This window comes from Bacteroides sp. L008, from assembly GCF_040812255.1.
In the GTDB taxonomy this organism is placed as follows: Bacteria; Bacteroidota; Bacteroidia; order Bacteroidales; family Bacteroidaceae; genus Bacteroides; species Bacteroides vicugnae.
This window is the reverse complement of the sequence record NZ_JBFNXO010000002.1, coordinates 288,356-346,026: the sequence shown is the minus strand read 5'-3', so window position 1 is coordinate 346,026 and position 57,671 is coordinate 288,356. Positions and strand designations below refer to the sequence as shown.

The following is a 57,671-nucleotide window of genomic DNA, read 5'->3' as shown; positions in this document are numbered from 1 at the left end:
GGTAATATCCCCCATCGAAAACACCCAATTTTATTGTCCGCTCACAAAAGACTCCATTGCATGGGAATCGAATGATACATTCAATCCGGCAGCTACAATCTACAATGGAGAGATTGTCGTGTTATACCGTGCAGAGGATAAATCAGGGGTCGGCATCGGACGCCGTACTTCACGCCTCGGTTATGCAACCTCTACTGATGGCACACATTTCCAACGGGAAAAGACTCCTGTATTCTATCCGGATGACGATTCACAAAAAGAATTGGAATGGCCCGGCGGCTGTGAAGATCCACGGATTGCTGTAACCGATGACGGACTTTATGTAATGATGTACACCCAATGGAACCGCCATGTGCCTCGTCTGGCAGTAGCGACCTCCCGCAATCTAAAAGATTGGACAAAGCATGGGCCTGCTTTTGCCACGGCATACAACGGAAAGTTCTTTAATCTGGGCTGTAAATCCGGCTCTATCCTGACGGAGGTTGTCAAAGGCAAACAGGTTATCAAGAAAATCAACGGAAAATACTTTATGTACTGGGGCGAAGAACACGTATTTGCGGCTACTTCTGATGATTTAATCCATTGGACTCCGATTGTCAACATTGACGGCTCCCTGAAGAAGCTGTTTTCTCCCCGTGACGGCTACTTTGACAGCCATCTCACCGAATGTGGACCACCGGCCATCTACACTCCGAAAGGAATCGTCCTTCTTTACAATGGTAAGAACCATTCAGGAAGAGGTGACAAACGTTATACTGCCAATGTTTATGCTGCCGGACAAGCGCTCTTCGACGCCAAAGATCCTACCCGCTTTATCACCCGTCTCGACGAACCGTTCTTCCGCCCGATGGATAGCTTCGAAAAGAGTGGACAATATGTGGACGGAACCGTATTTATCGAAGGAATGGTCTATTTCAAAAACAAATGGTATTTGTATTATGGCTGTGCCGACTCCAAAGTAGGAGTAGCCGTTTATGATCCGAAACGGCCGGCAAAGGCTGATCCGCTGCCATAATTAAGTATATGCACACAAGTAGTTTATATAATCATTCAGACACGGATTACATTCTCCTTTAAAAGAAAGAAAGTAATCACGACTAACTTATTTCTTAAAACTACATCCTCTCAAACGGCTGAAAACGGTAAGTTCCTGTAAGGATTTACTTTTCAGCCGTTTTTAGTGTATAAAATAAAGCTTTCCGAAGCTGAACTAAATGTTACAACCGGAAAGCTTTACAATACCTATTGAAAACTGAATTAATACTCGGGAACTAACTTTATTCTTTCATTGCCGGAGACTTTTCCCTCCTTTCAATAAGGACTTATCTTTTATAAGCTGTCTTTCATCTATTTATATTATTCAAAACAACCGGTCTGTTTGCCGGAGCCTTACCAAAATTCTTATTCGGCTTTTTCCCCATTACAAACTTCAATGTGCTGCCATTTATTATATCCTGATAAGTGATATAACTCTTATCATAAGGCTTGCCATTTAAATACACTTTCTGGATATAGATATTTTCTTTGCTGTTATTTGGTGCTTCTACAGTAAAAGTATTACCACCACGTACCTTCATTTCTACTTTCTTAAAACAGGGGCTACCGAAAACAAATACACCATCCGACGGGTTCACCTGATAGAGTCCCATGGATGAAAGCAGATACCAAGCTGACATTTGTCCACAATCTTCATTGCCGATAATACCATCCGGTTGGTCTGTATAAAAATCACTCATGATGAAACGGACCTTTTCCGCCGTTTTCCATTGTTCACCGGCATACGCATAAAGGTAAGCAACATGGTGGCTCGGTTCATTTCCGTGCGCATATTGTCCGATCAATCCGGTTATATCGCTCGATGCTCCTTCGCCCATACTGTCGGTGTTGGTAAAGAAACTATCAAGCTTCGTCGCAAAGGGTTTGTCACCGCCAAACAAGGCAATCAGTCCATACGGATCTTGTGGAGCAAAGAAAGTATATTGCCATCCGTTTCCTTCACAGAAATCTCCGACAGTATGAATGGAACGTGCCGGATCGTAAGGAGTACGCCAAGAGCCGTCTTCCAATTTCGGGCGGATAAAATGGATGGAAGAATCAAAATAGTTCTTATAATAATGAGCACGTTTCGAGAATGTTTCAGCATCTTCGGCCTTTCCCATCTTATATGCCATAGCAGCAATTCCCCAATCGTCCACCGCATATTCCATTGCTATCGAAGTCGCCTCATGGATTTTGTCGGCAGGAATATATCCTTTTTCTACCACATAGGGTACTCCCTTTTGTTTCTCGTAAGTAGCCGTAGCTTTCATAGCCTGCCATGCTTCTTCCGCATCGAAACCGATAAATCCTTTCAGATACGCATCGGCAATCACCGGCACGGAGCTATAGCCCGGCATCTGATTGGTTTCGCCGCTCATCAAAGGCCAGATGGGGAGTTTATCCTGCTGACGATAGATGGAAATCATCGAATTGACTACATGGTCCACCATTTCAGGTTGGGTGATAGTCATCAGAGGATTCAATGCACGGTAGGTATCCCATAAAGAAAGAGTTGTATAGTTGGCTTTCTTCGGATCCGTGTAAATCATGTCGTTCATTCCCCTATATTCTCCATTCACATCACAAAAAAGTGTAGGGGCAATCATGGTATGATAGTGTGCGGTATAGAACACACGTCTGGAAGCCTCATCATCGGTTTCTACTGTCATCTTCTCCAGTTGCTTGTTCCATCGGGCGGCACTCATATCCACTACTTTGTCAAAATCCCAGTGGGTAAGTTCGGCTTGCAGATTCATCGCCGCATTGTCACAGCTGACAGAAGAAAGAGCGACTTTTATCTTCACTTCTTTCACGTTACCAAAAGTGAGGACACTCTTCACTGATGCCACTTTCAGTTGCCCCCAAGGTTTCGGGGTATTATCGTCATAGGCAGTAAACTGCTCTATCTTCTTATCACTTTTCAACACAAAATAAACTTTGCGGGAAGGACTCCAGCCTCTCACATAACGATACCCCTCTACTGTATAATCATCTACTTTACGGATATAACTGTCGTAAGCATTCGAGCCGTTCCCTTCACGTAAGTCGATCAATATGGAAGCCGGTTTTCCTTCAGGATAAGTATAACGATGGAAGCCTACACGATCTGTAGCTGTCAGCTCAGCTTTGATATTGTAACGGTCGAGAAGCAAAGAGTAATATTCGGGACGGGCAATTTCATTCGTATGGGAATATCCGGAAGCATAGCCATCTCGTATATCATCCTGATTGCCTCTAGGCGTACGGATTTCATTCAATGGCATGATGAGAATATCACATAAGTCAGTACAGCCCGTACCGCTCAAATGGGTATGTGAAAAACCGATTAAGATGCTATCGGAATAATGATAACCCGAACACCAGTCCCAACCTTTATGGATGTTAGTAGGGCCCAGCTGCACCATTCCATACGGAACACTCGTCCCAACAAAAACGTGTCCATGATAACCGGATCCGATATACGGATCGACGTACTGCAATAATCCTTCACTTTTTGAATAGTCCCGTTGCGCAACTCCATTTCCCGCTGCAAACAAGAAGCAGGAAGTCAATGCAAGTAGTTTAAATGCTTTCATTCGTATTCTTCTTTGGTATGATTGATAATAACAATTAGCGAATGATGCAAATATATTACCTATTCAGGAATTTACTAAATGTCGCTGGAGTTTACTAGAAAAATGGCAGGCAAGTTTACTCTTTTGGCAAGAGTTCCAATCACAGACTTACCCGAATTTCCACAAAAAAAGCTGTATACCAAGCACTCTTGCTAAACAATCGTATATTATTAGGTACAGATTCCATGTTTTTTAGAATAATGAATTGTAAAGCAACAGCGCCAATCCGTGAAATCCGTGCTTAAATTTATTATAGAAATCCGTGTTAATCTATGATGAATCCTTTCCATAAATTCCCTTCGGGAAGGGGAGCTTCAAGCTCTATCAGCTCTTTGGAAACAGGATGTATGAATCGCACTCTCCGGGCGTGCAGACAAATGCTCCCATCCGGATTGGAGCGTGGAGAACCATATTTCAAATCTCCTTTGATAGGACATCCCATTTTGGCCAACTGACAACGAATCTGATGATGACGTCCGGTCTTCAAATCAACTTCGAGCAAATAGTAATTCTCCGAACGACCGATCAACCGGTAATGCAAAATCGCTTTCTTACTGTTCGGAACTTCCTTATCATATGCATAACTTTTATTTTGCTTTTCATTACGCACAAGAAAATGTATCAGTTCGCCTTCCGGTTCTTCCGGTTCATTTTTCACAACCGCCCAATAAGTCTTTTTCACCTCACTGGTGCGAAACATTTCGTTGAGTCGTGTAAGCGCTTTACTCGTTTTGGCAAAAATAACAAGACCGCTTACGGGGCGGTCCAACCGGTGTGTCACACCGAGGAAAACATTTCCGGGTTTCTGATACTTCTCTTTCAGATACTGTTTCACAGTCTCCGAAAGCGGCGTATCGCCCGTCTTGTCTGCCTGGACAATCTCGGAAGCGGTCTTATTGACTACAATGATATGGTTGTCTTCGTATACAACAGTCATTCTGTTCGATTACATATTCATACCACCATCTACCTGAATCACCTGGCCCGATACATAAGATGACATATCAGAAGCAAGGAAGGTAGCGATGTTTGCCACATCTTCAGGAGTACCACCACGACGCAAAGGTATTTTCTTTGCCCATTCAGCTCTTACTTCATCAGAAAGAGCAGCTGTCATGTCTGTCAGGATGAATCCCGGAGCGATAGCGTTGGCACGGATGCCGCGAGAACCCAACTCCTGTGCGATAGACTTAGCCAATGCAATCATACCTGCTTTGGAAGCAGCATAGTTAGCCTGTCCTGCATTTCCGTGAACACCTACAACAGATGCCATATTGATAATGCTACCGGCTTTCTGACGCATCATGACAGGTGTACAAGCATGAATGAAGTTAAACGCCGACTTCAGGTTCACGTTGATCACCATATCCCATTGCTGTTCGCTCATGCGCATCATCAAACCGTCACGAGTGATACCGGCATTGTTTACCAATATATCGATCCGTCCAAAGTCCTTGTGGATTTCTTCTACGACCTTTGCAGTATCTTCAAAGTTAGCAGCGTTAGATGCATAGCCTTTGGCTTTCACGCCCATTGCTTCAAGTTCTTTAGCTGTATTTTCTGCATTTTCGTCAATGACAAGGTCAGTAAATGCGATGTTTGCACCTTCGGCGGCAAACTTAAGAGCGATAGCCTTACCAATACCGCGAGCAGCACCGGTTACAATGGCTGTTTTTCCGTCTAATAATCCCATACTAAAAGTTATTTAATTAAATTTCTGTTCTATGCAGTGCGCCAAACACGATGTTGGACACATATTTATTTCTTGTATCTTCATCCAGATGCGCGCCTATATGACCACGGATATAAGGAACTTCAATTCCTTTCACACAATAATGAATCAAGTCGGCAGTCATCTCCACATCGTCAATATGAAAAACTCCTTTTGCCTGTCCTTCCAGGAGAACGGCTTTAAAAAGCTGGACTTCCTTTGCATCAAACTTCTTGCGGACTTTCTCTACCCGCCATATATCACGGAAGAAATAAGCACGCAGTGTTCCGTTTCGATAGACTACCTCTTTTACCGCGTCCAACCGGGTATATATCATCTCCAGCAATTTCTCGTCCGGTGAGATGTTTTTCTCGGCTACCCGCTTCATCATATCCGACAGAATATCCAATTCCGACTCCACAACAGCCAAATAAATTTCGTCCTTGCTTTTGAAATAAGTATAGAGTGTTCGTCTACCTTTTTTAGAAGCAAGAGCGATATCGTTCATAGTTGTGTTTTCTACTCCCATCTTCGCAAAAAGCTGACGGGCTACATCTACTAATTTGGCTTTTGTCTTGGATACGGTCATAGGTTACAAATTGCACATTGCTGAATATTTTGAGCAAAAGTAATTCTTTTCTTTAGACCATACAAGAAAATAGAGAGAATATTAACATTTGTATATTAATAGGTGCTAAGAAAAAGTTTCATCATTATTTCGCTCATTCTCAACCTAATAAGAAAAAAGTGAAGATTTATTCGAAAAATATTCAGCAATATATTTGTTTGTTTCAAAAAAAGCCGTACCTTTGCACCCGTTAAACATCGCGGAGTGGAGCAGTTGGTAGCTCGTTGGGCTCATAACCCAAAGGTCATTCGTTCGAGTCGGATCTCCGCAACTAAAGAAAAGAAGAATCGCAAAATGCGGTTCTTCTTTTTTATGACGACTCTTCTCTACAGACTTTATTCACAACCTCATTTCAGTTATCAACAAGGATATTAACAAAGTTATTAACAGGTTAATTTGTTTATAACAAGATAATTAACTACATATAGTCATTTTCTATCAACAAGGCAGTATTTAGTTATTCACCATACAAAAGCCGGCTGATTCCTCATGAATCAGCCGGCTTTTGTATTCTTTCGAAAAAGGGTATTCTATGGATGCTTATAGAACTTCAGTACCTTTTTTGCATAACGTTTCCCTAATAACAATTGTGCTTCCGTATTAAAATGAGGGTCCTTCTCATCTTTATACCATCCCAATCCTTTCGATGATACCCAATCGGAATGGGGAATAAAAGAAGAAACTTTTTTAATCATCTGATTAAAGGGGACTGTACCTGCTTCTCTTTTCGTCCAGTTCCATTGAGAAATCTGTCCTACAACAATCGGCAGTTCCGGCAGATTCAAATCTTCCCGCAGGTCTTTCACCAAAGAAATCAGTTTTTGTTTATACGCTTCCGGATTGGAGCAGTCGGCTTCTCCCTGATGCCAAAGGATTGCTTTTAAAGCACCTCCCTGTTTCATCGCAATCCGAATCCGGGAGAGTGCTTCTTCATAATATCCGTCTTTACTTCCTTTTAGCCAAGAGTTGATAGAAGAACCACCACGTGCATTTACTACCAGTCCGATAGGGCGTTTCGTTTTCCGCGTCAATTCTTTGGCAAAACCATAAGCTGGTCCCAAGCGTTGCATAGACAAATCTTTCCGGACTGTTGAATAACGATTGAGGGGATTTACTGCCGGTTCAAAATTCCCCTTATCATTCAACAGATACACATTTTGAAGGGTATCCATGACTTCCGGAGTTAATGTTGCACGCCCCGCCATGTTGGATTGTCCGATGCATACATACAAATCAAAAGAGGACGGAACACTCTCCTTTACATTCCCGGCAAAAGCAAACAAGGATTGCAGGAGGAGAAAAGACAGTAAATAAATAGACCTAAGCATATTGATAGCATTTATAATTAATAGTTTCTATAAATACGGATAGCATTCAGAATTGGTTCTCCCTCCTTTTTATGGAAATCGACACTCAATCCTTTTCCATCCTTCACTGTTATCACAAACTTCTTGATAACAGCACGGGCATATCCGTAATCGCGGGCTACGTTAAAATCATCAGAAACGGTTGTTCCATTGATTGAAATTCCGAAGCTGCGGTTTCCGGCAAATGTCTGTTCCGAGTCAGCTCCCAAGTTATAAACCAATGCTTCCCGCTCTTTGTCCGACTCCAGTTCTGCCCAGTACAAATATACGGAATATTCTCCATCCGGTACATCAGCTTTAAAAGATTTTATTCCGACACGTTGGGTCTGGAAAACCGGATTCATGTCTGTTCCGTGAATATCAATATCCGAGCCAAGCATACTGCCGAACCCTGTTTTGCGGCGATAAGAAGTTCCGCCGACAAATCCCCAGCTACCGGGCTTATACTCCTGTTCGGGAATCCATACTACATTTGCCGAACGGTCTTCAAAATATCTTGGAGAACCTAACATTACATTGATTTCCGTGAATGGCACAGCTTCATCTTTCAATTGTGAACCTACCAACTGGAACTGAATCCGGAGCATATCACGCAATTTATGACCACTAGCCACAGCAACAGCTTCCAGCAGATTCTCTCCACCAACGAACGGCACGTCGAACAAAGCATAATTATCTTCTACCTTTTTCTTTCCCAGACTCTTGTTGTTCACAAACAGCTCAACTTCTTCCGCATTAGAGAATACAGGGACAGACTGAATACACTCTTTCTGTGCAGTATTCACCACTCCCCCACGGCTTTTCCACTCCCGATTACCTATAACAAGTATCGGACGACGTGACAAAGCTGTCTTATAGAACCAATAGACATCTTTCTTCTCCCTGTCTAATCCGACAACTCCTTTATTGTTTACATGAGGAACAGCATCTACACGGGATTCGGAATAAAAATCATTCAGATTCCACAGACTGGAACCGGCTATAAACGGACGTTTCATCATTTCACGGAGATAATGTTTATGATATACCAGACCGTATTCCTGTGAGAAGTCGAAACGTTCCGACTGGTAAGAATGAAGTCTCGGATCTACTCCCGGTCCATATTCCGTAACCATCAGTACTTTTCCTTTGTATACCTTATGGGCACGATCGAGCAAACGCTGAAACTCATTGATATCCGGTTCATACCAGCCTTGATACAGGTTCCATCCCTGAATCATCGGTATCTCGGTCAGATGGGCGTCTTCGTAATATTGAGGCATATTATGATAAGCCATCATGGTATATCTTGAAGGATCTTCTTCTCGGATGGTCGCCTCCAAGGCACGGGCTACTTTTTCAGTAAAGCGGTAATAATTTTCCAATTGCTTGCCTTCGGTATAAGGGCGACGCAGGAAAATCTCATTCATATAACCCCAAATCATAACAGAAGGGCGGTTGAAGTCCTGACGCACCATTTCTTTAGCCATCTCAACGGAGTTCTGCAGAAACTCTTCGGTTTCCGTAACAGCATTGACAACGGGGATTTCAACCGAAGTCACAATACCCAGTTTATCGCACATTTCCATGATTACAGGATCTTGGGGATAATGTGACACACGCAGGAAATTCCCTCCCATCTCTTTCAACAGCAATACATCCTGTACATGCAACTCGTCGCGCAAGGCATTTCCTTTCTGAAAATAATCCTGATGCCGGGCAGTTCCGATCAGTTTACGTCCTTTGCCATTCAGGAAAAAGCCTTTTTCCGAATCAAACTTGAACCAGCGCAAACCTAACGGATTCACCACTTCATCCAGTAAAGCGCCCTTTTTCTTATCAAGAATACGCGTATATACCATATACCGATAGGGATCGTCTATATCCCACAAACGGGGAGAATCTATTTTTATCTTTTTAGAGATGTCCGTCTTTGTTTCGCCGGATGCCAGCTTTACTTCCGCATGAGTCTTTTTCACTTCCCTGCCATCCGCATCGCAGATTATATTTTCCACCCTGATTTCAGCAGGTTGGAGTGTATTATTCGTCAGTAACGTAGTGATTTCTATCGAGGCTGCGGAGTTGTTCACTTCGGGGGTACGGATATAAACTCCTGACGAAGCATAATCATTCGTTGCAATGTGCACCGGATTCATAAACTGCAGATAGACATCCCGGTAGATACCGCCAAAGAAAGTAAAATCGGCAGACAGAGGCGGGATATTCGGGTTATAGACATTGTTCACATAAATGGCAAACAGGTTTTCCTGTCCATAACGCAAATGGGAAGTAATGTCAAAACAGAAACGGGTATACCCTCCTTTGTGCTCTCCCACGAACTGACCGTTCAGATAGCATTGCACTTCCTGATTGGCTCCTTCAAAATAGATTACTGCCTGACGTCCTTCCTGGCTTTTGTCTACAAATAATTGTTTCCGATACCAAGCCGGCCCCCGATAAAATCCCGGAGTTTCGTCGTCGGCATCTTTATCATTCCATGTATGAGGAATATTGACCGTCTCCCAAGAAGAGTCGTCACAGCCGGCCAGCTGCGCTTCAAACGGAGATCCTTTTGTAAATTTCCATCCGTCGTTGATTGTGTATACCACGCGTTGTTGCGCCTGCGCCCATCCCACAATAAGCAATAGAATAAAGATATAGAAAAACTTCTTCATAATCGATATATGCATCTAATTAAAACTTTATTTTTACCTCTCTACCTGTGTAGACACACTCTTTACTCTCAAAAGCAGCACCTTCAGGCAGATATAATTTCATATGCACTTTTATTTGTTCCGGCATACCGGGATAAGTTCCCTCACGCAGGCCAATAGTCAATGTCCGTTCCGAATCTTTCCATTGCACCGGCACTTTCGAACATACACCCTCTTCATAGCGGTAGGAATCACCTTCATCCTCATACCATAAAAAAGAAGCGTCCGCTCCTCCATAGATACGCAGTTCCAATTCACGGTCGGGATATTCCATCGCATATTGTTTTACTTCTGCCAAAGGCAAGATAGAACCTGCCTTCACATAGAGCGGAAGTATATCGAGGATACTTGTCTGCATTTGTTCTCTTCCTCCTTCAAAAGCTTCTCCGGTCCAGAAGTCATACCAATATTTACCGCTGTGTTCCGGCAGATAAATGCTGACGTTCTTTTCTTCCGATTGCGGACGAAATACCGGACGCACCAATAAGGAAGTACCGAACATATAGGCATTATCAATATCAAAAGTCCGGGTATCTGTTGTGAAATCCATTGCCAAGCCTCTCAACATGGTATAGTTATTGGCGGTTACCTGATGAGACATTGAGTAAATGTAAGGCAACAGACGGTAGCGCAGATGGATATATTTCACCTGATTATCATAGAATAATGTCCCCTTTTCACCGAATTGCCAAATTTCACGCGGCACGTTCGTACCGTGAGCACGGAAGATAGGAGTAAATGCGCTAAACTGGAACCAACGGGAATACAACTCTTTATAATCATTACTTTTCAGTCCGTCGGGATATTTCGCATCCCGTTCTGTGACGAAGAATCCTCCCGTATCGGAAGTCCAATACGGAATACCAGACATAGACAAGTTTAAGCCGGCAACCAGTTGTTTGTGCATATTCTCCCATGAAGCCGAAACGTCACCCGACCAGACAGCCGTACCATAATGTTGTTGCGAGGCAAAGGCGGAGCGAGTCAGGATAAATATTCGTTTCTGATCGCTTTCGGCTCGCAGGCGTTGATAGAAATCTTTCAGCATCTCTAAAGAATAGGTGTTCAGATAACGGTGGAAGCTACCCAGATAAGTATTACCTGCCGATTTGGTCTTTTCTTCCTGTTTCAACTGTGTGAATCCGTCCCGGAAAGAAGGTTCCGTTGCATCCATCCACCAGGCATCCACGCCCATATCATAGAGTCCTTTCTTGAGGTATTGCCAGAAGATATCCCGTGCAACAGGATTATAGGCATCAAAAACCTTATAGCCTGCCCATGTAGGTTCACTAAACAATGCACCGATAGAATCCAAAGACTGATAGACAGCCGTTTCCGGTCCGAATCCTGGCCATACGGAAAGCATAAAATGAACATGGTCCTGTTGATGCAGTTCATCAATAACCTGACGGGGATGATTAAAGTTTGCCGGATGGAAAGTCAGGCTGTTCCAATGAGGTTTGTCTCCCCAATATTCCCAGTCCTGCACAATGTTATCCAACGGAATTCCCCGTTTACGGTATTCTTTAACGACTGCCTTCAATTCATCGAACGACTTATAACGCTCTTTGGACTGCCAGAAGCCATATACCCATTTTCCAAACATCGGCACGTCCCCCGTCAATTCCCGATAACCGGCAACGACTTCGTCCATATTCTTGCCATAGACAAAATAATAGTCGGAAGCATCACCTACTTCGGAAGTAAACGAGTAGCCTTCCTTCGTATCTTCAAACTTCGTAGAAGAATAATTATCCCATAAGACACCGTATCCGTTGGTCGAAATAAGGAACGGATTGACAATATCCATATTGGCCTGCAACAGAAGTACGGATTTCCCCCGATAGTTCATGATTCCGTTCTGATACTGTCCCAACCCGTAAATAGCCTCATCCTCGGTAGGAACAAAGCATTGAGTGACTTCGAGACATTGTTCACCTCCGGCAACCGAACGTTTAAAGTTCCGTGCCTTTCCATCCCCTTTCTCTTTTAGTAACAACTTACCTGCGGATGTTTCCTGAAAAGTGAAAGCCGCATCTGCCTTATCAAAAGCTACGGAAAGTTCACGGGTGCGAAAGAACAGCTTCTGTCCCGTATCTTCCCATTTATAGTCTTTGAAAGCCGGCTTTTCCGCATCGACCACCAATCTTTTTGTTATCAACGTATCACCTTGGGGAAAAGACAAAATCCGTACGCATCCCGCCGACATAAACTCAACCCGATATTGAATACTGTCAGATACGAAAGCACATCCTCTACCATCCTCATGAACCGGAGAGGAACAGCCGAAGCAGGATAGTACCAATAAAACTAATAACCAATTATTTAAGCTCTTCATCCATGCATTTATTTGACTGTGTAGATCGTATAACCCAATGACAAATTACGGACTACGACATTTCCTTTTAAATAAAAAGTAGGCATATTGAATCCATTCACGATATTATCCTTATACAATTCTACTTTTGCGCTTTTCCACTCGCCCGTATTGTCGGTACGTATCCGGGATACAATTTTAAACGGCTCTTTCGGTTCACGCAGCGTAGACGAACGTATAAAAAGAGATTCATTTCCTTTATCCAGATACTCAAAATAGAGATATCCTACATAGTTATTCATTTGTAGTTTGGAAACCAACTCTTTAGGCAAAGAGATAGAGAGAGTCTCTTCGGCACTGTAGCCACCGGATTTCCGCTTTCCCTGAATCTTCATGTCCGACTCACGCAAACGCATCATCTCAACCGTTAAAGCCGACTTTGCCGTCTTGACATCATTTTCTATTTGCGACAACAAACCTATCGCCACCGGATAACGTCCCTGGCTGATTAACAATGCTGCTTTATCGAGGGAACGATGACAACCGGATACGTCCATCTTTGTCTTTTCCAGGAAACGGGCTTCTTTTCGCAAACGGAAAAGCATCAAAGGCAAGGTTAATCCACGTTCATCCGCCTGTTCACCTTTGAACTCTGCCGCATATTTTAAAGTAGTACGCAATTCGCGGTCGCCGTTTTCAATGGTTGGCTCTATTTCGTGTCCTTCGGTATAGTCGCTCCACGAAGCAATAAACATCATATCCAAGCTGTCTTTCTCCGCCATACAGAACTTCCACATACTTTGGTAGGTTTCTCCATTGTTGCGAGGAATATAATAGAAGTGTCCGCGTCCCCAGCCTGCACACCCCCGGTTATCCATCCCCGGCATGGCAAATCCCGACTTTATTGTATATGCAGGATTGTTACTATGCCAGATAGAATCGCGGAAAGGTTTCATAAACTCGATAACATCATCCTGTGTGGCGTAATTATCCCATTCGGCATGTGCCTGATCTCTTGTACGGATACGGGCAGGAAGCCATGCAGTCGGAATTTCTCCCACTTCTTTCCAAGCATCCATTTCATCGCTACGAGTGACGGGGATATATTTATCGTTTTCCAGTTTTCCCCAATCCGCCCAACGGCGTAAAGCAACCGGTTGCTTCATTCCTTGCGGTAACTTCGCCAGTGATAATACTTTCTTATATTCATCCACCTTCGCTCCGGGACCGAAATGATAAAAAACAGGCATTCCCTTCACCATAGGAGCTGTAGGACCAGTAAAGACGCTATCTACCAAATATTGGTAACATTTAGCCATGTATTCAGTCTTTGCCTCACGGGTATTGATTTCCGGATAAAGTTTAGTAATCCAGTCATAATACAACCAACCGTCACACCAGTTTACACCAATCTCAAAGTCGTACTTCGCCGCCACTTTCTGCATCTCACGCAACAAGATGTCATTTTCGTGAGGCTTGAATCCCCATTCAATAAAGAATCCATCTATCTTGGCTGCTTTCGCAGACAAAATCTGATATTCGATATAATCGGAATCGAGATTGGACTGCATTCCGACTTGCGGATAAGCCACTGCCGCTATTTCATGCCGTCCTTCACTGTCTATCAGGTCGGCATTATAACACAGCGACTTTCTTCCGGTACTTGATTTCTCCGTATTGGCATACATCTCCCAACGGCCCAACTTTCCGTCATGCTGCCGGGTATAGCGTACACCGTGAAAGTCGGCATACACTTTCTTTCCATTCTGCGCCAAAGCCGGCAATGCGATAGATACCAATAAAAATAGAAGAAGCTTCCTCATTGTTCCAAACTTAATTATTCAACTTATATACTCTATCAATCTTCTATGATACTTAATCAATCCTCACCCAACACGAAATCATGCTTTTCCGGATAACTGAAGGTATTGTCTATCATCCAACGGCCTTTATAAATCTTGGCTCCGTCCATTTTGAAAAGTTCTTCTCCCTTCTCATTTACAAGTCCTTCTGCCCACCACTCTTCAGTCGGTTTCAACATCAGGATTCCATCCGGTCCGTTGCAGATACTTTTTATATCGGCTATGCTATACACTTTCTCGCAGGTCGGTTCGGCCGACTCATTGGTCGTGGCATCCGTAACACCAGTCAGATCAAACTTATAAACAGCCGAAGCCGCAGTAAGCCATAATTTATCTTCTTCGCCATATACCGGAAATAAATCATGCCCGCCCGATTCATTGCTGAATGTATAGATACGAGTCTGATTGGTCAGCTTCGGATTACTCCGGTTACCATCATACTTAAAACGGAATAATGCAGTCACTCCTCCCGTCATGGTAGCTGTTGCATAAAGATATGATCTCTTCTTATCCCAGACTACATTATGCGCATTACCCAATTTCACCGTATTAGCCTTTGCTCCCAATACCTTAACCGTGTCAACCACAAAGGTATTGATTTCACCGGATTTTGATTCTGCCGTCACAATATTTCCATCGGGTAATACCTCCGCGGAGTGAGGATTCTGTCCGCAATTTGCATAGAACATTAATTTATGATCCGACAAACGGATTAAAGCCACAGCTCCGCCGGAGGCAGTCATTAAGATATAGCGTCTATTGAAAACCGGTTTTACTTCGCTCGGATTGACAAACCAACCCTGTTGGGCAGCAGGCACACAGGCAGTATAAGGATCCCAACTCCAAATATTGCGATGCGTTTCCGCATCTCTGATGACAATAGCCCGTCTGGATTGCTCCGCCAGCACATAAGCTTTTTCCGGAAGTTGAAAGATTTCATCTTGTACTACAGAAGCGGCATCATCATCGGAACATGCTCCCAAAGCTATATTAAATCCTAAAAGGATTGCCAATAAACTAAACTTCTTCATGGTCATAACTATTTTAATTCTAAATATTCAATTTGTCTTTTTAAAGTTTCCATTAATCTATTGAACCGATTTTTTATCATAATAATCGATCAATGAATAAACTGCAAGATTCAACTGCCGCATCTGCGACAGGAAAGATCCATAAGGTTCATATTCGATGGACACCACTCCTTTATTGGAAGCTTTTCCATCAGAATCGTAGCCGTCATTATACTCAAAGTGTACCCAGCCCACACAGTTTCGGGTTTCCAGCAAACGAAGACAAAAGTTCTGATAAAACTCACCTCTATTTTTTTGTATATGCACCAGCCATCCACCTCCTTCGGTATTGGCATATCCAGTTCCCTGATAACTGGCATCTTCTGCTTTCGTATAGAATTCCGAAACTAAAAAAGGTTTCGCTCCACACCAGGTTTTCAGGTTTGCCAGAAAATCGGTTTCCGGTTGCCAACGCGCATAATAGTTGATGGAAACAAGATCGCAATGACGGGCACACGCTTCCACTACTTTCTGATTATATTTACTCCAATCGTGCAGACGTGTTCCCAAAATCAAATGCTCTTTATCATATTTCCTGACGGCTACGGTAGTCAATTGATAATAATGATCGGCAACCATCCCCCGAAAGTCTTCCTGATCTTTCTTGGTTATCGCTCCGGCAGAGGCTATGCCGTTATCCCGCATAAACTTTTCTGCATACTCCCGGGCTGCTTTATAGCGCTCGGGTAAGGATAGGAAATGTTTCAGATCGATCCCTCGTAAGGGATCAGCATTCTGATAGCTGGCAAACGGTAGTTCATTGTCGAGATAGAAACCGATAAAATGCTTATCACCGGCAAATAAAGCAGTCTTTTCCTGTACAAGATGATCTATGTAAGCAGCAAACGTCGGTTCGAAAAGAAGAACCAGGCGATTGTACTTGTCATCATCAAACGTATAGCCTAAATTCTTGCTCATATCCCACATAAACGTACGAAGCAGATACAGATTCTCCGCATAAGCAATCTTTTGCGTCTTGGGTGTCAGCAGGTTATTGCGTACTGCTGCAGGAAATGCTTCGATGCGGTTCGATCCATACGAAATATAGTTTATATGATTGTCCGCAATCAGTTTACCTGTCTCTTCACTCCATCGTGCTCCACTACCATATCGAGTGCTGAAAGCCTTCTTATGTGCAGTAGATTCTCCCGGACGGACATGCTGAATTCCATGAATAACAACAGCTCCATTATCCGGGTCGAGCAAATAAGAACGTCCTGCGCAACTAGCCACTCGAAAAAAGCCTTCTTTTCCAACCACAGAAGATGGTTGCAGGCCTATCCGTCCTCCCCAGGCAGTCCGGCTATAATCCGAAGAGGGAGCATACCAATTCATATGATCAATGGTTCGGGTTTCCCTCGAGTCTGCCATTGTCCATGCTTGGAAAGTTCCGTTCTGCCATTTCCGGTATTCCACGTTCACAAAAGTATATTCCTCTTTTTTCGGAGGAGTGTCCCCTCCTTCCGGTGTCAAAGGTTCTATTTCGTCAGAGGAGGAACAGCCAGCCGCCAAACACATCCATCCGACTAAAGATAAAAAGAGGAAATACCCATATATCTGTTTTCTCATATCACTTTCAGCTATTACACACTACTTATTAACCATCGTGCTTGTTATCAGTCGCATCTTTCGTATACTCTACGGTTCACCGGATAGTTATTACTAACTCTCGCATTGGCTATTAATAGAAAAGTTATTCTCTACTAGGAGAGAACTTCCTTTACCCTTGTTGCAAACTTCCTTTACCCTTATTATAAACTATAAACGAAAGCTTTGTTTTTATAATTGCAAGCTTTGTTTTTAAAAACGCAACTTGCATTTATAAAAACGGAAGCTTCGTTTATAGTTTGTATCCGATAGACAATAACTTTACTTCTAATGAAATGAAAGTTTAGTCTTAATCGAAAAGAAATTTTCTATTCATACTTCAGGCGGTAAGTAGCATTACCCAGCATTATTTCTTTTGGGGAAATTTGATTTCAACGGTCAATACACGAGCTGTTGTATCTCCGGGCTTCAATACACCTTCACCGGTAGATGGCGTCATGCTAACAACTCGCATTACTCCGATTCTATTTCCTCCTGCTGCAGAAGTCGATGCAGTTTTAAAGGCGATAATATCCCCTTCTGCTATCGGCATCAGATCTTCTTTCACAATCAAACTGGCTGATATTTCAGAAGCTATGGAAGCAACAGTTGCATTGTCAAAATCAAAATTAGGCAATTTGGCCATCGTAGTCTTATTCTTTACAGCTGCGGTATTCAAAGCTGCTCCACCAGACCCTTTATATTCTTCCGATTTTGCAGCATTTATAGAATACAGACGAGGTTCTGAATCAACATTTGAACCTTTTCCCATACAATAGAATTTCAAATCGACATTCTTTGCATTGTCTGCACCGGTTAATGCATAATCAATAGAATAAGTTTTCAAATCTTTGAAGGACAACAGACCATAGGCATCCGGATATTTTTCGTGTGCACTATTTGCAAAAGTCTTACTAGATATATTCACTGTAGCAACATCCATATTTACATATGCTTTCACTGTTCCGGTTGCTTCTTTTCCAATTCTTCCATCAGAAACCACCACTTTAATTTTAGACGTCGTTTCGGTAAAAGTTATTTTCGGAGCATAATCCAGATGCGTTTCACCATTCTTTTGTTCACGTAAAGCTTCAATCTCCTGTCCGTTTTCAATGCGATAAATTATCACTTCATGAATACCACGTACAGACTCTACTTTTACAGGTACTTCTTGTTTTGCATCCGTACTAGCTATAATAGGTTTCTCTGACAAAGTCAATACAGGTATTGGAACTGTTTTGTATTCCACTGGTAAAGTTGAAATAGTAACATTATCATATATATCCACTGCTTTTACCTTGAAACCTTTATCACCTTCTTTGTAATTAATCATCTCGTCATACGAGAAATCCTTCTTACCATTCAGTTCCACACTTCCTTTCGATTCTTGTCCGGTTGCAGATACCAGATATACTTCCACTACTTTCAAACCTGCTTCCGAAACAACCTTGAAAGTGGTACGGGGAATTACCGGATTTTCATCCATCTCATCATATACAATCTCTTCCGGATCGAATGTTATGACAGGACGTGCCATTACATCGGTAACAGCAATTGGCAAAGTTCCACTCGTCACATGGTTCAATTTGTCCGTAGCCTCAATGATAAAGGCTTCGTAGTTAGCATTATATTCCAAGTTCTCAGACAAGCTGTAAGAATTGGGATTAAAGAATTCAGTCACCGTCTTATATTCGGTCACTCCCTCTAGCGTCTGCAATTTCATTGTCACACTCCGGAGTCCGGCCTGCGACTTAATGACAGCCACTACCGGCAAATTATCCACTTTATTTAAATCCACATCCAGTTGTTCCATCGGGAATTTAATCACAGGAGCAGCCGCATTAGGATCCAGACCATCATTATCATCGCTACAGGCAGCAAAGCCCAGGCAAAGTCCTAATATTAATAAGGTATATATTTTACGAATCATAATTAGTTCTCTTTTTAATTAACTGTGGTTATTTGGAATATTTGCAATAGTTCTCAAATATATGAATCACACCATTCGTCGGGAGAATGTTGCTGGTCTTAGCCTGACGCTGTGGAGATTTCCCGTTGCTTCCGGTCTGATTCACCAGAATCTTACCGACTGCAGCCTGCCAGGGATTTTTCCATACAGACATTGTCATCAGCCCATTCTCTCCTTTCAGCATCGTCAATACGAACATAGGTTCCACCTGCAACTGTCCATAAGAACTATATTCACCGTCTACAATGTGATAAAGCAACATGTTCGTTACTTTCTCTTTATCACAATCTGTAATGGATGCCGCACCTGCAAATTCATTCTCCCGATACAGCTGCATACCTGTATTATTCAAAGCCAGAAAAGTATATTTATTATCAGTCTGGTTATAATAATCCTTCAGACCTGTATACTCAATAGCTGCTATCAACTCCGAGAACATATCTTTGTGATCTTGGAAATATTCCCACGCTGTCACTTTTACATACGGATCATCCACCGACGGTTCATAGTCATAGTTCTTTTGTAAGTCCAGATCACAACCGGTCAACGCCAGAATGGCCCAACAAAAGAAAAGAGCCTTATATAATATTGTCTTTTTCATCGTTTCTATCTTTTTAGTTGTTAGTATTGCCATAATACGTATTCTGCACAATCTTCGGATTTTCCAGAATATGTGAATAGTGGATCGGGAAAAGTTCATTACCGTCCTGCTCCATTCCGTTGATAGGTTTCATCACTTCTTTCCACTTTCCGGTACGTACCAAGTCAAACCAGCGACGTCCTTCACCAGCTAATTCCACTTGGCGTTCACGCAAAATATAATTAACGACTTCTTCTTCTGAAGCAAAATCATTTTCAGTCAGCGTGTTCAATCCGGCACGGTCACGTACAGATTTCACCAGTTCCAAAGCCTCACCCCATTTACCCTGATGAGCACGAGCTTCTGCTTGAAGCAACATCATATCTGTATAGCGATAGATCGGATAAGCAACCTCGCAAGTCTTATTCAAAGAATTACTAATATCACCCGCCATATATTTACGCAATTCATTTCCATTCTGGTAATACTTCACCATATAATCTTTGCGCAAATCACCTTTCATGTCCTTTTCATCAAAGATGCTCATAAACTTGTCGGACATAACCGCCGCACGGTTTCCTGAACCGGAGAACCATTGATACATATAACTATAACCATTCGTGCCGACTTCATCCATGTTGAAGTGAACCAGGAAAATAAACTCTCTGGAGTTATATTCATCATTTTCCGGTGTATCATCAGACGGTTTATTGGTCAGCTCTTCCGTGAACATGGTATGCCAAGTAGCAATGTTAGGTTCGAAGTCCACAAAGCGACCACCTTTCTTGGAAGCAATAGTTGCCATCTTATCAATGGTCTGATCGGCCAGATTATATTCTTCAGCCCACATATAGGCGTCTGCCATGATAGCCCATACGCCACAGATAGAAATACGTTTGCGTTCAAAATTCTTGTTACGGTTAATCAGACTCTCCGCTTTCTTCAGATCCGGAAGAATAACATGTTCCAGAATATAATTCTTATCTGTACGTTCCTTGTAAATAGCCTCCGAATACTTTTCAGTAGGTTCTATAAACAAAGGTACGTCTCCCCAGACACGGATAGCATAGAAGTAGGCCAAAGCACGTAGCGCATACGCTTGTCCGAGGTAATCGTTGCGGTCTGCCACGTCGGGCATACTGATATTAGGAACATATTTGATGGCCAGATTGGTCTGGTTAATCATCTGATACAAGGTTGTCCATTTCGCACATTTCTCGTCCGTAGACATCAGGTTATTAATCACACGTGCCTGATCGGCCATCACCGGTGCTCCGGGAGCTACGTTATCCGAACGGAATTCACCCCAATAAAAATAATTCTCGCGTAGAGTGGAACGCAGCAATCCGTAGATTTCATTTATACCTGCCTTAGCATCACGAGCGGTCTGCCACATGTCACCTGCCGGGATTTCACTCACCGGTTCCTCATTCAGAAAGTCTGAACAGCTATTCAATGATAGAGCCAGGCATACAGCTCCAACAAAATATTTTATATTCTTCATACGATATTTTCAATTAAAAGTTAGCAGAAAAACCAATACCATATTCTCTCTTTCTCGGATAACGATAAGAGTCTTTACCTACCTGCAAAGGATTACTTGTAGAGAATTCAGGATCGAATCCCGAATAGTTGGTCCATGTCAATGCATTGTTTATAAAAGCGTAGATGTTTATATTCTTCAACATCAGCTTCTTTATCCAGTTTTCAGGAAGATCATAGGCTATACGTACGTTCTGCAAACGGATAAATGAAGCATCTTCCAAATAGAACGAGTTACCCATACGCGCATTGTTGAAATCATCGTTATACGGACGCGGATAGATGGCCTGATCGCCCGGATGCAACCACATATTATGAATGACTTCCGGTGAAGGAGTGGTTCCGGTATATTTGAACATATTACGATTATGTTCGGCAGCGTTATAAATCTGTCCTCCCAAAGAATAATAGAATCCCAAATACAAGCTTACGCTTTTCCAAGTCACGGTTGTATTCAAACCACCGGTCACATCAGGCATGGCATTACCAATCACCATACGGTCATTATCATCAATCACACCATCACGAGTTCCTTCCGGCTCTTCCCAGTTGTAATCTCCACCACGGAACGGTTTGCCGTTCGGTAACGTTTTCTGGCGGATATCACCTGCATATTCCTTTCCATTCAATAAATACTTGTATTGGAATACACCATTTTCAAATACCGGAGTCAGTTGTTCCCATTTATCTGTAAAAGCGTTCGATTCGTCGTAAGCAAAGATACCGGCGCTTTTAAATCCATAGAAGTCACCTACACGGCCGCCTTCTTGCATCCACCAGATATCACCTTCCATATATGCCTTACCTTCAGACAGTTTCTCAATGCGGTTGATATTTCTGGAGATATTGAAAGAAGCATTCCACTTCCAGTCCTTTGTGCGGATAATATCACCGGTAACGGCAATTTCAAAACCGCGGTTACTCATCTCACCGACGTTTGTCTTCATATATGCAAAACCGGATTCTTTAGGCAATTGGTAGTTTGCCAACAGACCGTCTGTATATTTATCGTAGTAATCGGCAGTAATCGTCAAACGGCTATTCCAGAAATTCAAGTCCAAACCAAGGTTGAACTGTTTGGTTTCCTCCCATTTCAGGTTGTCTTTACCGATACGGGTCGGAATAACACCACCCACTCCGTCATAGATAGAATTCGGAGAATAAGAATAAATATAGTCATAGTTTCCGATCGCTTCATTACCCGTAATACCATAACTTACACGTATCTTACCATCTTCCAGGAATTTCTTCGAGAACTTCATGAACTTCTCATCAGAGAAACGCCATCCCACTGACACTGACGGGAAATTTCCCCATTTGTTTTCTTTCGCGAAACGGGAAGAACCGTCACGACGCATATTCGCTGTAAACAGATATTTTCCCAGATAATCATACGTCACACGTGCAAAGACAGAAGCCATGGAGTGATTGCTCAAGGTAGATCCCGTAGAAGACAAATCCAAATTAGCAGCAAAGGCATTCATCGTATAAATAAAGTCAGTGGATGAATTCAAACCTACAAAGGTTTCATTTTCATAACGCCATTGTTGAGCACTGACACCCACCATTGCGCTGAAATTATGTCCCTTGATCTTACGTGCATAAGTGATGAAATCTTCATTCATCCAGTTCCAGTTCAAGTAATTATAAGAATAGCCCTTATTCTGTTTCTGCCATTCATCGGTGATAAGACTCGGTTCGAGTTTTTTGCGCTTATCCAGATAGAAGTTGGCATTGATATTGGCTCTGAACTTCAGATATTTGTTGAATTTGATTTCAAAGAACTGGAAAAAGTTCGCCTTATAAGAGTCTGTAAAGTCAGTTGTATAATTAACCTGTGCAATAGGGTTCTTCTGACCATTAAACACTCCAACCAAAGAGCCATCCGGATAATAAGTATTGAAATAAGGGCGACGAGTCAATACCGCACTCAATAATGTACCTTCATTCAGACCTTTCTTCTTAGAATAAGTCAAAGAAATACGGCTACCCATATTCATCCAGTCTGTCGGTGAATAATCGGAGTTGATACGAGTATTTAATCTTTGAAAACCGGTATTGGAAATAATACCTTTCTCGTTATAATAACCGGTATTGATGAAATATTTCAGTTTCTTCGTACCGCCACCTACGCTGATATCCACCTGATCTTTCTGCGCAGTGCTCGTAATCATGTCCAGATAATCATTGTCTACATTAAAGAAAGAGTTCAACGGATCATTCAGTATATCACTACTTTCGTCAGGATTACCTCCGCCGTATGTTTCAAAATACTCTTTGCGGTACTGGTCGTACAACAGACGCTCTTTGCGATTTGCCTGTGGCACCTTATGAGACAATGTACCCCATGAGTGATTATACTTGATATCAATACGGGCTTTACCTTCCTGACCGCTCTTGGTAGTGATAATAATCACACCGTTAGCCGAACGGGAACCGTAGATAGCTGCAGAAGCAGCATCTTTCAAAATCTCCATAGAAGTAATATCATTGGTATTGATACCGTCGATACTTTCCAAAGGCACACCATCTACAATATAAAGAGGAGTCACTCCTTCGGCGGAGAAAGTGGAAGTACCACGAATTTTAATAGAAGAAGACTCACCGGGCTGTCCCGAACCTGACACTACCTGTACACCGGCAGTAGTACCTTGCAGTGCTTCAAAAACATTAGTAGCCATTTTCTGCTCAATAGCCTCACTTGAGATGGAAGTAATAGCTCCCGTCACATCACGCTTTTTCATCGTACCGTAACCCACTACCACTACTTCGTCCAGTAACTTAGAGTTCTCTTCAAGCGTAATATTCATTGTTTTATCTTTCACTACTACCTCTTTAGGGGTATATCCCATGAATGATACAGTCAAAGTAACTCCCTTCTTTGAAACATTCAATGAGAAATTACCATCTAAATCCGTAATTGTCCCATTAGATGTTCCTTTCTCCATCACGTTAGCGCCAGGCAAAGGAAATCCTGTTTTATCCACAACAACTCCCTTCACTGCAAACCCGCCTTGAGCATAAGCCGGATGGACAAGGAAAAGGAGACTCAAGGAAATCAAAAGAAACGACTGCAACAATCGCACTTTTGTCCTACTCTGCAAATTTTTCATAACTAGAATAAAATTAAATTGGTTAATTATCAAGGTTTTACTCACTACTTAATTAATTAGGAGAAATACATTGGCTCTCTCCTGTAAGATGTTATCTTTTATTTATTACATAGGTAATCGTCTTTCATAATACTATACAATAATTATTATATTAGAATAAAGATTATATCATACTTGGTCTGCTAAATAAAAGTGTGTGCGGACACACCTAATTAAAGAAAACTCAAGTACAAGCTGGCATGATCCAACGCCACAAAAGTATCGCATTTGAGCATATTGCACCCTATCGAATTGTTCGTTTTATCTAGTCTAAAAATTCAGATGACTTATTTTAATCACCTTACAGAGGGATCGGAAGGGGCATCATGAGATTTCCTATACTGTGTAGGAGCTATATCAAAAAGTTCTTTAAAACATTTGTTGAAGTATTGAGGATTTCCAAATCCTAACCGGTAAGCAATATCCGAAATGTTCATCTCCGGAGCATTCAGCAGAAAATACGCAGCCTTTTTCAGACGGAGATTCATGATAAAATTATTTGGTGTACTTCCCGTGATACCTTTTATCTTCTGAAATAAGACAGTACGCCCCACCCCCATCTCCCGTGAGAAAGCATCTACACTGAATTCGGGATTTTCCATATTATCTTCCACCACTTGAGTAGCTTGTTCGATAAACTTCTGGTCGAGTTCGTTCGTTGCAATCTTCTCCGCCTTGCTATCCAATTGATGGGCATATTTATTCTGTAAAAGTCTGCGGGTATTAATGAGATTATTGCATTGCATCACCAGCCGCCGCATATTAAATGGCTTCACCACATAAATATCCGCTCCAATTCTCAATCCTTCCAACTCACGTTCGGGAGCACTAAGGGCAGTCAGAAGAACGACAGGTATATGGCAGGTTTCTATATTGTTCTTGATCTTGGCACATAACTCTGTTCCGGGCATTCCGGGCATCATGATATCCGAAATAACCAGATCGGGCTGCATCACCTTTACTTTCCCGTATCCTTCCTTGCCATCACTTGCAGTTTCAACCGTGTACAATGGAGAGAAAATATCCACAAGGATATTTCTGATCTCTTCATTATCATCAATTACCAATAACTTACAGTCAGTAGTCCCGCTTTCACTCTGGGCTGACCGCACCTCCTTAACCAACAGTTCTTTATCTTCCGAATAATAAATATATTCCTTATCCCGCTCCGGTTCAACCCGGGCAATAGAAGAATCAAAGTGAGCATCCCCTTTTTTCAGAATGACCTTAAAACAAGAGCCTTTTCCCAACTGACTTTCTACTGTTATATCCCCCTGATGGGCTTTCACAATACCCTGACTCAAAGCCAGTCCGATACCTGTTCCTCCATACTGTCCTATATTCTCAACCTGATAGAACCGCTCGAATATCTTAACGTAGTCTTCCTCGGAGATTCCCGCACCATTATCGGAAACGGAAAACATACATTCCTCCGTTCCATCAGCCAATTCCATACGGATAGTTCCACCGTCTGAAGTATATTTAAAAGCATTAGACAGCAGGTTATTAACCACCTTTTGTATTTGCATCCGGTCTCCCCACACGAGGCATTGCTCGCAGTCGGCATGCAAAGCAAACGAAATATTCCTGTTAGCAGCCAACTCCTTGAACAATACATAATGCTCTTTGAGCAAAGAATATAAGTCAAATTGAGAAACTTTCAGTTTCAAAAGTCCCTGTTCTTGTTTCCGGAAATCAAGCAATTCAGTAATCAATGATTTCAGGTTACCTGCATTTTTATGTATATTCAACAGTTTTGAATAAGCATAGGTAGACAATTTGCCGGAATTCAGCAATAGATCAACCTGTCCCAGAATAAGAGTGATCGGAGTTCTGATTTCATGCGAGATATTCGTGAAGAAACGAAGTTTGGATTGATTCATCTCTTCAATGTATTGCTTCTCGCGAAGTTCAAAATCCAATGAAGTTTTCAGGAACAGACGGATTCTATATTCTCTCACGATAAAGAATAGAATAGTCAGAATCACGCATACATAAATCGTATAGGCCCACCAAGTGGCATAGAAAGGTGGCGTAATCGTTATATTCAGCGATCTGATTACTTCCGGGAAGTTCTTCAGCCTGATCTCAAAGACATAATCGCCCGGAGAGATGTTCGTATAAGTAATATCATTTCCCAAACGGTTCTCGCTCCATTCATCATTATACCCCATCAACCGGTATTCTACCTCACCCCCGCCTATATGCAAAAAATTATCTGTCGAGAAGCCGATAGAAAACACATTCTGCAAGTAATTCAATTTGATCCGGTCGGTATAGGCAAAGGATTTATTTAAAATACCGGTTTGATCGCCTGTTGTTATCTCTTTGTTGTTGACATACAAATGCGCCAACTCCAGATCGTATATTTTCGGAGGATAATACAGACTACTTTCACGAATGGTAACCAGTCCGGTGGCCCCTCCCATATAAATATCATGATTGCGCGATACATGCATGGATTTCCGGTTCACAAGAGTCAGAGGAAACCCTGTTTTCGAATTGAAGTTAATCACTTTTCCCTCTTTCTGCTCCAGCATTGACAATCCATGCCCGGTACCAATCAGCAAATTTCCGGAAGGAGTTTCACCCAATACCCTGATATTTTCTCCTGACAATACACTTTCAGGAGTATGCAAATGAAATGAACGGTCTTTCTTATCCAACAAGAAAAGTCCGTTTCCATGTGTCCCTACCCAAATATTTCCTTTCCGATCTTCATAGATAACATTGACCAGCTCTTTTTGAGATCTGACCCGTTTCTTCAGACTTATCCTATAGGTTTCAAACCGCTTTTCCTCAATCACATAAGCTACACAACCGTCATCGGAAGCAAACCATAATCTGTTTTTCGAATCAAGCAATAGGGTGTTGTAGTTATGTGTAAACAATTCCTTCTGATGAAACAACACCTCCGGTTTCAAGGTCTGTTTATCCAAACTCACAATAGCGGATGTTGTCCCGACATACAATTTACGAGGCGTATCTGCCAAAGCAAACAGAGCTTCTCCTACACTTTCTTCTCCAAGCGGTTCGAGATTATAGATATCATTCCGATAGTTATCAAGATGAAAACAATTAACCTTATTGGTAAAGTCAGCGGCAATCCATAAGCAATTATTAGCCTCATCGAAAACGACATCTTTCAGGTAGTCCGTACTGAAATGATACCCCGTATGCGCATTAAAATGCTTGAACTTCCCTTGCTCCGGTTGATATAAATCCAATCCGCCTCCTTCCGTACAAATCCAGATATTTCCGGCTTTATCTTCCGCCATAGCACCGACCACCGGAAAAGACAATCCGGTGTCCGAAGCATGATAATGCACAAAATGCTGATATTCCGGGGAGAAAAAATTTACCCCTCCCCAATAAGTCCCCACCCAAACAGTTCCCTGATTGTCTGTATAAAGAGACGTCACCGAACGATTGGACATGGCACCCACCCGGTTAGGATCTGCCTGATAATGGAATATTTTCCCGGTAGCCACTTCAATCTTACTCAATCCACTTCTGTAGCCTACCCATATATTCCCTTCCAAGTCCTGACATAACGCTCTCGCCATATCATCCCGAACCGTGTAAACACTCTTATCATTGTATTCATAGTGATGTATGATGGCACCTTGAGGTGAAAAACAGAAAACGCCCTGATCCTGCGAACCTATCCAGATATTCTGGTCGTTACTTTTTATCAGTTTCATCACTTTAATTCCGGGCAAGTGAAGTGACATCGCTCCGCAAGTGTCTACACGCATCACCCCACCCTCTTTCAAAGCAATCCAGAGGCTTCCCTCGGAACCTTCCACCATCGTCGGGCCACTGTCCGGCAGCTGCAAATCGGCATACATCGGTTTCAAGAGGCGGGTATTCTTATCGTATAAGAACAGTTTCCCTCCTTCTGCAATCCACACTCCCGTCTTTCCTTTGGCAAGAGTGGAGGGAGAAGTCACCGGAAGGATATAATATTTCTCCGTTTCAAGGTCGAACTGGAAAAGTCCGGTAGAAGCCAACAGGAAAAGACTTCCCTGACCGTCTTCCACCATTTGAGTCACATATAAATTACCATAACTGATAGAGTCGTTATGAAAGTGGTTGAAGACTTTGATGTGATTGCCATCGAAACAATTCAGCCCGTCCAGAGTGGCAATCCATATACGCGATTTCTCATCCTGGCAAATATCACTCACCGTTATTTGCGACAATCCATCTTCCACACCCAATGTTCTGAACTTGTATTCCTGTGACCGGAGTGGAAATACAAATCCAAAAAGAGATAGCAGAATCAAAAAATGGATATTAGATAGTCTTTGTCCACGCATATCAAGAATGATGGTTTATAGCGCACATTAATCTCGTCACAAAAGTAACAGTTTTTATGATATTCCCAAAATCAGAGCAAAATTACTGATAGATATAGACTTTCACCCTATTCATTCTTCCCGTCCGAACGAACGATATTCCAACGGAGTAAGCCCTGTACGCTTCTTGAAAAAAGAGAAAAAGTATTCGGTAGACTGGAAACCCAGGAAAAAAGAAATCTCTTTCACGGATTGGGAAGTTCCGACCAGCATTTGTTTGGCCTTACGTAGTTTCAATTCCTGAAAATACTTGGCGGGAGCATAACCTGTATATTCCTTGAAAACACGTCGGAACCATGAATAACTGATGTTGAGCCGCATAGCCAACTCTTCCGGATCCACATTACCGGAAACATTTTCATTCATGATAATTTTAGCCTGCTCTATCTTCTGGTCCACATCACTCATCTCAAAAAACTTATTCTTGGAAACAGAAAGAATCATTCCTATCATGTGAAGCACAATGCCGGAAAGATATTGTTGCGCGGAAATCTTATCCGCTTCTGCCACAGCAAGGGCACGGGAGAACAAGGAAACCAACTCTTCATTAATACCAATTTCGAGTATTTGCTGTTCCTGCGACAAAAAAGCATCGTTCACGATGGCGTCTATCATTGGTCCTTCAAAACCAATATAATACTCCGTCCAACCAGTCTGCCGTAACGGGCGGTAAGTATGCCATTGACCGGGAAACAGCACCATCAGCCGACCTTTACAAACCTGCTTTTCGGAAGTGGAATCGGATGAAAACAAACCACGCCCTTTGGTGATATAAACCAACTGATATTCGCGGAGTACCCTTCCTTTTTCCGCATTAAAAAAGTAACCGGAGGGATGTTCTTTCAACGGATAAGGTGAATCGGGAGGGATAGACTGATAGCCGACAGTATTTACCCACAGGCCGAATTTACGGTCCATGTCATTTACAATCAGATATTTAAATTCTAATCCCAAACTATTATCCTCGATCATATCAGTGTGTTTTCATGCAATTGAACCAGACAAAAATAGGAATTATTTTCAGAAAACACACGCAAGGGTATAAAAAAACATCCGGAGCGTACTTTCAAGTATCTCCGGATGTTTATATAAAAACAAACTTTACTATGACGAGATTTAGAATGCTTTATGATACAAGGCTTCAATATCCGCTACCGAAGTAGGACGAGGATTTCCACCTGTACAAACATCATTGAAAGCAGCTACAGCCAATGCAGGAATATCTTCTTCTTTCACATTGATTTCATGCAATTTCTGTGGGATATTAATGCTGATAGAAAGTGCTTTCACAGCTTCAATAGCAGCTTTAACGCCCTCTGCTTCACTCATTCCGGTAGTATCCACTCCCATTGCTTTCGCAATATGGATATATTTCGGAGCTGCCGGAGATTCAGCATTGTATTCCATCACATACGGTAACAACAAAGCATTGGCTACCCCATGAGGAGTATCATAGAATGCACCCAGCGGATGAGCCATTGAGTGAACTATTCCCAAACCGACATTCGAGAATCCCATACCGGCAATATATTGTGCCTGCGACATTGCTTCGCGGGCTGCCACATCTTTACCATTATCTACGGCTGCTTTCAGATTTTGTGCAATCATCTCAATAGCCTTCAATTCGAACATATCGCTCATTACCCAAGCACCCGGAGTAATATAACTTTCGATGGCATGCGTCAGAGCATCCATACCGGTAGCGGCAGTCAGTCCCTTCGGCATTGAGTACATCAGTTCAGGGTCTACGATAGCCACGGCAGGGATATCGTTCGGGTCCACACAAACCATCTTCTTACGGGCATCTTCATCAATAATCACATAATTGATCGTTACCTCGGCAGCCGTTCCGGCAGTAGTAGGCAGTGCAAAGGTAGGTACAGCTTTATGTTTGGTATCAGCCACACCTTCCAAAGATTTCACATCTGCAAAGTCAGGGTTGTTCACAACGATACCGATCCCTTTGGCGGTATCGATAGAAGAGCCACCACCCAAAGCTACGATAAAATCGGCTCCGGAAGCTTTGTAGGCCGCCACACCGTTTTGTACATTTGCAATAGTAGGATTAGCTTTTACATCACTATAAAGTTCGTAAGGTATCTGGTTCTCATCAAATACTTTAATGATTTCGGCAGCTACTCCAAACTTAATCAAGTCTTTATCCGTTACAAAAAAGGCTTTCTTAAAGCCACGTCTGGCTGCTTCCACAGCAATCACACTCCGGCATCCGGCACCGAAGTAAGAAGTTTCATTTAAAATAATGCGATTCATGGTTGTGCTATTGTTTTTTTATTTAGGGAGATTAAAAGCAACTGTCATTTCTTTCATCTGTTCCTGACTCATACCATCCGGCTCGAAGCCCATATTTTTCGCTGCAATATAGATGAGAGCCGATTTATTAAGTACATCAATCTGGTCGAACGCCTGCATCGCATCGCAATCTACTGCAAATACACCATGTTTCTCCCACATCACAACATCGTAATCCTGCAATTCCTTGATGGTAGCTTCCGCCAACTCAACAGAACTAGGCAATTTATAAGGAATGATACCCAAACCACGCGGACAGAATGCCTTTGTTTCGGGAATCATACTCCACAACAGATTGGTAGCTACATCTTTTTCCAGAAACTTCGGGCAATGCGTCATGGCAATCAGTTCGATCGGGTGTGTATGCACAGATGCTTTATAAGGAGAGTTTTTACTCAACAGGTCATTATGCACGCTCAAGTGAGAAGGCAATTCCGATGTCGGAGCCACAGCCTCGTCCGCAATAATTACGTAGCTGGCACAGTCATCCAGAATACGGATCACCGAACCATTCTCCATTGGCCAACGGGCCAAATCGCGCATGCGCTTATTAGTTCCCTTGCAGTAGAAATAACATCCTTTCAGATAAGGAAGAGTTACACCGATAGGTTTAACTTCACTGATCGGTTTCATCTGACGGATTTCATCGTCTACAAACTCTGTGATATTAACAGTGATATTACCACCGTTACGTTCAGCCCATCCTTTCTGCCACAAGTATCCGGCAACTTCCGCTACCTTGTTTACTTCTTTGGCAAGTCCCGGACGATTCTCTAAGATTGATTTCATTCTATATATATTTTTTAATTAGGCACGGATTACACAGATTACACTGATTTTGTCGCAAGTTATAAAAAAACTGTGTAATCCGTGTAATCCGTGCCTGATTTTTTTAAAACAAATTTGGGAACACTAATGAGAAGATAAGTACGATCAGACCAGCTATCAGCACAGTTATGGTCTTATTTGACACGCCTTTCCATTCTTTCAGAATAATTCCCCAAACATTACTAAATGTGACATTCAATGCCATCAAAATACACCAGGAGAAAGCCAGCAATACCGGACTTTCCGTAAGGAAACTCTTACCCATTTCCAGTCCGAAGAACTGCATGTACCATAGTACACCAGCCAACGCACAGAAAACTAAATTATTGCCCCATACTTTTCCTTTAGCATAGTCACCCATCGATTTATTCGCTACATTCTGCTGCAGACAGTAAACTGCATTTGTCAGGAATCCCCCCAATGTAACCAGAAAGATCACCGGAAGTCCGGCATAAAGCCCTTCTACTCCACCGGCTAAAGCAGCTTCCTTGATAGGTGTTCCCGCATCCAGTCCCAAAGCAAAACAAGCACTCATGACACCGGCTAGAAGTGCCACCAGCAAACCTTTTGTCAATGCGAAGTCCTTTACGGCAGCACGTTTTTCTTCTTCACTCATGTTTTGTGCACGCAAGCTACCGGCATACCCGATAACGGCAATACCCGCCAATGTGATGCAAACACCCAACAGAAGAATCAACCCGTTACCTTCAAACAAGTTTGTGCCTGCAAAAAGAGCCGGAAGAAGAGTTCCGAAACCGGCACAAGTACCCAATGAGATACTCTGCCCCAGCGCAACCCCCAGATAACGCATGGAAAGTCCGAAAGTCAAACCTCCCACTCCCCATAATATACCATAAAAGATGCTCATTCCAGCACCTCCCGCTCCCCACAAGTCGAACAAACTACTTTCCTGGGGTACCCCCAGTAGTGAACCCAGGAACGGGAACACTAACCAGGCAAATACACCTTGTATTAACCAGAAGCTTTCCCAGCTCCATTCCTTTACCTTTTTAATAGGCACATAAGAACTGGACTGGCAAAAGCTACCGATGGCTATAATCAATAAGCCGATTAAAATATCCATAACTTATCGTTTAGAAGTTACTTCGGCTTCGTACTTTTCGATTTCTGCGATGAAATCTTCACCTACAGGAACATTATTCTTCAAGCAGAACATATCCCAAACTGCATTCCAAGGCAGCGCTTTTTCTTCTTCGAGCAGAGCCAGACGCTGGAATCCCTGTCCGTTTGCTTCGTATTCACGCAACTTCGCAATCGGTTCGAGCAAAGCACGAGTCATACATTTCTGTGCTGCACGGCTACCGATCACATAAGCACCGATACGGTTGATAGATGCGTCGAAATAGTCAAGGCCATAGTGTACACGATCCAAAGCACCGCAACGAACGATTTCGCTGAACAGTTCCATAGTCGGGTCATCCATGATAGTTACGTGGTCTGAATCCCAACGAACCGGACGGCTTACGTGCAACATCAATTCAGGAACATAAAGCAACAATGAAGATACTTTATCAGCTACACTTTCTGTCGGGTGGAAGTGACCGGTATCCAACGTAATCATCTTATTACGAGAAGCACCGTAACCGATATAGAAGTCGTTAGAACCTACCGTGTAGCTTTCCAGACCAATACCGAACACCTTAGATTCGATACAATCCTTCATATTCTTATATTCGGTAGCGAAAATCTGATCCAAAGAATCTTTCAACAATGCCCGATATTTCATACGGTTTACAGTGATATCCTTGCTTCCGTCATGTACCCAAAGATTCATGATACATGGATCGCCCTGTGCCTTACCCATTTCTTCCGCAACTGCACGACAACGTTTGGTATGTTCAATCCAGAACTGACGGATACCTTCATCAGGATTAGAAAGTGACAAATCACCTGATTTCGGATGAGAGAAAGAAGTAGAGTTGAAGTCGAGCTTCATGTTATGTTCTTTACCCCATTCAATCCAGCTCTTGAAATGTTCCGGTTCTACTTGGTCACGGTCTACCACTTTACCTTGGAAATCTCCGTAGATTTCATGCAAGTTCAAACGATGAGTACCCGGGATATAAGAAGCAGCTTTCAAGATGTCGGCACGCAGTTCTTCAATGTTACGAGCTTTGCCCGGATAATTACCGGTTGCCTGAATACCTCCGGTCAACGAACCGGCCTGTACTTCAAATCCTGCAACGTCATCAGCCTGCCAGCAGTGAAGTGACAGATGAAAATCCTGCATAGTTTTCAATACTTTTTCGGTGTCTACACCTACTGCTGCATAACGTTCCACAGCAATTTCATACGCTTTCTGAATCAGTTCTTCTTTTTTCATGATATTCTATTAGTTTTAAAAATGATTATTCTGTCGGTTGTTCCATTTATTTCCGAACACAGTTCTTAAAATGGATATAAGCCGTATCCCAAGCTTCCGTGTCTTGCGGTTGATAAGTCTTCAACGGGATAGAACGGTTAATTAACTGGCGCATACCGGCAACATCCGTTGCTTCGCCTGCTGCCATGGCCTGAATCATCACATTACCGATGGCTGTCGCTTCAGACGGGCCGGCTACCACAGGAATGCCTATTGCATTGGCAGTAAACTGGTTCAGCAAATCATTCCGGCTACCTCCGCCAATCACGTGCAATGTATCAATCGGACGGGGAGAAAGTGAACGTAAATTCTCCAACACCTGACGATAACGCAAAGCCAGACTTTCAAAGATACAGCGCACCACTTGTCCTCGTTTCTCGGGAACCGATTGTCCGGTAGCCCGGCAATATTCAGCAATGGCTTTTTCCATATCCGCAGGATTCGCGAAACAATCATCATCCGGATTAATCAGACTACGGAATGGTTCACAAGCATCCGCCTCACTGATTAATTCAGGATAACTTGTATCTCCCCAATTCAGACGGCAACGTTCCAGCAGCCACATTCCACAAATATTCTTCAACAGACGAATGGTTCCTTCTACACCGCCTTCATTGGTAAAGTTCAACGCTTCTGTTTCGGCATTAATCACCGGAGCATCCGTTTCAACTCCCATCAGCGACCAGGTTCCACTACTCAAATAAGCAAAATTGCGATCCAATGCCGGAACGGCAGCAACAGCAGAACCGGTATCGTGTCCGGCTACAGCAATCACAGGAATCGCCCCCAGTCCGGTAATCTTTTGCACTTCTTCCGTCAATACTCCCACCGTTTCACCCGGGAATACAAAACGGCCGAAATTCTTCTCGCTCAATCCTACCGCTTTCAGCAACTCCGGCTCCAAACGTCGTGTTTGTGCATTCACCAGCTGGGCTGTCGAAGCAATCGTATATTCCGTCACCATCTCTCCAGTGAGCATATAGCTCAACGCATCCGGCATAAACAGAATTTTATCTGCCGCCTCCAATGCGCTGTCGTGATTGCGCCGTAAAGTATCTAATTGGAAAAGTGAATTAAAATTCATAATCTGAATACCCGTTTTGCCATACACTTCGCTACGGGAGATACGGGAGAAAAGAGCCTCCGGTGCTCCTACTGTATGCGGGTCACGATATGCATAAGGCTGGCGAAGCAAGTTACCGTCTTTTCCGACACATACAAAATCCACTCCCCAAGTATCGATACCGATAGAAGCAATGGATTCGCCACGGTGAGCAACCAACTTCAATCCGTCAATAATGTGACGATATAATGCATAAATATCCCAATAGAAATGTCCACCCACTTCAATCAGGTGGTTAGGAAAACGATTAATCTCTTCCAGATTTAATCCGCCTTCAATGAAAGTTCCCAAGATTGTACGACCGCTCGTTGCGCCCAGGTCGACTGCAAAAAAGTTTTGTTTCATGGTATTCTGTCTATATATTTAAGGTATACATTTACCTACATGGCAAAGATAGGCGATTCCCTCCTCCCTTTCCTTATGTATTTTGATTGAAAGGGTATACATTTTGACACAAAACAGAAAAACAGGCTCTCATCGTTTAGCATATTTTTCACTTTTATGCAAAAAAACTTTGGTTTTATGCATATTTTCTCCGAAATAATGCATACTTTTGCGCCATTCTTAGAATAATTATACAATGAAGAAGAAAGCAAATCGGTTAGACGCCATCAAAATGATTATCTCAAGCAAGGAGGTCGGTTCGCAGGAAGAACTGCTGCAAGAGCTGAACCGCGAAGGCTTCGAACTGACACAGGCCACCCTCTCCCGCGACTTGAAACAACTGAAAGTAGCCAAGGCTGCCAGTATGAACGGAAAGTACGTATATGTACTGCCGAACAACATTATGTATAAACGTTCTACCGACCAGAGTGCCGGTGAAATGTTACGCAACAACGGATTTATCTCTTTGCAGTTTTCCGGTAACATTGCCGTTATCCGCACCCGTCCCGGTTATGCCAGCAGCATGGCTTATGACATCGACAACAATGAATTCAGTGAAATCCTGGGAACCATTGCCGGTGATGACACAATCATGCTGGTATTGCGTGAAGGAGTTGCAACCAGCAAGATACGCCAGCTTTTGTCACTCATCATTCCCAATATCGAATAATTATACCTATTATTATATCATAAAGAAATGGACACTCAACAAATAGATGTTATGGTAGCCGACGCCTCACATGAGGTTTACGTTGACACTATTTTGGAAACTATCAGAAATGCTGCCGCCGTACGAGGAACAGGAATTGCGGAACGCACACACGAATACGTAGCGACAAAGATGAAAGAAGGTAAGGCGATTATTGCTCTTTGCGGTGACACTTTCGCCGGATTCACCTATATCGAATCATGGGGAAACAAGCAGTACGTAGCTACTTCCGGTCTGATCGTTCATCCCGATTTTCGTGGATTAGGGTTGGCAAAACGTATCAAACAGGCTTCTTTCCAACTCGCACGTCTCCGATGGCCGAAAGCAAAAATATTCAGTCTGACCTCCGGAGCAGCAGTCATGAAGATGAACACCGAACTGGGTTACGTACCTGTCACTTTCAATGAACTGACAGACGATGAAGCTTTCTGGAAAGGATGCGAAGGATGTATCAACCATGACATTCTGGTAGCGAAGAACCGTAAGTTCTGCATCTGCACAGCCATGCTGTACGATCCGACAGACCCGCGGAACATAAAAAAAGAACAAGAAAGAAATAACATTTAAAAGATACAGCACTATGGAAGAAAAGAAGAAAAAAGTAGTGGTGGCATTCAGCGGCGGACTGGACACATCGTTCACCGTCATGTACCTCGCCAAAGAAAAAGGTTACGAAGTATATGCAGCTTGTGCCAATACGGGTGGTTTCAGTGAAGAACAACTGAAGACAAACGAAGAAAATGCTTATAAACTGGGAGCAGTGAAATACGTAACACTGGACGTTACCCAAGAATACTACGAAAAGAGTCTGAAATACATGGTTTTCGGAAATGTGCTGCGCAACGGTACTTATCCTATTTCAGTCAGTTCCGAACGTATCTTCCAGGCATTGGCTATCGCACGCTATGCCAACGAGATTGGTGCAGACGCCATCGCACACGGTTCTACCGGAGCCGGTAACGACCAGATCCGTTTCGATATGACTTTCCTCGTACTGGCTCCCAATGTGGAAATCATCACATTGACCCGTGACATGGCATTGAGCCGTCAGGAAGAAATTGATTATCTGAACAAGCATGGTTTCAGCGCAGACTTTACTAAGCTGAAATACTCTTATAACGTTGGTTTGTGGGGTACTTCTATCTGTGGCGGCGAAATTCTCGACTCCGCGCAAGGACTCCCGGAAACAGCCTACCTCAAACATGTTGAAAAAGAAGGTAGCGAACAGCTCCGCCTGACTTTTGAAAAAGGGGAACTGAAAGCTGTCAACGACGAGAAGTTTGACGACCCGATCAAAGCTATCCAGAAAGTGGAAGAGATTGGTGCAGCATACGGTATCGGCCGTGATATGCACGTAGGCGATACAATTATCGGTATCAAAGGCCGTGTAGGATTCGAAGCAGCTGCCCCGATGTTGATTATCGGCGCTCACCGTTTCCTTGAAAAATATACATTGAGCAAATGGCAACAATACTGGAAAGACCAAGTAGCTAACTGGTACGGTATGTTCCTCCACGAAAGTCAATATCTGGAACCGGTCATGCGTGACATCGAAGCCATGTTGCAGGAAAGCCAGCGCAATGTGAACGGTACAGCGATCCTCGAACTTCGCCCGCTTTCTTTCTCTACCGTAGGTGTAGAATCGGAAGATGATCTGGTGAAGACTAAATTCGGAGAATACGGTGAAATGCAGAAAGGCTGGACAGCCGAAGATGCAAAAGGCTTTATCAAAGTGACCTCCACTCCGCTCCGCGTTTACTATAATAACCACAAAGACGAAGAGATATGATTAAAGCAGGAATCATTGGTGGCGCAGGATATACAGCAGGCGAATTAATCCGTCTGCTGCTCAACCATCCGGAAACTGAAATCGTATTTATCAACAGCAGCAGTAATGCCGGAAACAAAATTACCGACGTACACGAAGGCTTGTATGGAGAAACAGATTTAAGATTCACCGACCAGTTACCTTTGGACGAAATCGACGTTCTTTTCTTCTGTACCGCCCACGGCGACACAAAGAAATTCATGGAAAGCCACAACATACCGGAAGACCTGAAGATTATCGACCTCTCCATGGACTACCGTATCAAAAGCGATGACCATGACTTTATCTACGGTCTGCCGGAACTGAACCGCCGGGCCACTTGCACGGCGAAGCACGTAGCCAATCCCGGTTGTTTTGCAACCTGCATACAACTTGGTTTGCTTCCGCTCGCCAAGAACCTGATGCTGACGGATGATGTGATGGTAAATGCCATTACAGGAAGTACGGGCGCCGGAGTGAAACCGGGTGCTACCAGTCATTTCAGTTGGAGAAACAACAATATGAGTGTGTACAAAGCATTCGAACACCAACACGTTCCGGAAATCAAGCAATCGCTGAAGCAACTGCAAAACAGCTTCGATGCAGATATTGACTTCATTCCATACCGTGGAGACTTCCCTCGTGGTATCTTTGCAACGCTGGTAGTCAAGACCAAAGTAGCACAGGAAGAAATCGTTCGTATGTATGAGGAATATTATGCCAAAGACTCCTTCGTACACATCGTAGATAAGAATATTGACTTAAAACAAGTCGTTAATACTAATAAATGCCTGATACATCTGGAAAAGCATGGCGACAAGCTATTGATTATCTCTTGTATCGACAACTTGCTGAAAGGCGCCAGCGGACAAGCCGTTCATAACATGAACCTGATGTTCAACCTGGAAGAAACCATAGGACTACGTTTGAAGCCTTCAGCTTTCTAAAAAACAGAAGAATTATGAATTTATTCGATGTATATCCTTTATACAATATCAACATTGTCAAAGGTGATGGCTGCAAGGTATGGGATGAGAACGGAATAGAATATCTGGATCTCTACGGAGGTCACGCCGTTATCTCCATCGGACACGCGCATCCCCACTATGTAGCGATGATCAGCAATCAAGTATCAAAACTTGGTTTCTACTCGAACTCTGTCATCAATAAGCTTCAACAAGAGGTAGCCGAACGACTGGGAAAGATTTCCGGTTACGAAGACTACAGCCTGTTTCTGATTAACAGTGGTGCCGAAGCAAACGAAAATGCCATGAAGCTGGCTTCTTTCCACAACGGACGTACCAAAATCGTATCTTTCAGCAAAGCGTTTCACGGACGTACGTCTCTTGCAGTAGAAGCAACTCACAATCCTTCCATTATCGCTCCTATCAACAATAACGGTCATGTCACCTACCTTCCGCTCAACGACATTGACGCGATGAAGCAGGAATTGTCTAAAGGAGACACCTGTGCTGTTATCATTGAAGGAATTCAAGGTGTAGGCGGTATCAAAATACCGACCACCGAATTTATGCAGGAACTCCGCAAAACTTGTAGCGAGACGGGAACCATCCTGATTCTGGATGAGATTCAGAGCGGATACGGACGTAGCGGCAAATTCTTCGCTCATCAATATAACGATATCAAACCGGACATCATCACTGTAGCCAAAGGAATCGGTAACGGCTTCCCGATGGCAGGTGTCCTAATCAGCCCGATATTCAAACCGGTATACGGTCAGTTGGGAACTACCTTCGGTGGAAACCATCTGGCATGTGCGGCAGCTCTCGCCGTGATGGATGTCATTGAACAGGAAAATCTGGTAGAGAATGCAAAAGCTGTAGGTGACTATTTACTGGAAGAACTAAAGAAATTCCCGCAAATTAAGGAAGTGCGCGGACGCGGACTCATGATCGGACTTGAATTTGAAGAACCAATCAAGGAACTGCGCAGCCGACTCATTTACGACGAGCACGTATTCACCGGAGCAAGCGGCACGAATGTACTTCGCCTGTTGCCCCCTCTTTGTCTTAGCATGGAGGAAGCAAAAGAATTCCTTGCCCGGTTCAAGAAAGTACTCTAACCGCTCATTTGATTAATAAACAGCCAACGATAAAAGCAGCCTCTATTAGAAATTTAGTTCTTATTCTGGCTGCTTTTTGTTTTTTCGTAATTAACCGTTACCTTTGTCTGTAACAACTCATTAAAAACAAGCGTATATGAAAATAGCCATTATCGGTGCAGGAAACATGGGCGGTTCAATAGCCCGTGGCCTGGCAAAAGGAAGTCTGATAGACGATTCGGATATCATTGTATCCAATCCCAGTGCCGGAAAACTAGAGAAACTGAAGAATGAATTTCCGGATATCTCTATCACGAACAATAATGCGGAAGCTGCCTCAGGAGCAGATATTGTCATCCTCGCCGTCAAACCGTGGTTTATGGAACCTGTGATGCGCGAATTGAAACTGAAAAGCAAACAGATACTAATTTCTGTAGCCGCCGGCATCAGCTTTGAAGAATTGGCTCATTGTGTCGTTGCACCGGAAATGCCGATGTTCCGTCTGATTCCGAATACCGCTATCAGCGAACTGGAAAGCATGACGCTTGTCGCTGCCCGCAACACGAATGATGAACAAGACAAATTCGTCCTCCGGCTATTCAGCGAGATGGGAACAGTGATGCTGATTCCCGAAGATAAAATAGCGGCAGCCACTGCATTGGCATCCTGCGGTATCGCTTACGTTCTGAAATACATTCAGGCAGCCATGCAAGCCGGAATTGAAATGGGACTCCGTCCTAAAGATGCCATGCAGATGATAGCCCAATCCTTAAAAGGAGCGGCCGCACTGATTCAGAACAATGACACCCACCCCAGTGTAGAAATCGACAAGGTGACTACTCCGGGCGGAATCACCATCAAGGGAATCAACGAACTGGAGCATAACGGCTTCACTTCCGCTATCATCCGAGCGATGAAAGCGTCGAAATAACAATAAGACTGTCAGTAAGTTCAGGCACGGATTACACGGATTACGCTGTTGCTTTATACAATTATAATACTAAAAACCGTGAAATCCGTGTAATCCGTGCCTGAATAAAATGAAATCATTTCGCAAAATTACTATAACTAATCACTTATAACTTCAACAATATGAATGACCAAATTAAACAGATAGCAGAACGCCTTCGCGGACTACGTGATGTACTCGAATTGACTTCTGAAGACATTGCCCGCGACAGCGACATTTCTGCTGAGGAATACCGGCTTGCGGAAACTGGAGAGTACGATATCTCCGTCAGTATGTTACAAAAAATAGCCCGTACGTACAATGTAGCTCTCGATGCCCTGATGTTTGGCGAAGAGCCCAAAATGAGCAGCTACTTCGTGACCCGTGCCGGCAAAGGTGTCAGCATCGAACGTACCAAAGCTTATAAATACCAATCGCTGGCTTCAGGATTCATGAACCGTACCGCTGACCCGTTCATCGTTACCGTTGAACCGAAAGCAATCGACGAGCCGATCCATTATAACAAACATAACGGACAGGAATTCAACCTTGTCATCGAAGGACGTATGCTTATCAACATCGAAGGCAAAGAAATCATCCTCAACCAAGGCGACAGCATTTATTTTAACTCTAAACTTCCACATGGCATGAAAGCGCTCGATGGCAAAACGGTACGTTTTCTGGCAGTAATTATGTAATAACATCATGGTAGAAAGATTTTTATCACAGACCTCTTTCAGTTCACAAGAGGACTTTATCAAAAACTTAAAAATAAACGTTCCGGAGAATTTCAACTTCGGCTACGACGTAGTAGATGCCTGGGCTGCCGAACAACCCGACAAGAACGCTTTGCTTTGGACAAATGACAAAGGCGAAAGCCGCCAGTTCTCATTTGCCGATATGAAACGCTATACAGACATGACCGCTTCTTACTTCCAGAGTCTGGGTATCGGTCGTGGCGACATGGTGATGCTGATTCTGAAACGGCGTTATGAGTTCTGGTATAGCACCATTGCCCTACACAAACTGGGAGCAACCGTCATTCCGGCTACCCACCTGCTGACTAAAAAGGATATTATCTACCGCTGCAATGCTGCCGATATCAAAATGATTGTAGCTGCCGGTGAAGGAATCATCCTGCAACATATCATAGATGCTCTTCCCGAATGTCCTACTGTAGAAAAGTTAATCAGTGTCGGTCCGGATATTCCGGAAGGTTTCGAGGACTTCCATCAGGGTATCGAACATGCCGCCCCGTTTGTACGTCCCCGCCATGCGAACACTAACGACGACATCTCACTGATGTATTTTACTTCCGGCACTACCGGCGAGCCTAAGATGGTGGCACACGACTTCACTTATCCGCTAGGACATATCGTTACCGGTAGCTTCTGGCATAATCTGGATGAGAACAGCCTTCACCTCACCATTGCCGATACCGGCTGGGGGAAAGCGGTATGGGGCAAACTTTACGGACAATGGATTGCCGGAGCCAATATCTTCGTCTACGACCACGAAAAGTTTACCCCGGCAGCTATTCTTGAAAAAATCCAGGAATATCATGTCACTTCCCTTTGTGCACCTCCTACCATCTTCCGTTTCCTGATTCACGAAGACCTGACGAAGTTCGATTTATCTTCACTCAAATACTGCACCATTGCCGGAGAAGCATTGAACCCTGCCGTATTTGAAACGTTCAAGAAACTGACTGGTATCAAACTGATGGAAGGTTTCGGACAAACGGAAACAACCCTTACCATCGCTACCATGCCGTGGATGGAACCGAAACCGGGAAGCATGGGACTGCCGAATCCTCAATATGATGTTGATTTGATCGACCATGAAGGTCGCTCTGTTGAAGCCGGTGAGCAGGGGCAAATTGTAATCCGCACCAGCAAAGGCAAACCTCTCGGACTTTTCAAAGAATACTACCGGGATGCGGAACGCACTCATGAAGCTTGGCACGACGGTATTTATTATACCGGTGATGTTGCCTGGAAAGACGAAGACGGATACCTGTGGTTTGTCGGTCGCGCAGATGACGTTATCAAGAGCTCCGGTTACCGCATCGGCCCATTCGAAGTGGAAAGTGCATTGATGACTCATCCGGCTGTTGTGGAATGTGCCATCACCGGAGTACCCGATGAGATTCGCGGTCAGGTAGTAAAAGCTACGATTGTTCTATCTAAAGATTATAAAGCACGTGCCGGCGAAGAACTGATTAAGGAGTTACAGAATCATGTGAAGAAAGTGACTGCTCCTTATAAATATCCGCGTGTAATTGAATTCGTGGAAGAACTTCCGAAGACGATCAGCGGCAAGATTCGCCGGGTAGAGATTCGCGAGAATGACAACAAGTAAGTAGAAAATAGTTTCTAATCAATAAGAAAGCGATATTATATGAACTGTAATATCGCTTTCTCAGTTTAAAGAGAATGATCCCTCATCCGCCTATTTTTTCATCAAGCGTTCGATATATTGTATCTGGAAACGATAAAAATCACGGCTTTCCTGATTGCCTACGGAACTATTCGCCTTATAGAGCTGAAGTATTTTCTGCAATTGCCCGAAAGAGGAAGATTGCAACAACTTCTGATTCAAAGGAGGAATGACAGGCATACGCATGGTGGCTGACTGTTCCTCGGATGCGGCGGAACAGCAGCAGCGCCATTTCTCCGAATAGAATGAATCGGCCAATCCGATTCGAAGTCCCCCCATGGGTGGTTGTATAAATCCCGCATTAGTAGCCAGTGCTTCGATGGCTGCCGCCTGCATTTTCATCTCAGTATAATTGAGTGCCTGTCCGGCAATGGTAGATTGGAATATAGTACGATAGACGTCATCCAAATAAGACGTGAGTGTATAGTTGTTCTTTGCGTCTACTACGCCTCCTTCATAAATACGTTGCAACCGACGGGCATCGTAAAGTGTTGCCGCACCTCCTTGAATCAGACCGTCGGCACCATTCAAGTCAAATCCGAAGCGGATTATTTTCTCCGGTATAATCAGCCAATTGTTTGCTTCCCGCAGTTGGCTGACAACCCATTTCATGGATGCGGACTGTTGACTTTTGGGTACGAATACACGTACGCCGTCTTTTTCTCCTACACGATTGTAAGTATATACAACTCCTCCCACATACCCCAGTGTATGTCCCAAATAATTAGAATACTGTCCGACAATGCTGGCAAAGTAATCTTTTAAATCCTGATAAGTATCTCCCTTCACGCCCATCCAGTCTTCCAAGTTCTTATAGACGATTTTCAGATTGCTGATACCGTAATCACCCGCCTTTATCGGGTCATTGCCTAAGTCTTCCGTTTGGGCGGTCGGGTCTTCAATAATCCCCATTTGCTGTAATCCGAATTGGTACATCGGGTCACCGGCTTTCTCTTCAATCCATTTGGCTAGAACCTTAGATTGCTCTTTGGGAGTCTTATTGCCCGGAATAAGGCGATATCCCCAATTGATGGCATATATGTCATACACTCCTAAAATAGGAGGCGTCAGTCTCACGCCTTTCTCAAAGTCGCCGGGTTGGGCAACGTAGTTGTTGCGGGCATAGTCCATGATGCTGGGAGTCGTACCGTATTTCTGTGTGAAAGCCGGATCGCGCAATTTCTCCACGGGGTAGGAATGGCTAGCTCCCATGTTGTGGAGCAAACCTAACGTATGTCCTATTTCATGAGAGATGACATAACGCAGTGATTCGCACATTACATCGTCAGGAAACACATTGGCACGTACCCGTTTATCTACGGCACCGGTTTGTACAAACCGCCAGTTGTGTACAAGTTGGATGACATTGTGATACCAAATGACATCGGCTGTAAGGATCTCTCCCGAACGGGGGTCTACGTAACTGGGGCCCATCGCGTTCGGTATCGCGTATGTGGCATATTTCACACAACTATAGCGCATATCATCCGGATCGAAGTTAGGGTCGTTCGGATACATCTTGGCTTGGACGGCATTTTTAAATCCGGCAGCTTCAAAGGCAGTGTTCCAGTCTAAGATACCTTGTATGATTGTTTCACGCCATTTTTGAGGGAATGCTGTATCTACGTAAAATACGATGGGTTTTATGGGCTCTACCAGTTCTCCACGGAAATAGGCTTCCCTGTCTTTAGGTTCCAGCCTCCAGCGATGGATAAAATTATAGGTGGTTACTTTATCTTCCTGGGTGTCGAATAGGTTACGGAATGAATGGAAATATCCCACACGATTGTCCTGAAAGCGCTGTTCCATCAGCGTATCCGGCAATTGGAGTATCGAGCGGTTGAGCATCAGCGTGATGCACTGGCCGTTTTGATTGTTGCGGAGATTCATTTGTGTGCGTACTTCCATATTGGACGGAAACAGTTTGACTCCTTTGATAATGGAAGCGTCCGGTGCAAAGGAGTAGGACTTGCGTATACCGTCGTGTATGGGAGAGATGATGCGTTGGTCGGTGGTGAAGAAATCGGTAACATCAATCGTCAAGTTCCCTTGATATTTGCTTTTCACTTTGAAGGCAGCTACCACGGGATTGGTAAAGTTCTTATGGAACGATGGAAGTACAGGGTCCCCTTCCGGTACAGCGAATACAAGTTGGCGCTGATGTATGTACACATTGATGCTGTCAGTAGAGAAATAAAAGCAAAGTGGTTCACACTGCATTTGTCCCGCCACTCCTACCCCAGTATTACTGGTCTCCGCCAATCGGGTAGCCAACAGATAATCATGCTTAAAGGCTTCGGAACCGAGTTCCAGCAGAAGCTTTCCCTCTTTGGTATAAGCGCAGAGCATGCCTTCCTGCCTTTTCATGCCCTCTATCAGTTTGTCATATTCCGTTTTTTTAGGGTCGGCGGGAGGCGTTACGGCTTCTGTTTTACCTTTTTTCTTTTTGGTCGTTTTCTTGTCAGACTTAGGTCCGGCAAATACAAGCATGGGGATGCAAAATGCCGCCAATGACACTAGTAGTAATTTTCTCATACGATATACTTTCTTTTAAGTTTGAATATTATTTCTTTGGATTGAAGCTTGCCAGTAGTTGTTCATAGTATGCTATGTATCGGTAGTTTTCCGCCGTCGTATTTTTGCGAATCTCGGAAAGGCGTTTCTTCACCCAGCCCGTTATCATTTTTCGGGTGGCGGAGGTGATTGTTCCGTTTCCTATGCGTGAAGCCCAGTTATAAAGAATCCCATCCGAGACGTCTTGTTTGCGGATTGCTTCGTTGCAAATTTGCGCATATTTGTTCCAGTCTCTTTGGTATTCCGCCACCAGCAGATGGTTGCGCAACATTATTTCGTCTCCTTTGAAGAGTGGGAAGCGGGTCATCTCTTCGAAATAGCGGTTTAACCCTTCTTCATCAATCTTATATACAGAGCCTTCCTGTTTGAAGAAGTCGCTTGCATGTGCCGACCACACTTGATACAACTTATCGTCTAACTGTTGCGGATCATATTGGGCTTTAAATTCGTCCTGATGTTCCTGCACGTAGCGGAAAAGAGGATGAAACGGTTCGCGGATATAGCGGAAGAAAAGGTCGTAAAGACCTTTGCTCTCCAACAATTCCTTCTCTTTCCCTTCCAGCAGCTCCAATGCAAGTTGCATAGCCTCTTTACGTTTCATGTGTTCATCGAGAGTCACAATATACTGCACCATAAATTCTTCACTGCGTTCCCCTCCCTCATACTTCGTTTGCAGGACTTCCAGCGTTTTGCCGGATAGGGTGCGTTCCGTACGTTCTATAAATTCGTCGGCTGTACAACCGCCCACGGCGGAATTCATCAACGTCCCCTCTTTGGTCAGATAGAGAAAAGTAGGAAAGGCTTTTACGCTGAACTTTTTGGCAAGTTCCGGCCCCTCTCCTTTTTCCATGTCTATCTTGGCGCATACGAAGCGCCCGTTCAGATAGTCTCCCAACTTCTTCTGGGTGAAAACCTGGCTTACCATCATTTTACATGGTCCGCACCAAGCGGTGTAGCAATCTACCAGAATCGGTTTGTTGGCAGCCTGCGCTTGCGTCAGCAGGGATTGCCATGCGGGATTGTCGAGGAAAGAAACCCCTTCTCCTTGCTGGGCGTACGTGATGGTAGTCCAGCAAGCAAGTAATGTTACTATGATATGCTTTAACAGTCGGTTCATAATTCTTTTGATAAATCAATATTAGTAGGGATATCCCATGAATGGACCGGAATCATTTCCCGGATATTTTGGTGCAAGATATACGGCGCGTTTCAGTTTACCGGTTCCGCTAATCGTTTTTACCGGTTCCCCATCGGGAGAACCACCTAACATATTATATAAATATAATTGATAGCTATCCCCCGTTTGAGTTCCTATTGCAAGGTATCTGAAACTGTCTCCATACCTGTCTTGATTGAATTGTTCCCAATAGATTGTTTCTGCATATACAATTTCTTCACCTGCAGGAATGCCTTCCGGCTTTAATTCCCATTCAGCCTCTTTCTCTATCTCTTCTATCGATTTCTTAGGATCTTGTTGATAATTTAACGAATAGGCATAAAGTTTTCCACCATCTACACAGTAGGCTATAGATGCCCAACGAGCATTGTAAGAACGATAAGTCGCTTTGGCGAAATGCATATCGGGATTCACGGTGAGCATGGTATCCGGAGTGCAATTACTCCAATTGGCTGTCATGCGGTAGAAAATCTTATCGCCGGTAGATGTTTCATTAAACAAGAAAAAGAGTTTGGTATCATAGTTAATGTAAGTCTGTCCGGCAGAAACACATTCATAATTGGTCAGGTTTTCTACTGCAACCTCTTGATATGCATTCTTTTTTGGACTAGGAGTCTTTATACCTCCATTCATGTCTATACGATAAATCGTATGGTTCTTTTCATTCCAGAAGACAGTTTCGTATGTTCCGGTTTTTACCACAAAGGGACTGGCGCCCGCCGGTTCTTCCGGATGACTGAATTTACCAATAGGCATGGGTTTTGCAGTGGCGTCGCCGCAAGCGGTAATGTATGCTCCCTTGCTGGAAAGATAGAGATTTTTAAAAGTGGTGTTCACACTTGTATAAGGAACCTCGTCTATTCCATCCGATGCATAAAACATGGTTTTCTCATCATGTACTACCGCTAAATCCGGTGCACGCAGAAAGCGTACTTTTCTGTCATCAGTAATGACACACAATGAATGGTCGTAAGACGCTTTGTTAGTCTCCGGATCAATGTACGCATGATTATATACGACCGACAAGCTTTTAGGCTTTCCGCTTACCGGTGCTTGGTGCAGTCGAGTAAAGACATTGTCTATCTTTTCATTCGAAGGGGACAGGAAATCCAATTCCGTGTTTCCGTTCACTTCTTTCAGTATATAGAATCCCTCTGTATAACGGGTAGATACATTCAGTGATGTACGTTGGTAGGCCACACAGCCATTGCTTAGGGATTTAACCCGAAGCACAATGGTGTAGTCGCCTACCCCCAAATTGACAGGATAGGACAGATTCTCATCTTCACTGATAAGGACTTCTTCGTAATGGTTTCCATCATTATCTGTAGATGCATTTTCTTTCGATTTTTCATATAAGAACCAATGGTATTCCAAGTCTTTTTTGGGATAGTCACTTTTGATAACGGGATTGATCTGTAGTACTTCACCATTATCGGACATGGCTGAATATTTCTCTTTTATCCCGCTGATGGAAATGTTTCCCACTTCAACGGAAGCCTCCTCGCTATTGTCGCTATAGCAGGCAGAGAGTATCGCCATCATTATAATCATGTATGTTATAAAGTAATGCCTTTTCATATCTTTACTATTTTGATTCATTTCATTTTTTCTATAGTGATATCAGGGGAATGGAGACTTCCGTCCCGTCTGCCTCTTTCAGTTTTCCTAGTCCTTGCGCTTCACGTTCCGCATTCAGTTTGTCAAGAGCCTCGCGTAAAACACTTTCCAAATAAGCAATATAATATTTATCACAAACAGCGGCATCTTCAATAGACAGTTCGTTGGCAAGGAAGTCATCATCCCACTTATCTCCTGTCGTGTCTATCAAAAATTGATGTTTTGCTACTCCGTATTCGCCGAAATAATAGGTTGATAAAGTTTTCCATCCGGAAGGTTTAGCCAAAAAGTCCGCAATATAAATGCTCATGAAGCTCTTGTTGGTGTATCCGGCAGAAAACTCATCTGTGGTTTTGATGGTAAATACAAGCATGAAGCCTTGTGATTTTAGAGAAGCATCCCGTTTAAGTACTATTGGAATAGTAGTACCGGCAGAGTTTGCAGGAATATAATAATATTTCTTTAGCAATTCAGGGTCATCGAAAGCTACGTAATGTTTACCCGGTACAGCGTTATCTGACACTCCATAAGTTACTTGCTCTAACTGGAAAGGACGGTCATAGGGGGTGACAAAACCCATAGTATGTACTTTATACCACAGAGTATCTGTTGTGGTAGTGGCTTTCTCGTAGACAAACGAGTATCGCTTCAGTGTGTCCGCCGGATTGGAATAATCAAAGATCAGACGGTTATTCGGATCACTGTATACAGGTAGTTCTTTCTCGCATCCACTCATTAGCATGGCAAATATACCCCCTAAAAGCAATGATAGGAATGCATGATTATAATGTTTCATAAATTCTGTTTTTTATTGAATTGCATTTGGATTGTATTCTGTTTCCGGTAATGGTAAGACGTACAGTCCTTCATTCATGGTTTCACCAAAAAGAAAAGTCATAGACGTTGAGTTACGACGCTTGTACTGATAGAACATGACACCTTCCGCATAAAATTCACGCTGATACTCTGCCAACATGAAATTCGCCACAGCATCCAAAGAAGTAAAACTGTCCTCCGCAGAGATAGATATGTCATGAGAAGCCATATATTCTTTATATAACGCATTGGCTTCCTCCAGACTAGTGGTAGTTTCCATAGCAATCAAGTACAGTTCGGAAATACGAAGCAAAGGGATAATTTGTCCTTTCACCATATCATTATCGCTGCTGTATTTGCTATAATACTTCTTAAGTGTTGGAAACTTTTGTCCATTGGAGCTTGACTCCGTATTCAATTCCCATTGGTAAATGTATCTGTTGTGTGACGTGATAGAAAAGCCTGTGAAGAGCCTTTGCAAATTCCATGTGCCGTTCAGACAAAGTTGTTCCGATGGATTTATCTTACGGTCTGCGTCACCGCCTAGTACAGTAGGAGAATAGTCCCGTAAATTGTACTTGTGTATAGCAAGCAGACATTCTGACGGGCAGGCATAAAGACCTTTGAGGAGATCTTCTCTTCCGCTTAATTTCATTAGAGACTTGCCATCCGCTCCTTTTGCGTTGATAATTTCCATTGCGTTATCATGTGCTTTTGTCACATCTCCGATATATAAATAGAGACGCGCTTTTAAGGCCTTCACTCCCCAGTAGTTGAAGTGTAATTGGCGATAAGCCAGATAATCATCGTTCAAATTAATGTTTGAAGGAGTATTCAGTTGGTCGAATGTGTATTTAAAGATCAGATCATAGTCTTTTAGTAGAGAACAAGCTTTGTCCAGATCTTCATCCAACTTCTTCACGTAATCCTCAAAAGAATAATACACCGGCATAATCTTTATATCAGCACTTTCTGAATAAGGGAGCGACACTGTGAGCGTCGCATTTTGCGGAAGCTGCCCGAAGAGACGCAGTATATCCAATTGGCAAAACGCGCGTATGCCATACGCTTCTCCTTCTATCATGGCACGACTCGCCGGATCCGCAATGTTGTTGCCATATTGCTCGCAAGCTCCGATAATCATATTCGCCTGGGTAATCACATTGAATAATTGACTGTATATCGTTTTAATGGCATTCTTTGCATCATCCTGAGTATAATTGTGATGTAAAAAATAGTAGTCAGCTTTACGATAGTAGTCACTGGTCAGATTCCATTGTGCGGCAAGACTTTCAACATTGCTCATTGTCAATCTCTCACCATAAGCGTTACAGTCGGCTAATGCCATATAGCAGCCGTTCAAAGCATCTTTGAAACCCTGGTACGAAGAGAATAGGTCTTTTCCATACACCTCGTCCTCCGGTTTGATGTCCAGCCAATCGCGGCAAGATGTACACATGAAAGTAATGCCGGACAGTATGATTATCAGTTTCTTATTTATTTTCATATCTTTTCTTATTTAATTTGAACTAAAAAGCAAAGGAAAGAGTACCTCTGATGCCTCTGGCATAAGGATAACCAGTTCCACGTTCACGTTTGACGGATGAGATATAAAGTAAGTCGGACATATTGATTCCGAATATCAAATAACTAAATCTGGTAGCTTTCTGAAAGGCGGCAGAGTCCCAACGATATTGTATATCAAGTGATTGCAATTCAAAAACATTGTCGTCCATCACATAACGAGACGTGGCACGAGTGGCTTGGTTTGAGAATCCCTTGAAGAAGGTCAAATCACCTTCTTTGATCCATCTTTGACTTAATACGCGTGAGTCTACATTTTGTGAAGCAATGGTGTAGGTACTCACTTCCACTTTATCGAGTAATGTTTGATTATAGACTTTTCCACCCCAATGATAAGCAAATGAGAGATTAACGCTCAACCCTTTCCAACTGACCATCGTCCCGGCTATGCCCCGATAGAGTGGTTCACCGGAACCAAGATACACTTTATCCGACGGATTCCATGTGCTAGTGATCTTCCCATTTTTATCCAAAAAGATTTCTTTACCCGAGCTGGGATCAATGCCCAATGATCGCACGGCATAGATACCGTTTTGCGGGCGTCCTTCATAGAAAAGACTGCTTACATCTACATTTTGTTTCAAGTATTCTTCATTTTGAGCTTTGATAGCTTCGGATACCTTGACAATACGGTTCTTGTTGTATACCAATTGGGCGCGTCCTGACCATGAAAAGTGATGCGCAGGATTACGGAGTATGATACCGTTCAATCCTATTTCGAACCCGTTATTTTTCACCTCCCCCACATTGGCGGCATACGAAGAAAAGCCCATTGAAAGAGGAATATTCATAGAAGACAGCAGATTGTTGGTCTGTTTCACATAGTAATCGAAGGTTCCTGAAAATCTTCCGTTCCACAGACCGACCTCAAGACCGACATTGTATTGAGCCGTCTTTTGCCATGTCAGGTCGGGATTTCCTAAACCAACGAGGTAAGCTCCCGTCCAGTTCAGGTATTTGTTGTTGGTTACATACTTGTAGGAGGTCTCCGTCGCCAGACTTGAGAAATTCATGGAACCGGTTTCTCCATAGGAGGCTTTTAAACGCAGTTGGGTGAGCACATCGTTTTCTTTCAGAAATGACTCATGATGCAGGTTCCATCCGATACCGGTACTCCAGAAAGGAGCGTACTTCTTGTCGGTCCCATAATTGGAACTTCCGTCCATACGCAGAGATAAATCGAGGAAATAACGGTTGTCATAAGTGTAGTTCACATTGGCTGTCAGACCAATGCGGCGATTGGTGCTTTTAGAACCTGAAGGAGTCGCGTCTTTCTTATATTGCAATGCATTGTTTATGTAATTCATATTCTCATTGCTGAAGCCTTCCGCTTCAAATCCATACGAGTGTGACTTATATTCGGTAATGGAATAGTCCAGACCTGTATATAACTGATGTTTGTCGGCAATAATTTTGGTATAAGACAGGGTGAGGGCACCATCGTAATTCTGGTTCTCTCCTGTACCGTAGCGGTAAAGTCCCCGGCGAAAATATCCACTGGCGCTCTTGTATTCATCGGTATTGAATTTGGAATGTTCTGCCGGCAAAAAATAATCACTGGAGTGTGTCTGACCGCTGATTCCTAATTGTCCACGTAATTTCAGACCGTCAAAGATATTCCATTCAATAGAGAAATTATTGCTTATATCCTGATATTTACTTTTATCAAATGAGTTGAGAGTCGCGTCATAAAGCGGATTCTGCGTCCTTGAGTTCGGATTGGCATAGAAGTCGTCGAAATAACGCACAATATTACCATTCTCATCATAGGGAGCATTGTAAGGTTGTTGATTGGCATAATTGCTGAATGAACCGTAATTACTTTCCCTACTGTTAGTTATCCCTATGTTGGTCTGATTTTTGAAAATAAGATTCTTAATGGAATACATTAAGGTAATGCTTCCATTGAAAACTTTACGTGAAGAACCTTTCATAGCTCCTTGCGTGTCGTTATAGTCAGCGGAAGTGCTCCAGCGAAATTCTTCATTGCCGCCTTCCATTCGCAGATTATAACGCTGCCCGACTCCTGTACGTAGCGGTTTGCTCAACCAGTCAGTGTCTACACCGGAAAGGACTTTTCGTAAACGTCCGTTGTAGATTTCCTGTCGCTCTATCGTTGTCGTAGGATAACCTTCCAATACATAAAGTCCCGTCAGGCGTTCCAGCTCTAGTTTGTCTGCGGCATGCAGCAGATCGTATGAAGTAAGATCGGGCATTTCGAGGTTGAGTCCTATCGTACCTGTCACTTTCAGCCGACCGGAAACCGGGCGTTTTGAAACGATTACAATGACTCCGTTGGCTCCGCGTGAGCCATACAAGGCTGTAGCCGATGCGTCTTTCAAGATATTGATGGATTCGATATCATTGTCATTATAGTCCATCAGTTTGGTGAGTGAAATCTCAAAACCATCCATGATGATCAGCGGAGTATTGACTTCTCCCTTTACACCTTCGTTAAATTCCTTTACGCTCATAGGCAGGGAGGAGGTACCGCGGATATTGATATTGGGCAGGTTGTTAGGGTTACTACCCGAAATATTATCGACAGCCAGATTGATGGAAGCGTCTACATTGCGTAATGTTTGCAGCATATTCTGTCCCTTGTACATTTTCAGTTGTTCAGAAGTGATGGTAGAGACAGCTCCTGTAAAACTCTCTTTCGGTTTTTGGAAAATACCGGTTACGACAACCGCTTCCAATTCGGTTTTATTATCAGCTTTGAGCGATACATCCAGTTTATTCCCTCCTTTATAGGTGATTTCCTGAGCTTCCATTCCGATATAGCTGAATTGCAATACGGCATTGGGTTCCGCTTCTATTTCGTACACTCCATTGATATCCGCTACACTGCCGATGTTAGTCCCTTTTATGCGGACACTCGCTCCGACTAGAGGCTCTCCTTGCTGGTCATAGATTCGCCCTGTCACTTTTTGTTTCTGCAGCCTTGCCCCCGACGGAACAGGGGTTTTCTGACTTTGCGTTTCCAGACCGACAGTCACCATGTTCCCGTTTCTTTTGAAAGTGAATCCTTTCTTTCCGAAGACCAAGTTCAGCAGTTTCTCTATCGGTTCGTTCTTTACCGAAATGCTGATAGGTTCCATAGCAGCCATCTGCTTCGTGTTGTACACAAAATCCAATCCGGTCTGTTGATGCACAGCATCAAAAAATTGTTTGACTGTCGCTCTTTTCAAATTTAGAGTCACCGTCCTTTCCTTATCCCATGACCAATCCGTCTCATGCACGTCTGTTTTCACCTCCCGTGCACATACGCTTGTCGGTTGACATAATAAAAGTCCTGAAACTAATGTAGCTATCCACATTAGCTTCTTCTTTCTCGCTGTTTTTTTCATTGTGTATTCTTTAATATTTATTCATAACGGTTATTTGGTGCTCGTCTATGTGGAATTTGACGCTAGACGTTGCTTCAATCGCGTTCAAAAGAATGTTGACGTTCTCGTAGCGTCCCACGCTACCGGTGAAATGTATTTTAGAGAGAGCCTCATCTTCGAATTGTACGTTCATGTCATACCAAAGTGAAAGGTTTTCCATGATTTCTCCCAATGATTGATCGTCAAAGACAAAACGGGAGCGATGCCATGCCACGTAAGCCTCAAAGCTTTCGGGAGCAGTAATTGAAATTGTAGAGTGAACTCGATCCCAAACAGCCACATCGCCGGCATTGAGCATTCTTACATCTTCATCGGGAGAAATCATTCCGATGGAACCTTCTTCCAAAACAATCATCGTATTTTGGGGAGAACGCGCGTTGATGCTGAATTTTGTTCCATATTGCCGTACGGTCACTCCATTCACTTTCACCATGAAAGGACGTTTCGGATCTTTGGCTACCTCAAAATAGGCCTCTCCGGTAAGCTCTACGGTTCGATTGTCCGCTTCAAAACAGACCGGATAAGAAAGGGTGGATTGTGAATTCAGGTGTATCCGGGTTCCGTCTTCCAGAATGACACGATATTCGCCTCCGCGCGGTGTTTCCAAAAGGTTGTTCTGGTGTATGTCTTGTCGGGAAGAAGTTTGGTGGTAATCCAGAATGCCTTGTTTCTCAGCAACCATATCCAGCCGGTTCAAGCGTATCCATTCAAATTCCTTAGAGTTTCCCAACTCAATCTTGGTAGTTGGGTCGAGATAAAGAATCGCCTTTGAGGTGCCCGGTTCTATTTGTATCTCTTTGTCCGAGCGCAGTCCGAGATATAGGCTGAATGCTACTAGCACAGGGATCGTCCAGCAAGCCGCTTGCACAAGCACGTGTTTCCAACCGGATTGCCGGACGCTGAAATTCCGATGGGAGCGCTTATATTCTTGATATCGTTCGCTATAGTTTCTCTTTTTAAGTTTTTCCAAATAAAGAGCATTGTTCGGAGATTCTTTCATCCACAAGTCCAATAACTGTCGTTCTTTTGTGCTAAGTATTCCTAAGATATACTTAACTAAAAGTTCTTTTTTTCTCATGTTGACTATCGTTTTATTATTAAAACGACAAACTTCCTTAAATTGGGTACAAGAATTTAAAAAAAAATGAAGAATGGTGATGTTTTTTAGGTTTATCCGGCAATCATCTGATAGTCATTGAGTAATACAGAGACTTTCCATCAGTAAAGACATGGAATCAGGGTTCCAGTGCAATCCGCTATTGTTCAGATAACTAGAAGAAAACTGAAAGACCTGAAAGACAACGATGTATAGCTGTCAGTTGCTTCTTAAATGGAGCAGAGTAATTTAAAAAAGATAAAAGTAAATGAAATATTGGGAGAAGACTGGCTTTGAAAATGTTCTCTTAGAAATTTCATGGCGCGTTTCTTTTGTGTCCGTACGGTATCAATCGAAAGGGAGAGTTTATCAGCAATCTCTGTGCTGCTTAATCCGTCCAGATGCAATAAAAAGATTTCCCGACAACGTTTGGGCAGGCAGTCGATTGTCTTAAAAAGGAGCTCCATTACTTCTTTGTCGAACTGTTCATCAATCACATCTTCTTGGGATGTTTTTTCCATATACGCTTCTGCATAACGGGTCTCTACATCCAAATGCTTCAAATAGTCGAGAGAAAGATTTTTGACTGAAGCAAACAGATAAGAACGCAAAGCCACCTCCGAGAAAAAGTCATGGTCTTTTTCCCATAGTCTTATGAATGCTTCTTGTACTAAATCTTGCGCAATATCCTCCCGCATAACATAACTCTTGGCGAATGCCAATAAAGAGTCATGATATTCGTTGTATATATCTTTTATATTTTTATGCAGGATATCGGCGTTGATGTGAGAAGTATCCATTTTATTATGACTTAGACCGCAAATTAACATATATTTCAACACATATCCAAATGAATGCTGCATATTCTTCTTTTGCAATCTTCCGTTCGGTATGTTGGGGAGAATTTGTGGCAGGCATTGTCCTATTGGCTATTTCGTTTCCCGGGGGAAGGTAATATCCTGCAGGTGAGTAAAAAAGTTGCTGGAAGCTAAGAAATTCGCCGGTATAATCATGAAACAGGTGAATCTTATTACGTAGAGGATGTGGAGACATGGATGATAACTTCAACAATCACAAATAATACTATTATACTTCCTAAAACCGGATATTATGATAGCAATGAAGAAACTGAGTCAGATAGAAGTAGCACCATAAGTATCTTTCACTTAACAAGTAGGTATTGTTCGGCTAGAGTAACGGTATCTTTACCTTCCCACGGCCGTGGTGACTTCTTCCCACAGCCGTGACAAGTTCCTACCACGGCCGTGGGAAGATCTCGTCACGGCCGTGACGAACTAAAGATACCAACACTTTAGCGGAACTATACCGGCAGGTGAATGGAAGTATACCTGCTTCTTATCATAACAATACACGGTAGACAGCACATCCATACCCACTTTCCAATGTATCAGTCCCAGCATCATTAGTTCCGAACGTCATTAGTTGCAAATTAAAAAAAAACTGAATTAAGAAAGTCTATTCTTTATCATGATAAATCCTAAATAGTTTGTTTTACAAGCACCTTATCCGTACCTTTGAAACCTATAACAAACACTTACAGGTCTATAAAATTCAAGATAAAAAGAAATGAAGATTACACAAATCAGGGAAAACGGAGATACGGAAGCACTAAGCGTGATGGACATTGACCTGCTGATAGAGAAAATGAAGAAAGAAACCAAGCTCCGCCCGGTATCCGGACTACGTCAGGCCCTGCATTTTGTTCTGCCCGATGAACCTTGTTCCCTCGCCAGCAAACTACCACGAGTGATTCCTGCCGCAGCTTTCGGGCGAGTGAACGGAGTGAAACGAATGAAAACCTACAATGGTATTGTAGAACTGACCATTGGTCCGTTAGCCGGAAAAGCAGAAGTGGATATTGTGAAGCAAAAGGCTGCCGAACTTCCCCAGACAATGTTGGCCTTCATG

The 57,671-nt window shown here is 43.2% G+C and carries 39 protein-coding genes and 1 tRNA gene (2 of these 40 running past the window's edge); 11 read left to right on the top strand and 29 right to left on the bottom strand.

Features of this window, described 5'->3' with window-relative positions:
• On the top strand, positions 1-1,015 hold the 3' portion of the coding sequence (locus tag AB3G73_RS20660; protein WP_195649315.1) for a glycoside hydrolase family 130 protein. 146 nt of this gene lie to the left of the window's left edge; the window shows 1,015 of its 1,161 coding nt (coding positions 147-1,161); the start codon falls outside the window, past its left edge; its stop codon occupies positions 1,013-1,015.
• A gap of 328 nt (positions 1,016-1,343) precedes the next feature.
• On the opposite strand, the gene AB3G73_RS20655 is transcribed toward AB3G73_RS20660, so the two are convergent.
• The 4 genes from AB3G73_RS20655 to AB3G73_RS20640 form a co-directional block, all read right to left on the bottom strand.
• On the bottom strand, positions 1,344-3,614 hold the full coding sequence (locus tag AB3G73_RS20655; RefSeq protein ID WP_367745545.1) for a GH92 family glycosyl hydrolase: 2,271 nt from the start codon (positions 3,612-3,614) through the stop codon (positions 1,344-1,346).
• A 304-nt stretch (positions 3,615-3,918) separates the two neighbouring features.
• The gene (locus tag AB3G73_RS20650) at positions 3,919-4,590 is read right to left on the bottom strand and encodes an RluA family pseudouridine synthase (RefSeq protein WP_195649268.1); all 672 of its coding nucleotides are present in this window, start codon (positions 4,588-4,590) and stop codon (positions 3,919-3,921) included.
• 9 nt (positions 4,591-4,599) lie between these two features.
• A complete protein-coding gene (gene fabG, locus AB3G73_RS20645) occupies positions 4,600-5,346 on the bottom strand; it encodes a 3-oxoacyl-[acyl-carrier-protein] reductase (protein WP_010536417.1) in 747 nt (248 codons plus the stop codon).
• A gap of 16 nt (positions 5,347-5,362) precedes the next feature.
• Positions 5,363-5,953: a TetR/AcrR family transcriptional regulator gene (locus AB3G73_RS20640; protein WP_007763961.1), complete on the bottom strand. Its 591-nt coding sequence runs from the start codon at positions 5,951-5,953 to the stop codon at positions 5,363-5,365.
• Between the two features lie 237 nt (positions 5,954-6,190).
• On the opposite strand from AB3G73_RS20640, the gene AB3G73_RS20635 reads away from it, so the two are divergent.
• Positions 6,191-6,263: transfer RNA gene (locus tag AB3G73_RS20635), tRNA-Met, on the top strand.
• Between the two features lie 259 nt (positions 6,264-6,522).
• Here the strand turns inward: AB3G73_RS20635 and AB3G73_RS20630 are convergent.
• The 17 genes from AB3G73_RS20630 to rhaB form a co-directional block, all read right to left on the bottom strand.
• Positions 6,523-7,320 (bottom strand): sialate O-acetylesterase, encoded by a 798-nt coding sequence (locus AB3G73_RS20630; protein ID WP_148363916.1) that lies wholly within the window; start codon positions 7,318-7,320, stop codon positions 6,523-6,525.
• 17 nt (positions 7,321-7,337) lie between these two features.
• On the bottom strand, positions 7,338-10,013 hold the full coding sequence (locus AB3G73_RS20625; protein WP_298047822.1) for a glycoside hydrolase family 2 TIM barrel-domain containing protein: 2,676 nt from the start codon (positions 10,011-10,013) through the stop codon (positions 7,338-7,340).
• A gap of 19 nt (positions 10,014-10,032) precedes the next feature.
• Complete coding sequence (locus tag AB3G73_RS20620) at positions 10,033-12,390, bottom strand: TIM-barrel domain-containing protein (RefSeq protein WP_367745544.1); 2,358 nt, start codon at positions 12,388-12,390, stop codon at positions 10,033-10,035.
• Positions 12,391-12,398: 8 nt separating this feature from the next.
• Entirely contained in the window at positions 12,399-14,192 is a 1,794-nt protein-coding gene (locus AB3G73_RS20615; protein WP_367745543.1) for a glycoside hydrolase family 71/99-like protein, read from the bottom strand.
• A gap of 56 nt (positions 14,193-14,248) precedes the next feature.
• Entirely contained in the window at positions 14,249-15,262 is a 1,014-nt protein-coding gene (locus AB3G73_RS20610) for a DUF6528 family protein (RefSeq protein ID WP_367745542.1), read from the bottom strand.
• A gap of 57 nt (positions 15,263-15,319) precedes the next feature.
• Positions 15,320-16,870, bottom strand: a complete 1,551-nt coding sequence (locus AB3G73_RS20605) for a hypothetical protein (RefSeq protein WP_367745541.1) — start codon at positions 16,868-16,870, stop codon at positions 15,320-15,322.
• Between the two features lie 385 nt (positions 16,871-17,255).
• Positions 17,256-18,818 (bottom strand): hypothetical protein, encoded by a 1,563-nt coding sequence (locus AB3G73_RS20600; protein ID WP_367745539.1) that lies wholly within the window; start codon positions 18,816-18,818, stop codon positions 17,256-17,258.
• A 28-nt stretch (positions 18,819-18,846) separates the two neighbouring features.
• A complete protein-coding gene (locus AB3G73_RS20595; RefSeq protein WP_367745538.1) occupies positions 18,847-19,458 on the bottom strand; it encodes a fasciclin domain-containing protein in 612 nt (203 codons plus the stop codon).
• A gap of 13 nt (positions 19,459-19,471) precedes the next feature.
• Positions 19,472-20,941, bottom strand: coding sequence for a RagB/SusD family nutrient uptake outer membrane protein (locus AB3G73_RS20590; RefSeq protein WP_234133239.1), 1,470 nt, complete (start codon positions 20,939-20,941; stop codon positions 19,472-19,474).
• Between the two features lie 13 nt (positions 20,942-20,954).
• Complete coding sequence (locus AB3G73_RS20585; protein ID WP_195649281.1) at positions 20,955-24,092, bottom strand: TonB-dependent receptor; 3,138 nt, start codon at positions 24,090-24,092, stop codon at positions 20,955-20,957.
• A gap of 335 nt (positions 24,093-24,427) precedes the next feature.
• Positions 24,428-28,453, bottom strand: a complete 4,026-nt coding sequence (locus AB3G73_RS20580; protein WP_367745537.1) for a two-component regulator propeller domain-containing protein — start codon at positions 28,451-28,453, stop codon at positions 24,428-24,430.
• 111 nt (positions 28,454-28,564) lie between these two features.
• Positions 28,565-29,464, bottom strand: a complete 900-nt coding sequence (locus tag AB3G73_RS20575; protein WP_148363927.1) for an AraC family transcriptional regulator — start codon at positions 29,462-29,464, stop codon at positions 28,565-28,567.
• Positions 29,465-29,608: 144 nt separating this feature from the next.
• On the bottom strand, positions 29,609-30,763 hold the full coding sequence (gene fucO / locus AB3G73_RS20570; RefSeq protein ID WP_004304988.1) for a lactaldehyde reductase: 1,155 nt from the start codon (positions 30,761-30,763) through the stop codon (positions 29,609-29,611).
• 18 nt (positions 30,764-30,781) lie between these two features.
• A complete protein-coding gene (gene rhaD / locus AB3G73_RS20565; RefSeq protein ID WP_008997894.1) occupies positions 30,782-31,591 on the bottom strand; it encodes a rhamnulose-1-phosphate aldolase in 810 nt (269 codons plus the stop codon).
• Positions 31,592-31,694: 103 nt separating this feature from the next.
• Positions 31,695-32,714 carry an L-rhamnose/proton symporter RhaT gene (gene rhaT / locus AB3G73_RS20560; protein ID WP_148363928.1) on the bottom strand — a complete coding sequence of 340 codons (1,020 nt, stop codon included), beginning with the start codon at positions 32,712-32,714 and terminating at the stop codon, positions 31,695-31,697.
• Positions 32,715-32,717: 3 nt separating this feature from the next.
• Positions 32,718-33,974, bottom strand: a complete 1,257-nt coding sequence (locus AB3G73_RS20555) for an L-rhamnose isomerase (protein ID WP_195649284.1) — start codon at positions 33,972-33,974, stop codon at positions 32,718-32,720.
• A 46-nt stretch (positions 33,975-34,020) separates the two neighbouring features.
• Positions 34,021-35,481, bottom strand: a complete 1,461-nt coding sequence (gene rhaB, locus AB3G73_RS20550) for a rhamnulokinase (protein WP_148363929.1) — start codon at positions 35,479-35,481, stop codon at positions 34,021-34,023.
• 235 nt (positions 35,482-35,716) lie between these two features.
• On the opposite strand from rhaB, the gene AB3G73_RS20545 reads away from it, so the two are divergent.
• From AB3G73_RS20545 to AB3G73_RS20510, 8 genes are all read left to right on the top strand, one after another.
• Complete coding sequence (locus tag AB3G73_RS20545; protein WP_004299854.1) at positions 35,717-36,190, top strand: arginine repressor; 474 nt, start codon at positions 35,717-35,719, stop codon at positions 36,188-36,190.
• Between the two features lie 27 nt (positions 36,191-36,217).
• Entirely contained in the window at positions 36,218-36,796 is a 579-nt protein-coding gene (locus AB3G73_RS20540; RefSeq protein ID WP_143257045.1) for a GNAT family N-acetyltransferase, read from the top strand.
• A gap of 13 nt (positions 36,797-36,809) precedes the next feature.
• Positions 36,810-38,018 (top strand): argininosuccinate synthase, encoded by a 1,209-nt coding sequence (locus AB3G73_RS20535; RefSeq protein WP_004310468.1) that lies wholly within the window; start codon positions 36,810-36,812, stop codon positions 38,016-38,018.
• A complete protein-coding gene (gene argC, locus AB3G73_RS20530; protein ID WP_195649291.1) occupies positions 38,015-38,983 on the top strand; it encodes an N-acetyl-gamma-glutamyl-phosphate reductase in 969 nt (322 codons plus the stop codon). The genes AB3G73_RS20535 and argC overlap by 4 nt, the downstream gene beginning before the upstream one ends.
• Before the next feature lie 14 nt (positions 38,984-38,997).
• Positions 38,998-40,119: an aspartate aminotransferase family protein gene (locus tag AB3G73_RS20525; RefSeq protein ID WP_367745536.1), complete on the top strand. Its 1,122-nt coding sequence runs from the start codon at positions 38,998-39,000 to the stop codon at positions 40,117-40,119.
• A gap of 136 nt (positions 40,120-40,255) precedes the next feature.
• Positions 40,256-41,029, top strand: a complete 774-nt coding sequence (gene proC, locus AB3G73_RS20520; protein WP_367745535.1) for a pyrroline-5-carboxylate reductase — start codon at positions 40,256-40,258, stop codon at positions 41,027-41,029.
• Positions 41,030-41,190: 161 nt separating this feature from the next.
• A complete protein-coding gene (locus tag AB3G73_RS20515) occupies positions 41,191-41,745 on the top strand; it encodes a helix-turn-helix domain-containing protein (protein WP_148363934.1) in 555 nt (184 codons plus the stop codon).
• A 7-nt stretch (positions 41,746-41,752) separates the two neighbouring features.
• The gene (locus AB3G73_RS20510) at positions 41,753-43,408 is read left to right on the top strand and encodes an AMP-binding protein (RefSeq protein ID WP_148363935.1); all 1,656 of its coding nucleotides are present in this window, start codon (positions 41,753-41,755) and stop codon (positions 43,406-43,408) included.
• A 90-nt stretch (positions 43,409-43,498) separates the two neighbouring features.
• Here AB3G73_RS20510 and AB3G73_RS20505 read toward each other — a convergent pair whose 3' ends face one another.
• From AB3G73_RS20505 to AB3G73_RS20470, 8 genes are all read right to left on the bottom strand, one after another.
• Positions 43,499-46,021: a zinc-dependent metalloprotease gene (locus AB3G73_RS20505; protein WP_148363936.1), complete on the bottom strand. Its 2,523-nt coding sequence runs from the start codon at positions 46,019-46,021 to the stop codon at positions 43,499-43,501.
• A gap of 28 nt (positions 46,022-46,049) precedes the next feature.
• A complete protein-coding gene (locus AB3G73_RS20500) occupies positions 46,050-47,177 on the bottom strand; it encodes a thioredoxin family protein (protein WP_195649294.1) in 1,128 nt (375 codons plus the stop codon).
• 21 nt (positions 47,178-47,198) lie between these two features.
• Positions 47,199-48,818 (bottom strand): PKD-like family lipoprotein, encoded by a 1,620-nt coding sequence (locus AB3G73_RS20495; RefSeq protein ID WP_259022100.1) that lies wholly within the window; start codon positions 48,816-48,818, stop codon positions 47,199-47,201.
• 31 nt (positions 48,819-48,849) lie between these two features.
• Entirely contained in the window at positions 48,850-49,653 is an 804-nt protein-coding gene (locus AB3G73_RS20490) for a DUF4843 domain-containing protein (RefSeq protein ID WP_148363939.1), read from the bottom strand.
• Between the two features lie 12 nt (positions 49,654-49,665).
• Positions 49,666-51,180, bottom strand: coding sequence for a RagB/SusD family nutrient uptake outer membrane protein (locus AB3G73_RS20485; RefSeq protein WP_148363940.1), 1,515 nt, complete (start codon positions 51,178-51,180; stop codon positions 49,666-49,668).
• Positions 51,181-51,202: 22 nt separating this feature from the next.
• A complete protein-coding gene (locus AB3G73_RS20480) occupies positions 51,203-54,607 on the bottom strand; it encodes a SusC/RagA family TonB-linked outer membrane protein (RefSeq protein ID WP_195649297.1) in 3,405 nt (1,134 codons plus the stop codon).
• Between the two features lie 10 nt (positions 54,608-54,617).
• On the bottom strand, positions 54,618-55,724 hold the full coding sequence (locus AB3G73_RS20475; RefSeq protein ID WP_148363942.1) for a FecR family protein: 1,107 nt from the start codon (positions 55,722-55,724) through the stop codon (positions 54,618-54,620).
• Between the two features lie 248 nt (positions 55,725-55,972).
• Positions 55,973-56,542, bottom strand: coding sequence for an RNA polymerase sigma-70 factor (locus AB3G73_RS20470; RefSeq protein ID WP_148363943.1), 570 nt, complete (start codon positions 56,540-56,542; stop codon positions 55,973-55,975).
• Between the two features lie 787 nt (positions 56,543-57,329).
• On the opposite strand from AB3G73_RS20470, the gene AB3G73_RS20465 reads away from it, so the two are divergent.
• Positions 57,330-57,671: the beginning of a BT4734/BF3469 family protein gene (locus AB3G73_RS20465; protein WP_367745534.1), read on the top strand. 1,743 nt of this gene lie beyond the right edge of the window; the window shows 342 of its 2,085 coding nt (coding positions 1-342); the start codon lies at positions 57,330-57,332; its stop codon lies off the right edge, out of view.

What these genes read in the sequence shown, in the direction of transcription:
- AB3G73_RS20655 (WP_367745545.1), bottom strand. Translation starts at nt 3,614, where the DNA reads ATGAAAGCATTTAAACTACTTGCATTGACTTCCTGCTTCTTGTTTGCA.
- AB3G73_RS20650 (WP_195649268.1), bottom strand. Translation starts at nt 4,590, where the DNA reads ATGACTGTTGTATACGAAGACAACCATATCATTGTAGTCAATAAGACC.
- fabG (WP_010536417.1), bottom strand. Translation starts at nt 5,346, where the DNA reads ATGGGATTATTAGACGGAAAAACAGCCATTGTAACCGGTGCTGCTCGC.
- AB3G73_RS20640 (WP_007763961.1), bottom strand. Translation starts at nt 5,953, where the DNA reads ATGACCGTATCCAAGACAAAAGCCAAATTAGTAGATGTAGCCCGTCAG.
- AB3G73_RS20630 (WP_148363916.1), bottom strand. Translation starts at nt 7,320, where the DNA reads ATGCTTAGGTCTATTTATTTACTGTCTTTTCTCCTCCTGCAATCCTTG.
- AB3G73_RS20625 (WP_298047822.1), bottom strand. Translation starts at nt 10,013, where the DNA reads ATGAAGAAGTTTTTCTATATCTTTATTCTATTGCTTATTGTGGGATGG.
- AB3G73_RS20620 (WP_367745544.1), bottom strand. Translation starts at nt 12,390, where the DNA reads ATGAAGAGCTTAAATAATTGGTTATTAGTTTTATTGGTACTATCCTGC.
- AB3G73_RS20615 (WP_367745543.1), bottom strand. Translation starts at nt 14,192, where the DNA reads ATGAGGAAGCTTCTTCTATTTTTATTGGTATCTATCGCATTGCCGGCT.
- AB3G73_RS20610 (WP_367745542.1), bottom strand. Translation starts at nt 15,262, where the DNA reads ATGAAGAAGTTTAGTTTATTGGCAATCCTTTTAGGATTTAATATAGCT.
- AB3G73_RS20605 (WP_367745541.1), bottom strand. Translation starts at nt 16,870, where the DNA reads ATGAGAAAACAGATATATGGGTATTTCCTCTTTTTATCTTTAGTCGGA.
- AB3G73_RS20600 (WP_367745539.1), bottom strand. Translation starts at nt 18,818, where the DNA reads ATGATTCGTAAAATATATACCTTATTAATATTAGGACTTTGCCTGGGC.
- AB3G73_RS20595 (WP_367745538.1), bottom strand. Translation starts at nt 19,458, where the DNA reads ATGAAAAAGACAATATTATATAAGGCTCTTTTCTTTTGTTGGGCCATT.
- AB3G73_RS20590 (WP_234133239.1), bottom strand. Translation starts at nt 20,941, where the DNA reads ATGAAGAATATAAAATATTTTGTTGGAGCTGTATGCCTGGCTCTATCA.
- AB3G73_RS20585 (WP_195649281.1), bottom strand. Translation starts at nt 24,092, where the DNA reads ATGAAAAATTTGCAGAGTAGGACAAAAGTGCGATTGTTGCAGTCGTTT.
- AB3G73_RS20580 (WP_367745537.1), bottom strand. Translation starts at nt 28,453, where the DNA reads ATGCGTGGACAAAGACTATCTAATATCCATTTTTTGATTCTGCTATCT.
- AB3G73_RS20575 (WP_148363927.1), bottom strand. Translation starts at nt 29,464, where the DNA reads ATGATCGAGGATAATAGTTTGGGATTAGAATTTAAATATCTGATTGTA.
- fucO (WP_004304988.1), bottom strand. Translation starts at nt 30,763, where the DNA reads ATGAATCGCATTATTTTAAATGAAACTTCTTACTTCGGTGCCGGATGC.
- rhaD (WP_008997894.1), bottom strand. Translation starts at nt 31,591, where the DNA reads ATGAAATCAATCTTAGAGAATCGTCCGGGACTTGCCAAAGAAGTAAAC.
- rhaT (WP_148363928.1), bottom strand. Translation starts at nt 32,714, where the DNA reads ATGGATATTTTAATCGGCTTATTGATTATAGCCATCGGTAGCTTTTGC.
- AB3G73_RS20555 (WP_195649284.1), bottom strand. Translation starts at nt 33,974, where the DNA reads ATGAAAAAAGAAGAACTGATTCAGAAAGCGTATGAAATTGCTGTGGAA.
- rhaB (WP_148363929.1), bottom strand. Translation starts at nt 35,481, where the DNA reads ATGAAACAAAACTTTTTTGCAGTCGACCTGGGCGCAACGAGCGGTCGT.
- AB3G73_RS20545 (WP_004299854.1), top strand. Translation starts at nt 35,717, where the DNA reads ATGAAGAAGAAAGCAAATCGGTTAGACGCCATCAAAATGATTATCTCA.
- AB3G73_RS20540 (WP_143257045.1), top strand. Translation starts at nt 36,218, where the DNA reads ATGGACACTCAACAAATAGATGTTATGGTAGCCGACGCCTCACATGAG.
- AB3G73_RS20535 (WP_004310468.1), top strand. Translation starts at nt 36,810, where the DNA reads ATGGAAGAAAAGAAGAAAAAAGTAGTGGTGGCATTCAGCGGCGGACTG.
- argC (WP_195649291.1), top strand. Translation starts at nt 38,015, where the DNA reads ATGATTAAAGCAGGAATCATTGGTGGCGCAGGATATACAGCAGGCGAA.
- AB3G73_RS20525 (WP_367745536.1), top strand. Translation starts at nt 38,998, where the DNA reads ATGAATTTATTCGATGTATATCCTTTATACAATATCAACATTGTCAAA.
- proC (WP_367745535.1), top strand. Translation starts at nt 40,256, where the DNA reads ATGAAAATAGCCATTATCGGTGCAGGAAACATGGGCGGTTCAATAGCC.
- AB3G73_RS20515 (WP_148363934.1), top strand. Translation starts at nt 41,191, where the DNA reads ATGAATGACCAAATTAAACAGATAGCAGAACGCCTTCGCGGACTACGT.
- AB3G73_RS20510 (WP_148363935.1), top strand. Translation starts at nt 41,753, where the DNA reads ATGGTAGAAAGATTTTTATCACAGACCTCTTTCAGTTCACAAGAGGAC.
- AB3G73_RS20505 (WP_148363936.1), bottom strand. Translation starts at nt 46,021, where the DNA reads ATGAGAAAATTACTACTAGTGTCATTGGCGGCATTTTGCATCCCCATG.
- AB3G73_RS20500 (WP_195649294.1), bottom strand. Translation starts at nt 47,177, where the DNA reads ATGAACCGACTGTTAAAGCATATCATAGTAACATTACTTGCTTGCTGG.
- AB3G73_RS20495 (WP_259022100.1), bottom strand. Translation starts at nt 48,818, where the DNA reads ATGAAAAGGCATTACTTTATAACATACATGATTATAATGATGGCGATA.
- AB3G73_RS20490 (WP_148363939.1), bottom strand. Translation starts at nt 49,653, where the DNA reads ATGAAACATTATAATCATGCATTCCTATCATTGCTTTTAGGGGGTATA.
- AB3G73_RS20485 (WP_148363940.1), bottom strand. Translation starts at nt 51,180, where the DNA reads ATGAAAATAAATAAGAAACTGATAATCATACTGTCCGGCATTACTTTC.
- AB3G73_RS20480 (WP_195649297.1), bottom strand. Translation starts at nt 54,607, where the DNA reads ATGAAAAAAACAGCGAGAAAGAAGAAGCTAATGTGGATAGCTACATTA.
- AB3G73_RS20475 (WP_148363942.1), bottom strand. Translation starts at nt 55,724, where the DNA reads ATGAGAAAAAAAGAACTTTTAGTTAAGTATATCTTAGGAATACTTAGC.
- AB3G73_RS20470 (WP_148363943.1), bottom strand. Translation starts at nt 56,542, where the DNA reads ATGGATACTTCTCACATCAACGCCGATATCCTGCATAAAAATATAAAA.